The organism is Streptomyces sp. MZ04, from assembly GCF_004684775.1.
Classification (GTDB): domain Bacteria; phylum Actinomycetota; class Actinomycetes; order Streptomycetales; family Streptomycetaceae; genus Streptomyces.
This window is the reverse complement of the sequence record NZ_SRIC01000012.1, coordinates 1-56,251: the sequence shown is the minus strand read 5'-3', so window position 1 is coordinate 56,251 and position 56,251 is coordinate 1. Positions and strand designations below refer to the sequence as shown.

At 71.6% G+C, this 56,251-nt stretch carries 53 protein-coding genes and 1 pseudogene (1 of these 54 cut by a window edge); 27 read left to right on the top strand and 27 right to left on the bottom strand.

Translation table 11 applies throughout. The features are described 5' to 3' along the window. The 8 genes from E2651_RS05050 to E2651_RS05015 all read right to left on the bottom strand — a co-directional run. Window positions 1-109, bottom strand: the start of a protein-coding gene (locus tag E2651_RS05050; protein ID WP_135329761.1) for an ATP-binding cassette domain-containing protein. It extends 779 nt beyond the left edge of the window; only the first 109 of its 888 coding nucleotides appear in the window; it begins with the start codon at window positions 107-109; the stop codon falls past the left edge of the window. Between the two features lie 4 nt (window positions 110-113). Further along, window positions 114-1,208: an ABC transporter permease gene (locus tag E2651_RS05045; RefSeq protein WP_135329760.1), complete on the bottom strand. Its 1,095-nt coding sequence runs from the start codon at window positions 1,206-1,208 to the stop codon at window positions 114-116. Further along, the gene (locus tag E2651_RS05040) at window positions 1,208-2,218 is read right to left on the bottom strand and encodes a substrate-binding domain-containing protein (protein WP_135329759.1); all 1,011 of its coding nucleotides are present in this window, start codon (window positions 2,216-2,218) and stop codon (window positions 1,208-1,210) included. The genes E2651_RS05045 and E2651_RS05040 overlap by 1 nt, the downstream gene beginning before the upstream one ends. Window positions 2,219-2,515: 297 nt before the next feature. After that, complete coding sequence (locus tag E2651_RS05035; protein ID WP_135329758.1) at window positions 2,516-3,568, bottom strand: LacI family DNA-binding transcriptional regulator; 1,053 nt, start codon at window positions 3,566-3,568, stop codon at window positions 2,516-2,518. Between the two features lie 121 nt (window positions 3,569-3,689). Beyond that, window positions 3,690-4,931: an FAD-dependent oxidoreductase gene (locus E2651_RS05030; protein WP_209446069.1), complete on the bottom strand. Its 1,242-nt coding sequence runs from the start codon at window positions 4,929-4,931 to the stop codon at window positions 3,690-3,692. Further along, window positions 4,928-5,242, bottom strand: coding sequence for a Rieske 2Fe-2S domain-containing protein (locus E2651_RS05025; protein WP_135329757.1), 315 nt, complete (start codon window positions 5,240-5,242; stop codon window positions 4,928-4,930). The genes E2651_RS05030 and E2651_RS05025 overlap by 4 nt, the downstream gene beginning before the upstream one ends. Before the next feature lies 1 nt (window position 5,243). Beyond that, window positions 5,244-6,341 (bottom strand): fatty acid desaturase family protein, encoded by a 1,098-nt coding sequence (locus tag E2651_RS05020; protein WP_135329756.1) that lies wholly within the window; start codon window positions 6,339-6,341, stop codon window positions 5,244-5,246. Between the two features lie 473 nt (window positions 6,342-6,814). Further along, the gene (locus E2651_RS05015) at window positions 6,815-7,864 is read right to left on the bottom strand and encodes a LacI family DNA-binding transcriptional regulator (RefSeq protein ID WP_245238581.1); all 1,050 of its coding nucleotides are present in this window, start codon (window positions 7,862-7,864) and stop codon (window positions 6,815-6,817) included. 274 nt (window positions 7,865-8,138) lie between these two features. On the opposite strand from E2651_RS05015, the gene E2651_RS05010 reads away from it, so the two are divergent. Further along, entirely contained in the window at window positions 8,139-9,131 is a 993-nt protein-coding gene (locus E2651_RS05010; RefSeq protein ID WP_135329754.1) for a substrate-binding domain-containing protein, read from the top strand. 79 nt (window positions 9,132-9,210) lie between these two features. On the opposite strand, the gene E2651_RS05005 is transcribed toward E2651_RS05010, so the two are convergent. Together E2651_RS05005 and E2651_RS05000 are read right to left on the bottom strand one after the other, a co-directional pair. Then, window positions 9,211-9,666 carry a hypothetical protein gene (locus tag E2651_RS05005; RefSeq protein ID WP_135329753.1) on the bottom strand — a complete coding sequence of 152 codons (456 nt, stop codon included), beginning with the start codon at window positions 9,664-9,666 and terminating at the stop codon, window positions 9,211-9,213. 187 nt (window positions 9,667-9,853) lie between these two features. After that, on the bottom strand, window positions 9,854-10,876 hold the full coding sequence (locus E2651_RS05000) for a LacI family DNA-binding transcriptional regulator (protein WP_135329752.1): 1,023 nt from the start codon (window positions 10,874-10,876) through the stop codon (window positions 9,854-9,856). 172 nt (window positions 10,877-11,048) lie between these two features. Here E2651_RS05000 and E2651_RS04995 point away from each other — a divergent pair, with 172 nt between their 5' ends. Further along, window positions 11,049-11,828, top strand: a complete 780-nt coding sequence (locus E2651_RS04995) for a TIM barrel protein (RefSeq protein ID WP_135329751.1) — start codon at window positions 11,049-11,051, stop codon at window positions 11,826-11,828. Window positions 11,829-11,864: 36 nt separating this feature from the next. After that, window positions 11,865-12,899 (top strand): Gfo/Idh/MocA family oxidoreductase, encoded by a 1,035-nt coding sequence (locus E2651_RS04990; RefSeq protein ID WP_135329750.1) that lies wholly within the window; start codon window positions 11,865-11,867, stop codon window positions 12,897-12,899. Window positions 12,900-12,989: 90 nt separating this feature from the next. Here the strand turns inward: E2651_RS04990 and E2651_RS04985 are convergent, their stop codons facing one another. Then, a complete protein-coding gene (locus E2651_RS04985; RefSeq protein ID WP_135329749.1) occupies window positions 12,990-15,218 on the bottom strand; it encodes an MMPL family transporter in 2,229 nt (742 codons plus the stop codon). Window positions 15,219-15,587: 369 nt separating this feature from the next. On the opposite strand from E2651_RS04985, the gene E2651_RS04980 reads away from it, so the two are divergent. Continuing rightward, on the top strand, window positions 15,588-16,751 hold the full coding sequence (locus E2651_RS04980) for a hypothetical protein (protein ID WP_245238580.1): 1,164 nt from the start codon (window positions 15,588-15,590) through the stop codon (window positions 16,749-16,751). A 179-nt stretch (window positions 16,752-16,930) separates the two neighbouring features. After that, window positions 16,931-17,992, top strand: a complete 1,062-nt coding sequence (locus E2651_RS04975) for a tetratricopeptide repeat protein (protein ID WP_135329748.1) — start codon at window positions 16,931-16,933, stop codon at window positions 17,990-17,992. Here the strand turns inward: E2651_RS04975 and E2651_RS04970 are convergent. The 3 genes from E2651_RS04970 to E2651_RS04960 are packed head-to-tail and all read right to left on the bottom strand — an operon-like array spanning window position 17,970 to window position 19,497. Beyond that, a complete protein-coding gene (locus tag E2651_RS04970) occupies window positions 17,970-18,404 on the bottom strand; it encodes a PPOX class F420-dependent oxidoreductase (RefSeq protein ID WP_135329747.1) in 435 nt (144 codons plus the stop codon). The two genes, E2651_RS04975 and E2651_RS04970, sit on opposite strands and share 23 nt — an antisense overlap. Window positions 18,405-18,461: 57 nt before the next feature. Beyond that, complete coding sequence (locus E2651_RS04965; protein ID WP_135329746.1) at window positions 18,462-18,845, bottom strand: hypothetical protein; 384 nt, start codon at window positions 18,843-18,845, stop codon at window positions 18,462-18,464. Window positions 18,846-18,888: 43 nt separating this feature from the next. Then, entirely contained in the window at window positions 18,889-19,497 is a 609-nt protein-coding gene (locus E2651_RS04960) for a TetR/AcrR family transcriptional regulator (RefSeq protein WP_135329745.1), read from the bottom strand. An 86-nt stretch (window positions 19,498-19,583) separates the two neighbouring features. On the opposite strand from E2651_RS04960, the gene E2651_RS04955 reads away from it, so the two are divergent. Beyond that, entirely contained in the window at window positions 19,584-20,009 is a 426-nt protein-coding gene (locus E2651_RS04955) for a DUF4345 domain-containing protein (protein WP_135329744.1), read from the top strand. On the opposite strand, the gene E2651_RS04950 is transcribed toward E2651_RS04955, so the two are convergent. Beyond that, window positions 19,981-20,337, bottom strand: a complete 357-nt coding sequence (locus E2651_RS04950; protein ID WP_135329743.1) for a DUF1801 domain-containing protein — start codon at window positions 20,335-20,337, stop codon at window positions 19,981-19,983. The two genes, E2651_RS04955 and E2651_RS04950, sit on opposite strands and share 29 nt — an antisense overlap. Before the next feature lie 126 nt (window positions 20,338-20,463). Between E2651_RS04950 and E2651_RS04945 the strand changes: the two genes are divergently transcribed. From E2651_RS04945 to E2651_RS04935, 3 genes and pseudogenes are all read left to right on the top strand, one after another. Then, on the top strand, window positions 20,464-21,732 hold the full coding sequence (locus tag E2651_RS04945; protein ID WP_135329742.1) for an aminotransferase class I/II-fold pyridoxal phosphate-dependent enzyme: 1,269 nt from the start codon (window positions 20,464-20,466) through the stop codon (window positions 21,730-21,732). 115 nt (window positions 21,733-21,847) lie between these two features. Next, window positions 21,848-22,249, top strand: a pseudogene (locus E2651_RS04940) (transcriptional repressor); the annotation flags it as partial. A gap of 90 nt (window positions 22,250-22,339) precedes the next feature. Beyond that, a complete protein-coding gene (locus E2651_RS04935) occupies window positions 22,340-22,843 on the top strand; it encodes a GNAT family N-acetyltransferase (RefSeq protein WP_135329772.1) in 504 nt (167 codons plus the stop codon). Here the strand turns inward: E2651_RS04935 and E2651_RS04930 are convergent. Further along, a complete protein-coding gene (locus E2651_RS04930) occupies window positions 22,764-23,969 on the bottom strand; it encodes an aminotransferase class I/II-fold pyridoxal phosphate-dependent enzyme (protein WP_135329741.1) in 1,206 nt (401 codons plus the stop codon). The two genes, E2651_RS04935 and E2651_RS04930, sit on opposite strands and share 80 nt — an antisense overlap. Before the next feature lie 143 nt (window positions 23,970-24,112). On the opposite strand from E2651_RS04930, the gene E2651_RS04925 reads away from it, so the two are divergent. After that, window positions 24,113-24,874: a helix-turn-helix transcriptional regulator gene (locus tag E2651_RS04925; RefSeq protein WP_135329740.1), complete on the top strand. Its 762-nt coding sequence runs from the start codon at window positions 24,113-24,115 to the stop codon at window positions 24,872-24,874. Between the two features lie 14 nt (window positions 24,875-24,888). On the opposite strand, the gene E2651_RS04920 is transcribed toward E2651_RS04925, so the two are convergent. Further along, the gene (locus tag E2651_RS04920) at window positions 24,889-25,761 is read right to left on the bottom strand and encodes an NAD(P)H-binding protein (protein WP_135329739.1); all 873 of its coding nucleotides are present in this window, start codon (window positions 25,759-25,761) and stop codon (window positions 24,889-24,891) included. A 90-nt stretch (window positions 25,762-25,851) separates the two neighbouring features. On the opposite strand from E2651_RS04920, the gene E2651_RS04915 reads away from it, so the two are divergent. Continuing rightward, entirely contained in the window at window positions 25,852-26,832 is a 981-nt protein-coding gene (locus tag E2651_RS04915; RefSeq protein ID WP_348541606.1) for an AraC family transcriptional regulator, read from the top strand. Here E2651_RS04915 and E2651_RS04910 read toward each other — a convergent pair. Further along, window positions 26,822-27,808, bottom strand: coding sequence for a DJ-1/PfpI family protein (locus E2651_RS04910; protein WP_245238579.1), 987 nt, complete (start codon window positions 27,806-27,808; stop codon window positions 26,822-26,824). The two genes, E2651_RS04915 and E2651_RS04910, sit on opposite strands and share 11 nt — an antisense overlap. 151 nt (window positions 27,809-27,959) lie before the next feature. On the opposite strand from E2651_RS04910, the gene E2651_RS04905 reads away from it, so the two are divergent. After that, entirely contained in the window at window positions 27,960-28,610 is a 651-nt protein-coding gene (locus E2651_RS04905) for an HD domain-containing protein (RefSeq protein WP_135329737.1), read from the top strand. Window positions 28,611-28,683: 73 nt separating this feature from the next. Beyond that, on the top strand, window positions 28,684-29,415 hold the full coding sequence (locus tag E2651_RS04900; RefSeq protein WP_135329736.1) for a Clp protease N-terminal domain-containing protein: 732 nt from the start codon (window positions 28,684-28,686) through the stop codon (window positions 29,413-29,415). Between the two features lie 13 nt (window positions 29,416-29,428). Here the strand turns inward: E2651_RS04900 and E2651_RS04895 are convergent, their stop codons facing one another. Next, entirely contained in the window at window positions 29,429-30,511 is a 1,083-nt protein-coding gene (locus E2651_RS04895) for a 2-oxoglutarate and iron-dependent oxygenase domain-containing protein (protein WP_135329735.1), read from the bottom strand. A 131-nt stretch (window positions 30,512-30,642) separates the two neighbouring features. Then, window positions 30,643-31,560, bottom strand: coding sequence for a (2Fe-2S)-binding protein (locus E2651_RS04890; RefSeq protein ID WP_245238578.1), 918 nt, complete (start codon window positions 31,558-31,560; stop codon window positions 30,643-30,645). A 192-nt stretch (window positions 31,561-31,752) separates the two neighbouring features. On the opposite strand from E2651_RS04890, the gene E2651_RS04885 reads away from it, so the two are divergent. From E2651_RS04885 to E2651_RS04845, 9 genes are all read left to right on the top strand, one after another. Beyond that, window positions 31,753-32,772 (top strand): iron chelate uptake ABC transporter family permease subunit, encoded by a 1,020-nt coding sequence (locus E2651_RS04885; RefSeq protein WP_245238577.1) that lies wholly within the window; start codon window positions 31,753-31,755, stop codon window positions 32,770-32,772. Continuing rightward, window positions 32,769-33,824, top strand: a complete 1,056-nt coding sequence (locus tag E2651_RS04880; RefSeq protein WP_135329734.1) for an iron ABC transporter permease — start codon at window positions 32,769-32,771, stop codon at window positions 33,822-33,824. The genes E2651_RS04885 and E2651_RS04880 overlap by 4 nt, the downstream gene beginning before the upstream one ends. Continuing rightward, window positions 33,821-34,678, top strand: a complete 858-nt coding sequence (locus E2651_RS04875; protein WP_135329733.1) for an ABC transporter ATP-binding protein — start codon at window positions 33,821-33,823, stop codon at window positions 34,676-34,678. The genes E2651_RS04880 and E2651_RS04875 overlap by 4 nt, the downstream gene beginning before the upstream one ends. Before the next feature lie 157 nt (window positions 34,679-34,835). Next, window positions 34,836-35,843, top strand: coding sequence for an iron-siderophore ABC transporter substrate-binding protein (locus E2651_RS04870; RefSeq protein WP_135329732.1), 1,008 nt, complete (start codon window positions 34,836-34,838; stop codon window positions 35,841-35,843). A 92-nt stretch (window positions 35,844-35,935) separates the two neighbouring features. After that, window positions 35,936-37,186, top strand: a complete 1,251-nt coding sequence (locus E2651_RS04865) for an ATP-grasp domain-containing protein (RefSeq protein WP_135329731.1) — start codon at window positions 35,936-35,938, stop codon at window positions 37,184-37,186. Then, window positions 37,183-39,000 (top strand): IucA/IucC family siderophore biosynthesis protein, encoded by a 1,818-nt coding sequence (locus E2651_RS04860; protein ID WP_135329730.1) that lies wholly within the window; start codon window positions 37,183-37,185, stop codon window positions 38,998-39,000. The genes E2651_RS04865 and E2651_RS04860 overlap by 4 nt, the downstream gene beginning before the upstream one ends. After that, window positions 39,000-40,202 (top strand): MFS transporter, encoded by a 1,203-nt coding sequence (locus tag E2651_RS04855; RefSeq protein WP_135329729.1) that lies wholly within the window; start codon window positions 39,000-39,002, stop codon window positions 40,200-40,202. Before E2651_RS04860 ends, E2651_RS04855 begins: the two co-directional genes overlap by 1 nt. 22 nt (window positions 40,203-40,224) lie before the next feature. Then, window positions 40,225-42,048, top strand: coding sequence for an IucA/IucC family protein (locus E2651_RS04850; protein ID WP_135329728.1), 1,824 nt, complete (start codon window positions 40,225-40,227; stop codon window positions 42,046-42,048). Continuing rightward, window positions 42,045-43,247 (top strand): type III PLP-dependent enzyme, encoded by a 1,203-nt coding sequence (locus tag E2651_RS04845; RefSeq protein ID WP_135329727.1) that lies wholly within the window; start codon window positions 42,045-42,047, stop codon window positions 43,245-43,247. Before E2651_RS04850 ends, E2651_RS04845 begins: the two co-directional genes overlap by 4 nt. A 78-nt stretch (window positions 43,248-43,325) precedes the next feature. Here E2651_RS04845 and E2651_RS04835 read toward each other — a convergent pair whose 3' ends face one another. From E2651_RS04835 to E2651_RS04815, 5 genes are all read right to left on the bottom strand, one after another. Next, on the bottom strand, window positions 43,326-44,348 hold the full coding sequence (locus E2651_RS04835; RefSeq protein WP_135329726.1) for a D-2-hydroxyacid dehydrogenase: 1,023 nt from the start codon (window positions 44,346-44,348) through the stop codon (window positions 43,326-43,328). 106 nt (window positions 44,349-44,454) lie between these two features. Then, complete coding sequence (locus tag E2651_RS04830) at window positions 44,455-45,393, bottom strand: AraC family transcriptional regulator (protein WP_135329725.1); 939 nt, start codon at window positions 45,391-45,393, stop codon at window positions 44,455-44,457. Between the two features lie 4 nt (window positions 45,394-45,397). Continuing rightward, on the bottom strand, window positions 45,398-46,321 hold the full coding sequence (locus E2651_RS04825; RefSeq protein ID WP_135329724.1) for an NADP-dependent oxidoreductase: 924 nt from the start codon (window positions 46,319-46,321) through the stop codon (window positions 45,398-45,400). Between the two features lie 141 nt (window positions 46,322-46,462). Next, complete coding sequence (locus tag E2651_RS04820; RefSeq protein WP_135329723.1) at window positions 46,463-47,530, bottom strand: PP2C family protein-serine/threonine phosphatase; 1,068 nt, start codon at window positions 47,528-47,530, stop codon at window positions 46,463-46,465. A gap of 154 nt (window positions 47,531-47,684) precedes the next feature. Continuing rightward, window positions 47,685-48,413: a class I SAM-dependent methyltransferase gene (locus tag E2651_RS04815; RefSeq protein ID WP_135329722.1), complete on the bottom strand. Its 729-nt coding sequence runs from the start codon at window positions 48,411-48,413 to the stop codon at window positions 47,685-47,687. 101 nt (window positions 48,414-48,514) lie between these two features. Between E2651_RS04815 and E2651_RS04810 the strand changes: the two genes are divergently transcribed. Both E2651_RS04810 and E2651_RS04805 read left to right on the top strand, forming a co-directional pair. Further along, the gene (locus tag E2651_RS04810; protein WP_135329721.1) at window positions 48,515-49,366 is read left to right on the top strand and encodes a slipin family protein; all 852 of its coding nucleotides are present in this window, start codon (window positions 48,515-48,517) and stop codon (window positions 49,364-49,366) included. 227 nt (window positions 49,367-49,593) lie between these two features. Beyond that, window positions 49,594-50,421 (top strand): hypothetical protein, encoded by an 828-nt coding sequence (locus E2651_RS04805; protein WP_135329720.1) that lies wholly within the window; start codon window positions 49,594-49,596, stop codon window positions 50,419-50,421. Between the two features lie 84 nt (window positions 50,422-50,505). Here E2651_RS04805 and E2651_RS04800 read toward each other — a convergent pair whose 3' ends face one another. Then, on the bottom strand, window positions 50,506-51,189 hold the full coding sequence (locus E2651_RS04800) for an alpha/beta hydrolase (RefSeq protein WP_135329719.1): 684 nt from the start codon (window positions 51,187-51,189) through the stop codon (window positions 50,506-50,508). 125 nt (window positions 51,190-51,314) lie between these two features. Here E2651_RS04800 and E2651_RS04795 point away from each other — a divergent pair, with 125 nt between their 5' ends. Next, entirely contained in the window at window positions 51,315-53,759 is a 2,445-nt protein-coding gene (locus E2651_RS04795; protein WP_135329718.1) for a polysaccharide lyase 8 family protein, read from the top strand. On the opposite strand, the gene E2651_RS04790 is transcribed toward E2651_RS04795, so the two are convergent. Then, window positions 53,746-54,111: a DUF6223 family protein gene (locus tag E2651_RS04790; RefSeq protein ID WP_135329717.1), complete on the bottom strand. Its 366-nt coding sequence runs from the start codon at window positions 54,109-54,111 to the stop codon at window positions 53,746-53,748. The two genes, E2651_RS04795 and E2651_RS04790, sit on opposite strands and share 14 nt — an antisense overlap. 188 nt (window positions 54,112-54,299) lie before the next feature. Between E2651_RS04790 and E2651_RS04785 the strand changes: the two genes are divergently transcribed. Both E2651_RS04785 and E2651_RS04780 read left to right on the top strand, forming a co-directional pair. Next, on the top strand, window positions 54,300-55,424 hold the full coding sequence (locus E2651_RS04785) for a histidine kinase (RefSeq protein ID WP_135329716.1): 1,125 nt from the start codon (window positions 54,300-54,302) through the stop codon (window positions 55,422-55,424). Next, entirely contained in the window at window positions 55,421-56,086 is a 666-nt protein-coding gene (locus tag E2651_RS04780) for a response regulator transcription factor (RefSeq protein ID WP_135329715.1), read from the top strand. Before E2651_RS04785 ends, E2651_RS04780 begins: the two co-directional genes overlap by 4 nt. The last annotated feature ends 165 nt before the right edge of the window (window positions 56,087-56,251 follow it).

Genomic DNA, 56,251 nt, shown 5'->3' with positions numbered 1-56,251 from the left:
CGTGCAGCGCACGGACGTTGCCGTAGGACTTGCCGATGCTCTTGAGCTCGACGATGGGTCCGGCTTCCTCGGGCGTGGACTCGTGGGGTGCGGACTTCTCCGTTGTCATGCGATCACCTCCTGGTCGCCTGGCGGCGGACCCACAGATTGACGAGTGCGGCGAGCAGGAGCATCACGCCCAGGAAGGCCTTGAACCAGTCGGGGTTCCAGTTGGCGTAGACGATGCCCTGGGACACCATGCCGAAGATGACGGCGCCCAGGACCGCCCCGACCGCCGAGCCGTAGCCGCCCGTGAGCAGGCAACCGCCGATGACCGCCGCGATGATGTAGAGGAACTCGTTGCCGACACCCTCGCCGGACTGCACGGTGTTGAAGGCGAACAGCAGGTGCATGCCGACGAACCAGGCGCCTGCGCCCACCCCCATGAACAGTGCGATCTTGGTGAGGTTCACCGGGACCCCGACGGCGCGGGCGCTGTCCTTGTTGCCGCCGACGGCGAAGATCCAGTTGCCGAACTTGGTGCGCAGCAGCAGCCAGGTGGCGGCCGCGGCGAAGACCAGCCACCAGAGCACGGTGATCTTGACGTCGATCCCGGCGATGCCGACCTCCGAGGCGAAGAGGGACTTGGCCTGGCCGAAGCCGTCCATGTCGCTGATCGAATCGGTGGCGACGTTGCCGGTGAACATCTTGGTGATGGCCAGGTTGGCGCCCTGCAGTATCAGGAACGTACCGAGCGTGATCAGAAAGCTGGGCAGTCCCGTCTTCATCAGCAGAAAGCCGTTGAACGCGCCGATGGCGAGCGACACGAGGAGCGCGACGAAAACCCCGGTCCACACATTCGCCGACAGCTGGAAACTGAGCATGCTGGCGGTGAGCGCCGACGTGGTGACGGCGACGCCCGCGGACAGGTCGAACTCGCCGCCGATCATCAGGAGCGCCACGGGCAGCGCCATGATGCCCATGACCGATGCCTGGTAGAGCACGGTGGCGACGGAGCCCGCCTCGCGGAACGACGGGGCGACCGCGAAGAAGAAGACGTAGACACCGACGGCGGCGATGAGCGCGCCGATCTCCGGACGGGCCATCAGCCTGCGCGTCAGTGAACGCTCGGCAGTTCGGCCGTCCCTCTGCACAGTGGGAGGCGCGGGAGGCAAGGGAGGCACGGGAGGCACGGGTACAGCCGACGTGGCTGTCTGGGGTTGGGTCATCACCGGGTGCCCTTCGAGGCGAACTTCGCGATGGCGTCGACGTTGTCCTTGTCGACGAAGGCGGGACCGGTCAGCACGGGGGCCGCGCCGCCGCCGCTGAAGTTGCCGTTGGACTTGTTGAGCCAGAGGCCGTCGACGGCCAGGTACCCCTGGAGGTATGGCTGCTGGTCGACGGCGAACTCGACGGCGCCGTCCTGCACGGCGCGGACCAGGTCCTTGTTGAGGTCGAACGTGGCGACCTTCGCCTTGCCGCCGGCGTCGGCGACCGACTGCACCGCGGTGAGGGCGATCGGCGCACCGAGCGTGACCACGTAGTCGATCTTGGAGTTCTGCTTGAGCTTCGCGGCGATGGTCGCCTTCACCGACGGCATGTCGGTGCCGTTCACGTACAGGTTCTCCGTGGTGCCCTTGAACGTCTTCTTGACACCGGCACAGCGGGCTTCGAGGGCGACGTGGCCCTGGTCCTGGATGACGCAGATGTTGTGCTTGGCCCCGAGCTTGTTCAGCCGCTCGCCGAACGCCTGGCCGGCCACCTTCTCGTCCTGTCCGAAGTAGGAGAGCAGGTCCTGCTGCTTCCAGGCGTCAAGACCGGCGTTGAAGCCGACGACCGGGATGCCCGCCTTACGTGCCTTGGCAATCGCGTCCTTCATCGCGTCCGGCTTGGCCAGGGTGATGGCGATGCCGTCGACCTTCTGGTCCACGGCGTTCTGGATCAGATTGGCCTGGGTGGCGGCGTTGGGGTCGCTGGAGTAGACGAGTTCGACGTTGTCCTTCGCCGCTGCCGCCTTGGCGCCCTTGCGGATGAGGTCCCAGAACGTGTCGCCCGGAGGGGCGTGGGTGATCATCGCGATCTTCATCCGGGGCGTGTTGGCCTTGCCCGCCGAGACCGGGTTCCCTTCTTCCTCGGCCTTCTTGCCACCGGCGCTGCTGCTGCAACCGGCTGCGAGGAGAACACCTGCCGTGCAGGCGGCGGCTATGACAGTCGTCTTACGAGATCTCATACGGTTCATCTGTCCTGCACCTCATGGGTGAGCGGGGTGGGGAGAAGCCCTCAGATGCCGAGTCACGGCTCGGCCGGTGCGGCCGCCTCCACAGAGGGGAGCGAGCGGCGCGCCGTGGAGAGTGAGCCAACTCCAGGCAGAGATGCCATGTCAAGAGTTTGTCAGGACAATAATTCATCCTGACGTGACACGGTGGGTCGGCGAGGCATGGCGACCGTCGGCAGCGCGCGCCGGACATGTCCGGCCGCCCCCTGCCGGGGCGTTGGCGTCGCGCGCGGCCCAGGCTTCCCGGCCGGCCTCCCGCCGCTATGCGCGCCGCGCCCCCGGCCCTTGTCCTCCGGGGGCGGCCGTGCTGCCGCGGACGATCAGGCGCGGGACCAGGACGATCTCGCGGCGGGTCGAGCGGTCGCCGTCGAGCCGCTCGACGGCCGCCGCCACCGCGCGGTGCGCCTGTTCCTCCGGGTTCTGGCTGACGGTGGTGAGGCCGAAGACGGCGAGCCGGGACAGCACGCTGTCGTCGTAGCCGATCACGGAGACGGCGCCAGGCACGTCGATGCCCGCACGGGTCAGGGCACTGAAGAGCCCCACGGCACAGCGGTCGTTGGATGCCACGACCGCGCTCGGCAGCTCGCCCTCGTCGAGCAGCCGTTCCGCCGACCGCGCCCCGGCTTCCTCCGTGTGGGAGCCGGGGAGGATCCTGATCCGATCGGCGAGCCGGTGCCGCCCCATCGCCGTGCGGTAGCCCCGGCGCCGGTCCACCGCGACGACCCCTCCGCCACCGTCGATGAAGGCGATGTCACGGTGCCCCAGGCGCACCAGATGCTCCACCGCCCGGTCCAAGCCCTCCTCGTCCGAGGTCCGCACGACGTCCAGTTCGGCGTTGGCGATCCCCCGCCCGACGACGACTACCGGCAGGTGCCGGTCGAGTGAGGCCAGGCGTGCGGCGGAGGCCTCGGCCCCGAGGAGGATCAGCGCCTCGGCCCGCGAGTCGAGGAGCGTCTCGATGGCCTCGGGCTCGCCACGGGCGCGGGTCAGGGTACTGAGGGAGAGGTCATAGCCGAACTCCTCTGCCGCGGCGTAGAGATGCTCGACCAGTTCGGTGTGGAAGGTGTTGCGGATGTCGACCATGACGCCGAGCAGCCGGGAGCGCCGACGCGCGAGCAGACTCGCCGTCCGGTCGGGGCGGTAGCCGAGTCGCAGCGCGGCCCCCAAGACCCGCTCACGGGTCTGCGCGCTGGGACCGGGCGCGCTCCTGAGGACGAGGGAGACCGTCGCCGACGACAGCCCCACCAGGGCGGCGACGTCCTCCAGTCGCGGACGGGGGCCGTTGCCGCCGAGGCCGCGCCCCGGCTCATCCATGTTCCCTCCCCCGCCCATTCGCCGCCGCTCAGACAAGAACCCCCGCTCGACGCCCGTAGAGATCGCACGCAGATTAACAGGAATTCAAGCGCTTTAGGTCCCCGCGCCACCGGTCACCCCGTCACCCCCTCAACAGCGCCTTGAGGCTGACCACGGGGTCGGCCAGGGCCTCCGGGGCCGGGGTCGCCCGTCGCGAGATGAGCGTCTCGGCCAGGCGGATGTCCTTGGACACCGCGTTGCCGGGACCCACCGCACTGGCGGCGAGCAGCCGGCCGTCCGCTCCGATGCCGTACCGGACCTCGACGCCGTCCGGCCGCCGGCGCACGGTCTCGGTCACGGCCGCGTCGGGCAGACCGGCGATCTGCAGGGTCAGGTCGTACTGGTCCGACCAGAACCACGGCACGGCTGTGAACGGCTCGTCCGCACCCAGCATGGCGCGCGCCACCGCCACGCCCTGGTCCTGGGCGTTGCGCCAACTCTCCAGGCGGACACGCCGGTTGTCGTAGAGCGGGTGCGGGAAGGAGCAGCAGTCGCCTGCGGCGAAGATGTCGGGATCCGATGTCGTCAGGCGTGCGTCGACGCGCACTCCGTTCTCGACGGCGAGCCCGGCCTTCTCGGCGAGCGCGGTGTCCGGGACGGCGCCGACGCCGGCCATCACCGTGTCGCACACGAGCGGGTCGCCCGTGGTGAGCCGGATCTCCACGTCGTCGCCCCGAGCCCGCAGGGCGACGACGGCGACGCCGCACCGGATGTCGACACCGGCATGTGCGTGTCGAGCGGCGACGGTGGCGGCGAGCGGAGCGGGCACGGCGCGGCTCATCGGCTGCGGCGCGGCCTCGACGACCGTGACCGCGCAACCGCGGCTCGCCGCACTGGCCGCCACCTCCAGACCGAGGAAGCCCGCGCCGATGACACCGATGCGCGCGCCGGGCCGCAGCCGCTTTCGCAGCGCCAGCGCGTCGACGTGGCTGCGCAGGTAATGGACATCGGCCACGGCCGCACCGCCGAGAGGCAGCCGGCGCGCTCTCGCCCCAGTGGCCAGCAGCAGCCGCTCGTACCTGATGCGCTGTCCGTCGGCCAGTTCGACCTTGTGGACATCGCGGTCGATGTCCACCGCCGGGGCGCCCCCGACGAAGGTGATGTCCGCGTCTTTCAGTGCATCGGAGTCCCGGATGGTCACGGGTGCGGGCAGGTGGGCCGCGGTCAGGGCGGACTTCGAAAGCGGCGGCCGCTCGTACGGCAGCATGTCCTCCGCGCCGACCAGGGTGACCGGCCCCTTCCACCCCGCCTCGCGCAGCGCGAACGCCGCGCGGGCCCCGCACTCGCCGCCGCCGACGACGACGAGGCCCGGCACGGTACTCATCCGATCTCTATGTGGACGGTACCGGCCTCGATCTTGACCTGGTAGGTCGGCAGATCGGTCATCGCAGGGGCACCCTGGGCACGGCCGGTGGTGTAGTCGAACCGGCCGTTGTGCTTGGGGCATTCGATGACGCCGTCCATGACAAGCCCGTCGCACAGGAGTTGCCGTTCATGGGTGCAGTGCCCCGCGGTGGCGAAGAAGGTGTTGTCGGGCGAGCGGTATACGGCGTAGTCGTTCCCTTCGTGACGGAACGGCACGACGTCTTCCAGGTCGATGTCATCGACACCGCACACAGCGATCCACTCGGGCATGTCAGGCAGTTCCTCTCATGGGGAGCGGGAGCGCGCGTCCGTCGTCCTGCGCGGGGAACGGCGCGGCCCCGGCGGGCAGCTCCCGACGGACGTAGTACGTCTGGTCCTTGAGCTGACGCAGGATGGCGGGGACGATCTCCTTGTATGCCGCCCAGATCGACGGGTACGGAGCTGCGAGGTCGTGCTTGATCTCCTCGTGCAGCTCGGGCAGCCGGTGGTACGGGATCATCGGGAACATGTGGTGTTCGACGTGGTAGTTCATGTTCCAGTACAGGAACCGGTTGATCCGGTTCATCCGGACGGTACGGGTGTTGAGCCGGTGGTCGAGCACGTTCTCCCCCAGCCCCGCGTGCTGCGTGAGGCTGTATACGTAGAGCATGCAGGCGCCGTAGAGCCGGGGGCCGCCGATGAGCATCACCGGCAACAGGGAGCCGGTCGCGAAGCACATCACGACCGTGGCCGTGTACAGCACCAATGAGAGCCGCGCGGTGTGGAAGACCTTCGCCTGCTCGTCGGACGGAACGAACGTCTTCTCCTGCGCGGTGAGTCGTCCGCACGCGTGCAGGGCCATGTCGCGGAAGGCCAGGGGCACATCGACGAGCCCGAAGAGGTTCGCCAGAATCCGGGCGAGGCGGGCGGGCCGCATCGCCACGATCTCGGGGTCCCGGCCGACCACCAGGGTGTCGGTGTGGTGGCGGGTGTGGCTCCAGCGCCAAATGGTCGGATCCTTCATGCACATGAACGAGGCGAGCCGGTACACGGTGTCGTCCATCCATCGGGTCCTGAACGCCGTGCCGTGACCGCACTCGTGCCAGCGGGCGTCCGACGCCGAGCCATAGAGCACTCCGTAGACCAGGAAGAACGGGACGGCGAGCCAGCCGCCCCAGAGCGCGGACCCGAGCAGGCCGGACACGACGAGGGCACCGAGCCAGACGGCCGTGTCACGGATCGCCGGGTAGTCGGAGCGGCGCATCAACTCCTTCAGACGTGCGCGCGGCACATCACTGCGGAACCAGTCGCCGTCGGCGAGCCCGGCGGCGACCGCGCGATCGCCTTCCGGACCGTCGAGGATGTATCGCTGGAGACGTTCCTTACCCATGATCGTGAACCTCTCTTCTCCCAGCCGCGTTCTCCGCGTAGCGCCAAGGAGGGCGGCGTCGGCGGCGTCCTCCTCACCCGCCGTGAGCCGCATGGGCGACCGTGGCTGGTGCCGAAGTCCGAGGGCGGTGCTCACGCTGCCCGACGCGCCGTCCGACGACGGCGTCCGGCCGCCGGTCAGCGGCCATCGCCTCTTTTAAAGCGCTCTAAATTGGAGTGGATTATGGAGCGCTCCAAAAGGCGATGTCAAGGCCCCCGCCGCAGCGCGACGGGCGACGCGACGGCGGAGGGCGACGGCGGAGGGGTGACGGCAGGGGGCAGGCTCTCGCCGCAGCGCGACGGGCGACGCGACGGCGGAGGGCGACGGCGGAGAGGTGACGGCAGGGGGCAGGCTCTCGCGCCGCCGGGCGAGAGCGGCCCTGAGCGTCGGCGGCCGGGCCGACAGGCGTCTCGGACGACGGGTCCCCCGCCTGGTTACCGGCCTCGCTCCGGTGCGCTCGGCTGCCACTTCTGCCCGGCCACTGCGGCCGTCGTCCCTCGCACGACCAGGTGCGGAGCCAGCACGATCTCCCGCTCGGAGACCTCCCTGCCTTCGAGCCTCGCCAGGGCGCGCGCCAGGGCGAGGCCCGCCATACGGTGCGCGTCCTGGCCCACCGTCGTCAGGTCGACGTGCGGGAGGCGCGCGAGCCGGCTGTCGTCCCACCCGACGATGGACACGTCGTCAGGAACGGCGACGCCGGCGCGGATGAACGACTCGAGCAGGCCGGTCGCGACATCGTCGTTGTACGCGATGACAGCGGTGGGCAGCTGGCCGGTCTCCAGGAAGGTCCGGGCGGCCGCGGCTCCCGCGTCCTGGGCCTGCCCGCCGGGAACGACCCGCAGATGCCCGCCCAGGCCGTGTCGGCGCATGGCGGCGCGGTATCCGCGGCGGCGGAGCACCGACACGGGGCCACGGCCGCCGTCGATGTGGGCGATCTGCCGGTGCCCGAGGGCCACCAGGTGATCCACCGCCTGCCGCATCCCCTCGTCGTCCGAGGTCCGGACGACGTCGACCGACGGCTCCTTGACCCGCCAGCCGACGACGACCACGGGCAGTTCGCCGGGCACTTCGGGGGCGGGCGTTTCCGGGCCGAGCAGGATCAACGCCTCGCACCGGAAGTCCAGGAGCGTCTCGACGGCACGCCGCTCGTCACGGCCGGGGGTCAGTGCGCTGAGGATGAGTTCGTACCCGGCACCCTCCGCTGCCGCGTAGAGGCCGTCCAGGAGCTCGAAGTGGAAGGTGCCGGCCATGCCGAACACCACGCCGACCAGCTCGGAGCGGTTGCTCGCGAGCAGCCGCGCCCTGGCGTCCCGCCGGTAGCCCAGCTCGGCCGCGGCCTTCAGCACCCGGTCCCGCGTCTTCGCGCTGGCGCCCGGCGCTCCTCGCACGACGAGGGACACCAGCGCCCGTGACACCCCCGCATGCGCCGCGACGTCCTCCAGCGTGGGGCGCCTGCCCGTACGTGCCTCGGCGTCCTGCGTCACGGGAGCTGTCTCCTCGGCTCGATTGCGGCGGGTATTGACATCGCGTATTGGAGCGCTCAATAGTAACGCGACTAGAGCGCTCCAATACGAAGTGCTCGTGAGGCCCGGCCGCGATGCGCGGCATGACGTGGGCCGGTAGGCGTGGACCCCTCCCAGCAGTCTGTCCGGGGCCGTTCCGGTGTGCCCGGCGAATCCCCCCTCGCAGCTGTCCGGTTGTTGCCGCCACCACGGCAGGCCCCTCAACAGAGCCCGGTGGAAACGAGAGTGAGAGCACATGAGGCATTCCCGCAAGCGTCCGCTGACGGTGTCGGCAGCCGCGCTCCTGCTGGCGGCGGCGACCGGATGCAGCAGCTCGGGCGGCAAGCAGGAGCAGGAGCGGACCTCGGTGGCCGGCCGTGCCGACACGCCACGCATGAAGATCGCGATGATCACCCACGCCCCGGCCGGCGACACGTTCTTCGACGTCATACGCAAGGGTGCGACGGCGGCCGCCGCCAAGGACAACGTCCGGCTCGTCTACTCGAACGCCGTCGAGGTGCCCAAGCAGGCCGCACTGATACAGAACGCCATCGACAGCAAGGTGGACGGCATCGCGGTGACGCTGCCGAACCCCACCGCGCTGGCGGGAGCTCTCAAGAAGGCCGAGGCCGCCGGAATCCCGGTGGTCGCCTTCAACGCCGGGGACGACGCCTGGCAGAAGACCAGCGCCATGATGTATTTCGGGGAACCCGAGGAGACGGCCGGCGAGAAGGCGGGCAGGGAGCTGAACAAGGCCGGTGCGAAGCACGCCCTGTGCGTGCTCCAGGCTCAGGGGCAGGTCCAACTGGAGGCGCGCTGCGCCGGCTTGGAGAAGACGTTCGAGGGGCGGACCGAGAAGCTCTACGCGAACGGCGAGGACATGGCCCAGTTCGTGTCGATCGTCACCGCCAAGCTCAGAACGGACCGCGCCATAGATGCCGTGGTCACCCTCAACTCGCCGCACGGCATCGCCGTGGCGAAGTCAGTGCGGGCTGCCGACGGTCCCGCCAAGGTGGCCACGTTCGGCCTCGGCAAGGATCTGATCCCCTCGCTGAAGGACGGCAGCGTCCTGTTCACCGTCGACCAGCAGCCGTACCTGCAGGGCTACGAGGCGATCGACACGCTGTGGCTGTACCGGACCAATGGGAACGTCCTCGGCGCGGACGAGACCGTGCCGACCGGACCGTACATCGTCACCAAGAAGAACGTGGCGCAGATCGCGGACTACGCCCGCAACGGAACCCGCTGAAGGGCCGTCGGCCCGCCCCGGACCTGGCCCAGCCGAGGACCGCGTCCCCCGCCTCGGTGCGGGCGGGCAGGGAGGGCCGCTAGCCCTCGTCGGGCGTGTTCAGCCAGGCGATGAGGGTGCGGCGGTCCAGGTAGGCGTAGTACGTGAATGTGCCGCTACCGCACCGGGCGGCCGCCTTCTTTGCCGCGTCCTTGGGAAACCAGCCGGCCTTGACCTCCGGAACCTCCGGGGTCCTGTCCGGCCGTCCGGCCGTGCACCCCTGAGGCAGCGCGCCGGAGGGCAGAGTCGCCTTGAGCTTCCGCTCCCGACCGGTCGTCGCCCAGTTCCATGAGATGTCCTTGGCTCCGTCGGGCAGCCAGCGAGGCATCGATTCGCGCGCGCTCTTCGCCTCCGCACCAGTATCGAACCTGTCCGCCCGCATGTGGTAGCCGCCGGTGAGCAAATGGGCCCCGACCACCATCACCGAAACGGCCACGACCAGCACACACACGGTGCCCATCAGAATGACAACTACCTTGCGGGTGCGCATAGCCATGGGTACGGAACCTTCTGTCTCGCCGTGCATCCGGCGGGAAGGGGAATCAACCACTCCAGTCTCTGCGCCACTACCCGCCCGAGCGTCCGTCCCGGGCAGGAATCGCACTGCGACTCCCGGATGATCAAAGCTCCGACGATCGTTACCGGTCCGCTCTCCCAGCCCGCACAAGGCCGCTGACGGGGACTCAGCCGGGACGGGCCGCTGTGGTGCGGCGGATGACGAACCGTGGGGGGACGACGATCTCCCGGTCCGGCACGTGCTCGCCGTCCAGCCGCGCGACCGCGCGCGCCACCGCCAGTTCGGCGATGCGCGCGGCGTCCTGGCCGACGGTGGTGAGGCTGACGTGGGACAGGCGCGCCAGCCGGCTGTCGTCGAAGCCGACGACGGAGATGTCGGCGGGTACCCGGACGCGGGAGCGGAGAAAGACGTCGAGTACGCCGGTGGCACAGTGGTCGTTGAAGGCGATGACGGCGGTGGGCCGAGGGCGGGTCGTGAGGACGTCGCGGGCGGCGGCGGCGCCTTCCTCCTCGGTCAGGCCGCCGGGCAGGACGTTGATGTGCTCGGCCAGTCCGTGGCGACGCATGGCGGTGCGGTAGCCACGGCGGCGGTCGGAGGCACCGGGGGCCTTGCCGCCGTCGATGTGCACGATGTCCTGGTGGCCGAGCTCCACGAGATGGTCCACGGCCAGACGGACGCCCTCGGCATCGGCGGTCCGTACGACATCCGCGGACGGCTCACGCAGCCGCCTCGCGACCGCGACGACGGGCAGTCGGCCGACGAGTTCGGCCAGTTGGGCGGCCGGAGCCTGCGGGCCGAGCAGGATCACGGCCTCGCAGCGGTCGGCCAGCAGCATCTCCACGGCCCGCTGCTCGCTGCGGCTCGGGGCCACCGCGCTCAGGGCGACGTCGTAACCGGCCTTCTCGGCAGCCGCGTAGATACCCTCCACGAGGTCGGAGTGGAACGGATTGTGCAGGCCGAACTGCACGCCGAGGAGCCGTGAGCGGCTGCGGCGCAGCATGCGGGCACGGGTGTCGGGCCGGTAGCCGATGTCCTTCGCCGCCTGCAGGACGCGCTCCCGGGTCTGGGCGCTGGCTCCCTTCGCGTCGCGCATGACGATGGAGACCAGCGCTGTGGAGACGCCTGCGTACGCGGCCACGTCGGCAAGCGTCGGCCGCTTCCCTTCCCGGGCTCCGGGGTGCTGCGCCACGTGGTCTCCCTGATCGAGCCGGTCCTGGTCGGCAAGGATAGAGCACACGCGCACCACCGAGACTAGAACGTTCTAGATTCGACGGTCCGAAATTGTTGACTTCGGGCGCCCGGTGATGCCGTACTGAGTGGGCGCATCTAGAACGTTCTAGTCCGAGGGGTCCGGTGAGGCAATGTTCCAACTGGCTGTGTGCGCCGAGATGGTGTTCACCGAGCTGCCGGCCGAGGAGCGGGTCCGCCGTATCCACGACCTCGGCTTCCAGGTCGAGATATGGGACTGGACGCGGCACGACATCGCGGTACTCGCCCGCACCGGGGCCGTGTTCTCGTCGATGACGGGGTACGTCCGCGGCACCCTCACCGACGAGGACGGTGCGGCCGAGCTGCTGCGCACCGCCGAAGAGTCGGTCGAGGTGGCTCAGCGGCTCGGCTGTCCCCGGCTGAACCTGCACGGCACCGGCCTTGACGGCAGAGGCCTGCCGGTGCGGCCGGTCCACAGGACCACCGGCCCCATGTGGGTTGCCGCGCACCGCACGCTGACACAGTTGGCCGACCTCGGCGAGCGTCACGGGGTCACCTTCGTGCTGGAGAACCTCAACACGGCCGTCGACCACCCCGGCGTGCCCTTCGCCAGAGCCGAGGACACGCTGGCCCTGGTCGAGGCCGTCGACCGGCCCGGTCTGCGGATGAACCTGGACCTCTACCACGCGCAGATCGGCGAGGGAAACCTCATCGAGCTGCTGCACCGCGCGGTCGGCTCCGGCCTCGTCGGCGAGATCCAGGTCGCGGACGTCCCCAGCCGCTGCGAGCCCGGAACCGGGGAGATCAACTACCCGCTGATCGCACGGGCGCTCGCGGACCTGGGCTACGAGGGCACCGTCGCGATGGAGGCATGGGCCTCCGGCGACGACACCGTCGCCCTGGAACGATTCCGCTCCGCCTTCCTGCGCTGACCACCCCGAGCGACCGTCAACACCACGGAGACCGTCATGACCAGCAGCACTTCCGGGCAGCCCGTCGCCATCGGACTCATCGGCGCCGGGCGGATGGGCGCCTTCCACGCGGAAAGTCTCGCCAGGCGCATCCCTGGAGCACGACTCGCCGCCGTCGCCGACCCCGTACCCGGTGTCGCACAGCGCCTCGCGGATCGGCTCGGCTGCCCGAATCCGGTGGCGGACATCGAACAGCTGCTGACCGTCCCGGAGATCGAGGCCGTGGTGGTCGCCACCCCCGCCCGAACCCACAGCGATCTCGTCGCGGCGGCGGCTTCCGCCGGCAAGGCCGTCTACTGCGAGAAGCCCATGGCGGTCACCCTGGACGGCGCCGACCGTGCCATCCGCGCGGCGCACGGGGCCGGCGTCCCGCTGCAGGTCGGCTTCAACCGTCGATACGACCGCGGGTTCCGCGCGGGACGCGATCTGATCACGTCCGGCGGCATCGGAACGCCCCAGCTGATGCGCTCACTCACCCGCGACCCGAAGCTGGCCGACCCGGCCACGATCCCGCCGTGGACGATCTTCCTGGAGACACTCATCCATGACTTCGACGCCCTGCGCTGGCTCAACCCGGGCGCCGAGGCCGTCGAGGTGTCCGCGATGGCCGACGCCCTGGTGCGCCCCGACTTCAAGGGCGGCGGCCTGCTCGACACCGCCGTGGTGACCATCCGTTTCGACAACGGCGCGATAGCCACCGCCGAGGCCAACTTCCAGGCGGTGTACGGCTACGACGTGCGGGGCGAGGTCTTCGGCTCGGCCGGTATGACGACCGTGGGCGACATACACCGCACCCACATGACCGCGTACGGCCCCGCAGGCGCGGCCGCCGAATGTGTGACGTACGACCAGGAACTCTTCCACGACGCCTACGTCGCCGAGCTGGCCGACTTCGCCGACTGCGTCCGCACGGGCCGCACCCCCCACGCCACCGGAGAGGACGCCAGGGCAGCACTCGTCATCGCCCTCGCGGCCATCCGGTCCGTCACCACAGGTGGCCCTGTCCGGACCCATGAGTTCGGCAACCGGTGAGCTCACCCCCGGACAGGCGTCAGCCCGGTGACCAGGATCGGGCACCGGGCTGACGTGGGGTTGCGTTGCTCCTCAGGGAGCGTCAGGGGCTCAGCCGCGTACGGACTCCAGCTCCCTGTCGTGGTCGGCGTGCGGGGCCGACGGGACGTCGCCCAGCTGCTTGTGCAGCTTCTCGCCCTCCACGTCGACGTTGGGGAGCAGGCGGTCGAGCCACTTCGGCAGCCACCACGCCGACTTGCCCAGGAGGGCGAGGACGGCGGGGACGATCGCCATGCGGACGACGAAGGCGTCGAAGAGGACGGCGATGGCCAGGCCGAAGCCCATCATCTTGATCATGTCGTCGTTCTCCAGGATGAAGCCGGAGAAGACGCTGATCATGATGACCGCCGCGGCGGCGACGACGCGTCCGCCGTGGGTGAAGCCGGTGACGACGGCCTCGCCGGGCCGCTCCCCGTGGACGTACGCCTCACGCATCCGCGTCACGAGGAAGACCTCGTAGTCCATCGCGAGACCGAAGACCACGCCGATCATGAAGATCGGCATCATGCTCATGATCGGGCCCGGCTGGTCCACGCCGACGATGTCGGCGAGCCAGCCCCACTGGAAGACCGCGACGACGGCGCCGAGCGCTGCGGCCACCGAGAGGAGGAAGCCGAGTGCCGCCTTGAGCGGTACGAGGACCGAGCGGAAGACCAGCATCAGGAGCAGGAAGGCCAGGCCGACGACGAGGCCCAGGTAGGGCAGGAGCGCGTCGTCCAGGGTCTGCGAGAAGTCGATGGTCATGGCGGTCGCGCCGGTGACCAGGACCTCGGATCCGGTCTTGTCCCCGAGTCCGTCGACGGTCGAGCGGATCGTCTTGACCGCTTCCTCGGTCTTGTGGTCGCTCGGACCGGTCTTCGGTACGACGTTGAAGATCGCGGTGTCGTCGTTCTTGTTGGCCTGCGCCGGCGTCACGGCCGCGACGCCGTCGATCTTGGCGATCTCCTTGCCGACCGTGTCGGCAGCGGCGGCGGCGCCCGCACCCTTGTCCTTGTCGACGGTGACCATCAGCGGGCCGTTGAAGCCCGCGCCGAAGGACTCGGACAGCATGTCGTACGCCTTGCGCTGCGTGGTGTCCGGCGCCGACGTGCCCTCGTCCGGAAGGCCGAGCTCCAGGCTCCCCATCGGTACGGCGGCGGTTCCGAGGCCGACCACGGCGAGCAGCAGCACCGGCAGCGGCCGGCGCAGCACGAAGCGCGCCCAGCGGGTGCCCAGCTTCGGCTTGGCGTTCGGGTCCCGCAGTTCGGACGCGGGCTTCTTGCGGTCCTTGCGGCGCAGCACCTTCTTGCCCGCGAAGCCGAGCAGCGCGGGGATCATGGTGAGGGCGATGAGGACGGCGATCGCGACGGTGCCCGCCGCGGCCAGGCCCATCTTGGTGAGGATCGGGATGTTGACGATCGCCAGGCCGGACAGCGCGACGATGACGGTGAGTCCGGCGAACACCACGGCGGAACCGGCGGTGCCGGTGGCGCGGCCCGCCGCGTCCTCCGGCTCGCGGCCGTCGGCTATCTCCGCTCGGTAACGGGAGACGATGAAGAGGGCGTAGTCGATGCCGACGGCGAGGCCGATCATCATCGCGAGCGTCGACGTCGTGGCCGAGAGGTCGAGGAGGCTGCCGAGCGCGGCGATGCCGGAGACCCCGATGCCCACGCCGATGATGGCGGTGAGGAGCGGCATGCCCGCGGCGATCATCGAGCCGAAGGTGATGATCAGGACGACCGCGGAGACCGCGATGCCGATGAGTTCGGCGGAGCCGCCCATCTCCTGCTCGGCCATGACCGCGTCGCCACCGGTCTCGACGGTGTAGCCCGTCTTACGGGTGTCGTCGGTGGCCTTGGTCAGCGCGTCGCGCGCCTTGTCCGTGAGCTCCTGGGCGTTGACCTTGTACGTGACGGACGCGTACGCGGTGGTGCCGTCCTTGCTGACGGCGTTCGCCTTGTACGGGTCGGCGACCTCGGAGACCTGCGGACCGGCGCCCAGTGTCTTGACCAGCTTCTCGACGTCGGCCTTGGGGCCGGACTCGGTCAGCTTCTCGCCCTCGGGGGCGCGGATGACGACGCGGGCCGTGGCGCCCTCGGCGCTGGCCGCGGGGAACTTCTCGTCGAGGAGGTCGAAGGCCTTCTGGGACTCCGTCCCCGGCATGGAGAAGGAGTCTTCGGGTGGTGCGGGTGCGGCGGACGCGGAGAATCCGACGCCGACCAGCAGCACCACCCACATCAATGCCACATAGCGGCGTCGCCGGAAGGCGAGGCGGCCCAGCTTGTAGAGGAATGTAGCCACGGCGAAAGAGACCCCCGTCGGGATTGGCAGGCAGGGTGACTGTGCCCGGCGTCACATCGGTGCACGTCAGGGCGGTCAGCAGGTTCCCCTCTAATATCCGGGCCGGATCGGCCGGGGAAGTCCGACTCTGAGTCGGACTATCGGCCCACGGGCGCTGTAGTGCCGTATGCACAGGGTCATCCTCGGGGAGGAGATGTGATCACCTCGTGTAGGCCCCCCGGAGAAGCCGGCCGTGCCGGAAGCCTTGACTCCGCACCATGGGCCAGTGGTTCCGGCATAAACAACTCGCCCTTATACCAGCCCAATAGAGGCGATAAGGTGGCGAGTCAGCTCTCAGATAGTTGTCATCACCATCCAGGAGAACTTTTCGTGACTCTCGCCATCGCGCCGTCTGAAGCCGCCGTCCCGCCCGCCGAGGTTCCCGACCCGGTGGCCCGGGACGCCCGCGAGTTCGGGGCCTACGCCCGGACCGGCGGCTGGGCCTTCGCCCTGAAGGTCGCGCGCAGTGTGCGGCCCGGCGGGCAGAGCCCTCAGGAGCAGGGCGCCGACGAGACGCCGAAGGTGTCGGCGAAGGAGTTCAGCGAGCTGGCGGGCTGCTCCGCCGAGCGCGTCATGCGCTACTACAAGGCTTGGGACAAGGCCGCCGACGACGGTCTCGTACCCCACTTCGAGACCCTCACGCCCGGCGTCGACATCGAACTCCCGGACGCCGACGCCTGGTTGACGTACTACTCGGCCCGGTCCAGTGCCCTCACCCCGCGCGGCAACGCGATCACGGAGGCCGCCGAGGCCGAGGGCATCCGCCCGACCAAGGCTCTGGAGGTCGCCGAGAACCCGACGGCGCTCAGGGCCGCGATCCTCGCCGACCCCGGCACCGCGGAAGCGGCGCGGAAGGCGCTGATGGACCGGCTCGACGATGACCCGGCGCTGCGCACGGAGCTCGTCCGTGACATCGTCCGCGCCGACGACCTCAAGAAGGCGGTCGCGGCCGAGGCCAAGGCGGGCGACCGGGTCGACTACGTACGCCAGATCGTCGACAAGGGGCAGGTCAAGACCCCGGCGGGCCAACTCATCGACGCGCCCGCCGAGCTGAAGGAGGAGGCCGAGCGGCATCTGTCCCTCATCGACGAGCTCGACGACGGCGAGGACTCCGGCGAGTGGGCCCGCGAGGCGTACGACACCGTGAAGGACCTGGTCGCCCAGACCGTCCAGAGCGATCCGCAGCTGCGGGTCCAGGAGCGCCGCGCGAAGTTCTACAACAGCCTGCAGAAGGCCACGAAGGTCTTCGAGGAGCTGACCTTCGACGACGCCGAGGTCGACGACATCTACGAGGACGACATGCTGCTGCGCCTCGAGGAGCTGCAGCAGTCGATCGCCGCGTGCATCTCGGCTCTGCAGGCCGCGACGGGGGGCTCGGCCGCCGCCGGTGCCGCGACCTCCGCTGCCGCTGCCGCCGCTTCCGATGCCGTCGCCGTCTTCGACGACATGCCCGCCTTCGACTCCACGCCCGCGCCCGCGCAGGACACCGACTGACGGCCGCGGACCCCCACTCCCCCGTACGTCCCGATGATGACCATGGGCCCCGCCCGTAGCCCTGGAGTCGTACGGCATGACCCATACGCGGAGGGATTCGCCGCACCGCGCACCGCTCGTAGCTTCTTGATCAACGTACGGAGACCGGCGTACGGAGTTGATCGAGAGGTCTTGGATCTATGCACGGCAAGGCATTCGCGCCCGAGTACCAGGGGGAACTGGGCTCGGCGCTCGGCGTGAACTCCTCCTACGAGGAGGTGCACGCGGCCGCGGGCCGCGCCCTCTCCCAGGCGGACACCGCCCTGGCGAGGGCGCGTGCCGCACTCGCCCTCGCCGAGGCGGGGCGGCGGCTCGGCCGGGTGGACGAGGCGCGCGCCGCCTGGCGGGAGAGTTACCGCAGCGCGCGGGGGGCGGGGGACGCGGGCGCCATGGCCTGGGCGCTGTGGAGCGGCGGCACGCTCGCCCGCCAGTGCGGGCAACTGCGGCTCGCCCGGCGGCTGCTTGCCTGGGGGGTCACGCTCGCGGCCGACAGCGGGGAACGGCTCGCCCATGGCTACGCGCTGGCCGGGCTCGCCGAGACGGGACGTATCCAGGGGGATTACGCGGCCGTCGCGGCGCTGCACGAGCAGTTGCTCGAACAGGGGCGGGCGCACGGCGAGGCGCGGCACATGGTGTGGGCGATGTCCGGCATAGCGCAGATGCGGCGCAACGCCGGCGACCACGCCGAGGCCCTCGAGCTGTTCACCGAGTGCGTCCGGATCGCGACCGACGCGCAGGACGCTCGGGGGCGCGCCTGGTCGCTGCGCGGGGTCGCCGACGTCCTGTCGCTGCGGGGCGAGGCGGAGCGGGCACTGGCCCTTCTGTCCGAGGCGGAGGTGATCTGCCGCGCCATGGATCTGGCGAGCGCACTCGCCTACAACCACAAGATGCGCGGCAACGTGCTCTACCGGGACGGGAGTTACGGCGCGGCGCGCGAGATGTACGCCATCGCGCTCGAGGAGTTCCGCACCATGCGGGAGCCGCGCGGCATGGCTCTCTCCCGACTCGGCCTGGTGAAGTCGCGCGCCCGGCTGGGCCGCGACCGGACCGAGACGCTGGCCGAACTCGACGGCCTCGAGCGGGACTTCACCCGGATCGGCCTGCGGCACGCCCGCGAGACGACCATCGCCTTCCGGGCGGAGATCGACGCGAAGGCAGGCGCTGCGGCGGGTGCGGAGTTCAGCTCGGCGACGCGTCGGTGACCTGGGCGGGATCCGTGCCCTCGGTGCCCTCCGTCAGCGTGACGCGGATCCCCACCGTCCCGCCGAGACCGCGCCGGAGCCTGCTGCCGAGCAGGGTCAGCCTGCCCATCAGGCCGTACTTGCGGGTGATGAGGGTGCGGTAGCGGGCCGTCCGTTCGGCGTCGCAGATCTCGGCGGTGGCGGGGATCTGCTCGCCGGTGGGGTTGCCCCGCGCATCGCAGGGGCCGACCAGGACGTCGGCGCGGTTGCGGATCCGCTTGGCCTTCCAGGAGTCCGCGACCGTCCAGACACCCAGCGCCGTGCCGTCCTGGACCACCCAGACCGGGGTCGGCGCCAGGGTGCCGTTCTTGCGGTAGCTGCTGACCAGCAGATACTTCCCCGCGCCGAGCCGCTTCGCCGTCGCGTCGTCCATGTCACGCTCCAGAACTCTGCGCCGGCCCCCATGCGCGCCGACGTCGGGTGCGCGATCTTACGCGCGACGGCGGGTGGCCACGGCCTCGAACAGGGTCCAGCCGTCCAGCTCCCGGACGGCGGGATCGTCGGGTGCCCAGCCCTGGGCCAGCGCCGCGTCGAGCAGGGCCCTGGCGGTGCCGGGCTCGTGCAGGTTGAGGAATCCGCCGCCTTCGGTGCCGACCGCCCCGGAGTGCAGATGCCCGTCGGGGACGAACCGGCCGGGGCCCTCCCGGAAGAGCACACGCAGCCGCCCACTGGCCCGAAACCGCCTGACGGCGAGCACTTCGCAGCAGTCCTCGTACCGTCCGTCGCCCAGCGCGTGGTGCGTGTGCCCCAGCGTCCACAGGTAGACGTTCCCGTCGACGACCAGGCGCCGGGCCTTCTTCTCGCTGCGCGACATGCGCGGATCGTAGCCGCCCGGTGCGTAGCCGCCCCGTCCGCCGTCAGCGCGGCCACTCCGGGGCCGGGTCCTCGTCGAGCAGCGGCCGCAGGGCGCCCAGAACGGCGCCGACGCACACGTCGCGCAGTTCGGTACGCGTACAGGTCTCCTCGGTGAGCCAGTCCACGCACAGCACCTGGACGAAGACCAGCCAGCTCTTCAGGACGCCCGACACGGCCCGCCTGGTGGCATCGTCGGCGAGCGGGAGCACGCCGAGCAACCGCTCGCGCAGGGCGTCGAGTTCGTCGGCCATGATCGTCTGGACCAGGCGGTCGCCCGCCAGGACCCGGTTCGCCGCGAGGACGGTGTTGCGGTTCTCCGCGAAGTACTCGATATGCGCGTCCAGGCCCTCGACGAGCTGCTCGACGAGGGTGTCCGCGGGGTCGAACCGGGACTTGGCCAGCAGTTGCTCGGACACCTCCTTGTAGAGCGCGGCGAAGAGGTCACGCTTGTTGGGGAAGTGCTGGTAGAGCAGCGCGCGGGAGACTCCGGCGTGCTCGGCGACGCTCTCCATCAGCACGTCGTCGTACGGGTGCGCCGCGAAGAGCCGCGCGGCGACGGCGAGGAGCTGGGCGCGGCGATCGGCGGGACTGAGTCGCTGACGGGGAGGCACGACCGCAGCATACTTGACACATGTCTAGTAGTGTCCCCTAGCCTGCCTGATAGATATGTGTCTACTAGTGGCAGGGGCGGTAAGTCATGACCAGAGCCAAGGCGCTCCGCGGGCTCGTACTCGTGATGGGGTACGCGTGCGTGGCGATCGGCCTCTTCCACGTACTGCTCGGAAACGCCTCGATCCCGGGCGAGAGCTCGGCCGGGCCGACGATCGACAGTCTCGGGCGGTTCTTCGGCGCGATCTTCGCCGGGTACGGCCTCGCCTGGCTCTGGGCGGCCCGGCAGTCGCCGATCCCCGCGGCGGCGGTGCGGGTACTGACCGGGGTGTTCCTGCTGGGCGCGATCGGGCGGCTGCTTTCGCTGGCCGTGGAGGGGTGGCCGCACGCGTTCCAGGTGATGCTGACCGTCGTCGAACTGGTCGTCTCGCCGCTGCTCTTCTGGCTCGCGGACGCCGAGGAGAAGGCGCTTCAGGGCGCCCGGGTCACCCCGGCAGCGCCGCCGTCGCCCTGAGCAGGTCCCGCACCAGCTCGAAGTCGATGCTCTCCGGCTTGCGGAACCGCAGGCAGCCCTTGCCCATGTCGTGTCCGGCGAGACGCTCCTCGAAGGCCTCGCGCACCTCGCCGCGCAGAAGGTAGAAGGAGACGTACTGCTTCTGGCTCGCGAAGGCGATCTCGGCGGTGCCGCCACGCTCGTACGCGGGCATCCCGTACGCCATGACCTCGTCGAAGCCCGGCAGCTCCGCCAGGCAGAGCTGCCGCAGCCTCGTCAGGGCGGCCCTGTGCCCGTCGGGCACCTCGGCCAGATAGCCGGTGACGTCTTGAGCCGCGCTCTGCACCATTCCCCGAGGGTAGGCCGAGACGCCCCGGCGGGCGTGCCCGGCCATGCCGGTTTGTATCCTCGGCAGGCAGTACGGAAGCCCCGGTGCCAGTACGGGCCGCGCCACCAGCAGTGAGAGGACACACCCATGACCACCGAGCTGAGCGCCGACGCCCTGAGCGGGCTCCGCGAGCGGGCCCTGCGGGACTACGAGGCCCTTGTCGCCCGCGGGCTCAAGCTCGACCTCACGCGCGGCAAGCCGGCGCCCGAGCAGCTCGACCTCTCCGACGACCTGCTGAGCCTGCCGGGCGGGCGGCACACCGCCGCCGACGGCACGGACGTACGCAATTACGGCGGTCTGCAGGGCCTGCCCGAGCTGCGGGAGATCTTCGCCGGTGTGCTGCAGGTGCCCGCCGGGCAGCTGCTCGCGCTCGGCAACTCCAGCCTGGAGCTGATGCACGACTGCCTGGTGCACGCCCTGCTCGGCGTGGTGCCGGGGGCGGAGTCCCGCTGGGTGGAGCAGGAGCGGATCGCGTTCCTGTGTCCGGTGCCCGGCTACGACCGCCACTTCGCGCTCTGCCAGCGCTTCGGGATCGACATGATCCCGGTGCCGATGACGGCCGATGGCCCGGACATGGATGTCGTGGAGCGCCTCGTCGCCGAGAACCCGGCGGTCAAGGGCATCTGGTGCGTCCCGAAGTACAGCAACCCCGACGGTGTCACGTACAGCGACGAGACCGTGGCGCGCCTGGCCCGCATGGAGACCGCCGCACCGGACTTCCGGATCTTCTGGGACAACGCGTACGCCGCCCACCACCTCACCGACGAGCCCGCCGAGATCGCCGATCTGCTCGCCGCCTGCGCGGACGCGGGCCACGCCGACCGCGCGTTCGTGTTCGGCTCCACCTCGAAGGTCACCGCCGCGGGCGCGGGTGTCGCCTTCTTCGGCTCGTCCCCGGCGAACGTGCAGTGGCTGCTCGCCAACAACGCCAAGCGGTCGATCGGCCCGGACAAGATCAACCAGCTGCGGCACGTCCTGTTCCTGCGGAACGCCGACGGTGTGCGCGCCCACATGGAGCGGCAGCGCGCCCTGCTCCAGCCGAAGTTCGAGACGGTTGCCCGGATCCTGGACGCCGAGCTCGGCTCCACCGGCCTGGCCCGGTGGACCGACCCCAAGGGCGGCTACTTCGTCACCCTCGAGGTGCCGGACGGCTGCGCGAAGGAGGTCGTGCGCCGTGCCGCCGACGCCGGCATCGTGCTGACCCCGGCCGGCGCCACCCACCCGTACGGGGAGGACCCGCGCGACGCCACCATCCGCATCGCGCCCAGCTACCCGGGCCTCGCGGAGCTGGAGCAGGCCATCGAGGGCCTGACCGTGTGCGTGCGGCTCGTGGGGTACGAGAAGCAGGCGAGCTAGGTCGTCCGCCGGACGGCGACATCCCTGGTCGGCGGTCGTCGACCGGCATCGACTTGAAAACCGTGTTCATTTAGCATGGGGGCTCCACCCGGCACCGTTCCGCCAAGGAGCCCCCATGAGCCATGCCCGGACGGCGGCACCGCCGGCCGCGCGGGACACCCGTGCCGCCGAGCGGGGCCTGCGCAGGACGCGGCAGCGCACCGCCGTCCTCGAGACGCTGGGCCGCTGCCAGGACTTCGTCTCCGCGCAGGAGCTGCACGCCCTGATGACCGCCTCCGGCAGCGCGGTCGGGCTGACCACGGTCTACCGCACCCTGCGCGAGCTGGGCCGCGCGGGACTCGTCGACGTCGTACGCGACGAAGGCGGCGAGCGGCTGTATCTGCAGCGGCCCACGGACGAGCACGGCCACTACCTGATCTGCCGCTGCTGCGGCCGCAGTCAGCCGGTCGACGCCGAGGTCGTGGAGCGGTGGGCCGAGCGCCTCGGCGAGAGCACCGGCTTCGCCGGGCTCGAGCACACCCTCGAACTGAGCGGCGTCTGCGCCCGCTGCCAGGCGGCCGATGAGACCACTCCGTGCCGTCAGTCGCCGACCAGGGATACTGCGGCCATGAACGCGCGTACAGACGAGCCGCCGGTGTCGCTGCCCGCCCCGGCCTGGGCCCTGCGGGCCGCCGAGCCCACGGACGTCGAGGTGATCGCCGAGCTGCGGGCGACGGTGATGCGCCCGGATCTGGAGCGGCTCGGCCGGTTCGACGCCTGCCGGGTGCGCCAGCGGCTGCGGGACTCCTTCTCGCCCCGGCACACCTCGGTCATCGTCGCCGACGGCGCCTTCGCGGGCTGCGTCACGCTGCGTCCCGACGATGACGGGCAGTGGCTCGAGCACTTCTATCTCGACCCCGCCCTCCAGGGCCGGGGCCTCGGCTCCGCCGTCCTGCGGTCGCTGCTCGAGCGGACCGACGCCGCCGGCGACCTCGTCCGCCTGAACGTCCTGCAAGGCAGCGCCGCAAGGCGGCTGTACGAACGCCACGGGTTCAGCGTCGAGGAGCAGGATCCGATCGACGTCTACATGGTGCGCCGGCCGGGTGCTCAGCGGCCTCTGCAATCCGGGTGACGGCCTCGGTGAGGGTCTCCGGGGAGCAGGCGAAGTTGAGCCGGGCGTGGCCGATGCCCGAAGTGCCGTAGCGGTGGCCCGCGTTGAGGGCGACGCGGGCGGTGTCGAGGATGTGGGCGGCGGGGTCGTCGCCCCAGCCGAGGGCGCGGAAGTCCAGCCAGGCCAGGAAACCGGCCTCGGGCCGCCGGTGGCGGACGGCGGGGAGCAGCTCCGCGAGGAGGTCGTCCAGGAGCCCGCGGTTGTGGTCGAGGATGTCCAGGGCGTCGGCGAGCCAGGGGCCGCCCTCGTCGAACGCGGCCACCGTGGCCAGGACGCCCAGGTGGCCGGTGCGGTAGAGCGAATGCGGCGAGAGCCGGTCGACGTAGCGCTGCGGTGCGGGGTCGGCGGTGATGACGGTGGCCGCCTTCAGCCCGGCCAGGTTCCAGCCCTTGCTGGCCGACAGGAAGGCGAACCCCCGGCGTCGCGCCGCGTCCGACACGGACAGGAAGGGGACGAACCGGGCTCCGGGGAGCACGAGCGGCGCGTGGATCTCGTCGGACAGGACGTACACGCCGTACCGGTCGGCCAGTTCGGCGAGCGCCGCCAGGTCGTCGCGCCGGTGCACCAGGCCCATGGGATTGTGCGGGTTGCACAGGAGGTACGCCGTGGCTCCCGCCGAGAAGGCGCGCTCCAGGGCGTCCAGGTCGAGGCACCATCCGTGCGGCCCGTCCACCGGCGGCGCCTCGACGACGTGGGCGCCGACCTCCCGTATCCACCAGGAGAACGGTTCGTACACGGGCGGGCTGATCACCACGCCGTCCCCCGGTCCTGTGACGCGGCGCAGAACCTCGACGATGCCCATCCCTACGTCGGCGACGGTGCGCACGCCGTCGGGGTCGATGTCCCATTGCCAGGCGCGCCGGGCGTAGCGCGCGACCGCCTCCGCGAGGTCGCGGGTCGGCGCCGCGTATCCGGTGTCCGAGCGGTCGATCGCCGCACGGAGGACCTCGGCCACGGGTTCGGCCAGCGGGAAGTCCATCTCCGCGACGGGGAGGGGCAGTACGTCGTCCGGGAAGGTCCGCCACTTCGCGCTGCGGCGCTCGCGCAGCCGCGCGACGGGGTCGATGGGGAGGTGTTCCGTGCGCATGGTGGTGAACTCCTGGTGTGGTGAAGCGCGTTCGAGTGGGGACGGAAGGAGGAGGGGGGGAGGGCGCCGTAGCCACGTGGCGGCGTCACATCTCGATCATCGGCTCGGCCGCGATCTTCCCGCTTCCGATAAATTGACGGCTTGTGTCGAACATCCGCCACTCCCCTCGCGCGAGAACCCGCCTGCTCCCGCTGGCCGCGGGCGCGGAGGTCGACGCGCACCGGCACGACGAGCACCAGATCGTGTACGCGGGCCGCGGCGTCCTGTCCGTCACCACCGACACGGGCAGCTGGATCGCCCCCGCCACCCGCGCCATCTGGATCCCGGCCGGCACGGTCCACGAACATCGCGCCTACGGCGCCACCGACCTCCACCTGGTCGGCCTTCCGGTCCCGGACAATCCGCTGCGGCTTGACCGCCCCGCCGTCATCGAGGTCGCCCCGCTGCTCCGCGAGCTGATCATCGAGTACACCCGGCGGCCCGAAACCGAGGCCACCGCGGCGCCGACCGCCGAACGGCTCCGGCTGCGGGCCGTCCTGCTCGACCAGCTCCGCCACTCCCCCCAGCGGCCCGTCCACGTACCCGCCGCCAAGGATCCCCGCCTGGCCGACGTGTGCGCCCTCCTGCGCGACGACCCTGCCGACCGCCGGACCCTGGCCCAGCTCGGCTCCGTGGCCGGGGTCGGCGAGCGCACCCTGACCCGGCTCTTCCGGTCCGAACTCGGCATGAGCTTCCCGCAGTGGCGCACCCAGTTGCGCCTGCACCACGCGCTGCGGCTGCTGGCCGAGGGCGCGCCGGTCACCGTCGTCGCGCAGCGCTGCGGATGGGCGTCCAGCAGCGCCTTCATCGACGTGTTCCGCCGGGCCTTCGGGCACACACCGGGTACGCACCGCGCGCAGCGTTGAGACCTTCGAGCCGCTCAGGACCACGCGCCGGCCGCCGCGGCGGCCTTGGCGAACCGGGCGAAGGGGCTCGGCTCCCGCCCGAGCACGCGCCGCACCCCGTCATGGAGATGCGCGTACTCCCCGCGCCTGAGCGCCTCGAAGGTCTCCAGCGACCAGCCGAGCTGGTCATCGCCGACGCCCGCCGCGTGCATCTGCGCCGTCCATTCCCCGGCGGGGATGTCGCGGTAGCCGACGCTCCGTCCCGTCTCGGCGCCGATCGTCGCAAGGACGTCGGGGAAGGTGAGGGCCTGCGGCCCGGACAGGTCGTACGTCTGTCCCGCGTGGCCGTCGCCGGTCAGGACTGTCGCGGCCACCTCCGCGATGTCGGCGACATCGATGTACGCGCAGCGGGGGCCCGGCCGCGGACCCAGCGGCAGCCGCAGCTCGCCCGTGCGCACGGCCTGCGGGTAGGGCGCGGCGGCAAGGTTCTGCTGGAAGGCCCCCGGTCGCAGGATCGTCCAGTCGACGGCGGCGGCCCTGACCGGTTCCTCGCGCGAGAGCATCGGCGCGCTGCCGTACCCGGCGCTGAGCCCGGACAGCAGCACCAGCCGGCGCACTCCGGCCGCTTCGGCGCGGGCGACGAAGGAGGCAATGTTCTCCGCGCGGAATGCAGGGTCCATCGGCGTCACGACGTACACGCCGTCGACGCCGTCGAGCACCGGCCCCCAGCCGCGCGGTGCGTCCCAGTCGAAACGCACATCACCCGACCGGGAGGCGCCTCGCACCCGGTGGCCGCGGCCGCGCAGTCCCCCGGCGACCAGGCTGCCGGTCTTGCCGGTCGCGCCGAGGACGAGGAAGGTCCGCGCTGTGTCGGTTGCCGTGTCAGGAGAAGAAGAGATGTGGTCCATGGCGTCCAGCCAAGTCCACGGAAGCCGCCCGGACCATGGGCGCCCCTCTCGCTTCCCTTCGTGATCGTCTACGCTCCGCGCGTGGATCCGATGACCGACCTGCTGCGCGGCGTCCGGGCGAACGGCGCCGTCCTGCGCCAGTCGATGACCGCTCCCCCGTGGTGCTGGGCCAACGCCGACGCCGCCCCGTTGTCGCTGTACGTGCTGCTGCGCGGTGACGCGTGGGTCGTCCCGGACCGCGCCGAACCCCGGCAACTGTCGGCCGGGGACATCGCGATCGTCCGCGGCCCCCACCCGCACCGGGTCGCCGACGCACCCGACACCCCGCCCCAGGTGACGATCCACGCGGCGCGGCACTGCACCGGCGTGACCGACGGCCGTCCCGTCCCGGAGGCCGAAAGCCCCCGGCTGGGGCCGCGTCTTTTCGGCGAGGCACACGATGCGCCGGTCTCGTTGGTGACCGGCGCCTATGACGGGGGCGGCGACGTCGGGCGGCTTCTGCTCGACGCCCTGCCCGACGTGTGCGTGGTGCCCGCCCGGCCGGACGGCCCTTCCACCGCCCTGACCCTGCTCACCGAGGAGCTGGCCGTCAGCCGCCCGGGGCAGCAGCTCGTCCTTGACCGGCTCCTGGACCTGCTGCTCGTGAGCGCGATGCGGGAGTGGTTCGAACGGCCGGAGGCGCGGGCCCCCGCCTGGTACCGGGCCCTGGGCGACCCGGTCGCCGGGCCCGCGCTCCGCGCCATGCACCGCGATCCCGTACGGGCATGGGCCGTTGCCGACCTGGCCGCCGAGGCGGGGGTGTCCCGCGCGGCGTTCGCACGCCGCTTCACCGAGGCCGTGGGCACACCGCCCCTGGCCTACCTGACGCGCCGGCGGATGGATCTCGCCGCGGACCTGCTGCGACGGCCCGGGACGACCGTGTCCGCGGCCGCCCGCCGGGTCGGCTACACCAACGCCTTCGCCTTCAGCACGGCGTTCAAACGGACCCACGGGGTCAGCCCGGGCAGCCTGGTCGCCGACACCCCCGAGGAAGCCGGCACCCCCGAGGAACCTGGCCTCGTCACGCCCTGACCGCTGTCGTACGGAAGCGCGCCGCGTACGCCGACGGTGTCGTCCCCAAGTGCCGTGCGAAGGCCCTGCGCAGTGTCTCGTCGCTGCCGAGGCCGCTGCGCTCGGCCGCGTCCGTGACACTGGAGCCCCGTTCGAGCAGCATGCGGGCGGCCTCGAAGCGGAGGGACTCCACGTACGCGGCCGGGGTGGTGCCGAGCTGCCGGTTGAAGAGGCGGGTCAGGTGGCGGGGGCTGACCGCGGCCTTCGCGGCCAGGGCGGCGAGGCGGTGGTCGGCCGCCGGGTCGGCGGCGATCGCGTCCAGGAGCGGGCGGAGCACCGGGTGGCTGGTCGCCGGGGTGCGCGAGGCGGCGGAGAACTGGGACTGCCCGCCCGGCCGTTGCAGGAAGACGACGAGGTCACGGGCGACCCGGCGGGCGAGGTCGGGGCCGTGGTCCTGCTCGGCCAGGGCCAGACACACGTCGATGCCCGCGGTGACCCCGGCCGACGTGAAGACCGGGCCGTCCTGGACGTAGATGGCATCCGCCGTCACGTCGGTGTCCGGGTACAGCCGGGCGAGCCGCGCCGCGTGCTCCCAATGCGTCGTCGCCCGGCGCCCGCGCAGCAGCCCCGCGGCGGCGAGCACGAACGCCCCCGTGCACACGGAGGCCAACCGCCCTGCCCTGTCGGCCAGTTGGCCGACCAGCTCGATGAGTTCGGCCCGTCCCGCGAACGTGACGTGTTCGGCGTGGCCCGGCACGATCAGGGTGTCCGCGCGGCGCACATCGGCCGCGGCCAGGTCGGCCGCGATGCGCAGTCCGGTCGAGGTCGTGACGTCCTGGCCGTCGGGGGTGCAGACCCGCACCACGTAACCGCCGCCGGTGTAGCGGGCGGCGGTGGCGAAGACCTCCAGCGGTGCGGCGACGTCGAGCAGGCGTACGCCGTCGAAGGCGAGGACGTACACGTGGTGAGGGCGGGGTCGGCCCGGCTGCTGCGGCACGGGTTCACCGTAGCCGGAGAGCGTGTCCAGATGTGTGGGGTACCTGTCCGCAGGGACATGGCCGTGGGGTGTGCGTCGCGAGCAGGCTGGATCCCACCGGACGCCGAGGTGTTCCGGTGTCCCGCCCACCGCCGAAGACAGGAGCACCACCATGACCGCCACCGATACCTTCACCGTCGCCGGGGTCCGCGTCCCCGACACCGCGCTCGCCGCCGCGGCCACCGAACTGGTGCGGGACACGACGAGCGAACTGCTCTACCACCACTCCCGCCGCGTCTTCTGGTTCGGCAGCCTGCAGGGCGGGCGACGCGAGCTGAGCTTCGATCCCGAACTGCTCTACATCGGGGCGATGTTCCACGACCTGGGCCTGGGCGAGCGGTTCCACGGCAGCGGCCGCCGCTTCGAGGTGGACGGCGCGGACGAGGCGCGGCGCTTCCTGCGCGGGCACGGTGTCCCCGAGGACAGCGTGCGCCGGGTGTGGACGGCCATCGCCCTCCACACGACGCCGGGCATCCCCGAGTTCATGGAGCCGGAGGTCGCGCTGGTCACCGCCGGAGTCGAGTACGACGTCCTGGGCATCGGCTACGACGACCTGACCGCCGACGACCGTGCCGCGATCACCGCGCTGCACCCCCGCCCCGACTTCAAGCGGCGCATCCTGGAGGCGTTCACCGAGGGTGTCGCGCCCAAGCCGGAGACCACCTTCGGCAATGTGAAGGCCGATGTCCTCGCGCACTTCGTCCCCGGCCACGCCCGCGGCGACTTCGTCGACGTGATCCGGAACTCCCCTTGGTCGGAGTGACCGGTTGATCGGAGTGACCCGAAGTGTCAACCCAGGGTTGACGGTCGAAGGGCTGTCAACCTACGGTTGACACATGACGCAGCCCTCGCACCCCATCCGTCTCGACGACCTGATCGACGCCATCAAGAAGGTCCACACCGACGCCCTCGACCAGCTCACCGACGCCGTCATCGCCGCGGATCACCTCGGCGACGTCGCCGACCATCTCATCGGCCACTTCGTGGACCAGGCCCGGCGCTCGGGCGCCTCCTGGACGGACATCGGCAAGAGCATGGGAGTCACCCGGCAGGCCGCCCAGAAGAGGTTCGTGCCCAAGGATCCCGGCGAGGCGTCGGATCTCGATCCCGGGCAGGGATTCAGCCGCTTCACCGAGCGGGCCAGGAAGGTGGTCATGGCCTCGCAGGAGGAGGCGCGGGCCGGAGGCAACGCCGAGATCGGCACCGCGCATCTCGCGCTCGGCCTGCTGACCGAACCGGACGCGCTCGCCGCGCAGGCGATCGTCGCCCAGGGCGTGGCGCTCGACGCCGTACGCGAAAGTCTCACCGAGGCCCTGCCGCCGGCGGTCGGCGAGGTGCCCGACCTCATCCCGTACGACGCGCCCGCACGGAAGGTCCTCGAACTCACCTTCCGTGAGGCGCTGCGCCTCGGCCACAACTACATCGGTACGGAGCACCTGTTGCTCGCGCTGCTCGAGGCGGAGGACGGAGCGGGCGCGCTCACGGGCCTTGGCATCGACAAGGCGGCCGCCGAGGCGAACATCGTCCAGGCCGTGGAGGCGATCCGCGCGGCCCGCGAACAGGCCTGACGCGACCGGCCGTTCAGGCCCGCTCCTCCCGTTCGGCTGCGGCGAGCACCCGCGCCGCCTCCCGCACGGCCGCCGCGTTCGCCTTGCCCTGCCGGGAGCCCGCGAGCTTCGCCTTGATGTGGTCGCGCACGAGGATCGGTTCGTAGGCCAGTGAGTCGGCGGCGTCCAGATGGCTGGGCAGGGTGGAGATGACCGCGTCGACATTGCCGTCGTGGAAGTACGCGACGGAGCGCCGCCGGACGATGCCGCCGTCGACGATCGGCGGCTTGACGCGGTGCAGCGTGGACATCCAGCGGTCGTTGGTGAGCCGGGCGGTCAGATCGCCGAGGTTGACCAGGAGCGCGCCGTCGACGGGGGTGACGTCGTGCCAGACCTGGTCGGTCCCGAGCACCTGCAGCCCGGCGATCTGGTCCGCCCACAACACGGTGACCAGGCCGAAGTCGGTGTGCTCACTCATGCCGATCAGGTCACCGTCGAGGGCGACGGTGCCTTCCGGCAGCGCGTAGTTGTTCATGCGCAGTACGTCGATGGAGTGGTCGGTGAGCGCCTCGAAGAAGTCGGGCCGCTCCCCCAGGGCGTCGGCGAAGATCCGGGTGAGGGTGCGGGCCACCCGGCCCGCCTGCTCGAAGTAGCCCCGCACCGCCGGTTCGAAGCCGGGGACCTCGGCGGGCCAGATGTTGAGCCCGTAGTCGTCCTCGGACAGGTCGAGTTCGGGGAACGAGCGGGCTTCCGTGCCGATGTTGAAGGCCTCGAAGAAGTCGTTCATGCGCGCGGCGGACTCGACGCCGAGGCTCAGGCTGAGCGATTCACTCTTCGGTGGGCTGTAGCCGCGGTTCGCCCCGGCGACCCGGTAGGCCTTCTTCTCCGATAGGGGCAGCCCGAAGAAGCCGTCCACGGCGCCGGTCAGGCCGTCCAGGGTCGCGTCGGGGATGCCGTGGCCGAGGATCTGGACGAAGCCGACGCGGGCGCAGGCGTCGTCGATCTCCCGTGCCACACGGGCCCGTTCGGCCTCCTGGCCGCCGTCCACCACGTACGGAGCGATGTCGATGACGGGCACCGCGAACGGCCTGGAGGGCTCAGTCGTGGACCGGGACATGGGCGGCTCCTGTCGTGGGCGTCGACGTGATGCTAGGGGGGCGGGGACGTCGGCGCGGCGACATCGGCGCGGGGGCATCGGCGCGGGGGCATCGGCGCGGAGACGTCGGCTCGGACACGATCTACCGCGCGTCACGCCCCGGCCCGTTCGGCCTCCACCCTGCGCAGCCGCTCGGAGTCGCAGACGCGGGGGCAGGTTCCGCACGCTTCGGCCGCCGGGATCGTGTAGTAGAGGCAGCAGCCCAGACGTGTCCGGGTGGGGTGGCGCATCCCGTCACGGGTCGTCAGATGCCGGAAGGCGGCGCCGCCAGGGAAGGGCGCGACGGGCCCGGGGAGCAGCGCGTCTACGGCCCGCAGCGACTCCTCCTCCTGGCCGAGCATCCGCCCCACGTACCAGATCCCGGAGATCAGGTCGTCACCGGCCATGCCCCACAACGCCCGTGGTCCGCGCCGCAGTTGAGGGCCGATCGCGTCGAGCAGCGGCCGCATGTGGGCGACCACCGCCGCGCGCAGTTCGGTGCGCAGCGACTCCTCGTCCGGCAGCACCCGGACGCCGGGGAGTCCGGCGGCCGGGTCGTCGGGGAAGCAGGCGAAGGAGCCGGGGACGACCTCGAAGGCCCCGGTCGCCAGGTCGACCCGCACGTCCTCGGGCCGGACGCGCGGCACGCGCCGCTCCAGGTACCAGGCGCCGCTCATCAGCAGCGAGACGGACCAGAGGTAGTCGTGCAGCGCGCGGGACGCCGCGACGTCCGGCCGTGGCGTGTGGGCGTGGCCCGCGCGGATCCGGTCGGCCTCGGCCGCCACAAAGGCCGCGAGCGCCTCCGGATGTTCCGCCAACTCCGCGCCGGTGAGCCACCCTTGACGTGCCGTGGAGTCACGTTTCGCGACCGTGACCGCGAGCGTCTCGCACCGCGCGGCGAGCCGCCGGTAGGTCGCGGCGATCAGGGTGGCGGGGCTCAGGACGGCGGGGCTCAGGACGGCGGGGCTCAGGACGGCGGGGCTCGGCGCGGTGGCGGTCGGCGCCATCACCGGGGCCACGGTCAGCGGCACTCGTACTCCTCGGAGGGCAGGAACATCGGTCGCACGCCGGAACTGATCCGCGAGCAACAAGGCAAGGCTTACCTTATTTTTCCGCGCTGCGCCTCCTTTTGCGCGGTGCGCCCCCCATGTCACCGCCACAGGTAACAAGTCATTCACAGTGAGTTGACAACCTTAGGTATACCTAACCTAAACTCCACCCCCGTGTCCAAGATCGATCGGGGTGCCCCACCAGGCAACCTCTCCGCACGGCGGATCCCTCTGCTCCTCGCCGGATTCGGCGCGTTGGTGCTGTGTGCCGCGCTGAGCCTGGCCCTCGGGTCACGCCCGGTGCCGCTGTCCACAGTGGCCGACGCCCTCTTCGGCGACGCCCACGGAAGGGACGCGATCGTGGTCACGGGGCTGCGGCTGCCGCGCACCGTCGTCGCGCTCGCGGTGGGCGCCGCCCTCGGCGTGGCCGGAGCGGTCGCCCAGGGCATCACCCGCAACCCGCTCGCCTCACCGACCACGCTCGGCATCAACGCGGGCGCGGGCTTCGCGGTCGTCGTCGCGATCTACGCCCTTCATCTCACCCAGCCCATCGAGTACTTGTGGTTCGCCTTCGCCGGAGCCGCCGGGGCCGGAATGCTGGCGCAGCTCCTTGCCCGCCGGGCCGGCGATCTCGACCCGGTGCGGCTCGCCCTCGGCGGTGTGGTCCTGCAGATGGTGCTCCTCTCCTGGACCCAGGCCGTGATGCTGGCCAGCGAACGCACCCTGGACGAGGCGCGCTTCTGGCTCGCGGGATCGCTGTCCGGGCGCACCCTCGACGTGCTCTGGCCGGTGCTTCCCACCCTCGTCATCGGTCTGGTCATCGCCCTCGCGATCTCGCCCGCCCTCAACGCCCTCGCCCTGGGCGACGATTCGGCACAGGCGCTCGGCGTGCCCGTCGCCAGGATCCGGGTGGTCGGCGGCATCGCGGTCGTGCTGCTCGCCGGTTCGGCGGTCGCGGTCGCCGGCCCCGTCGCCTTCATCGGGCTCGCCGCCCCGCACCTGGTGCGGCTCGCGGTCGGCTCCGACCACCGGCTGCTCGTGCCGGGCTGCCTCATCGCCGGGCCGCTGCTCCTGCTCGCCGCCGATGTGCTCGGCCGGGTCGTCGTACGCCCCTCCGAACTCGAGGTCGGCATCGTCAGCGCCTTCCTCGGCGCACCGCTGCTCGCGGTCCTCGCCCGGAAGGTGGCCCGATGACCGTCCTCGCCGTACGTGACGTCAAGGCCGCGCCGACCGGGGCGCGGGCCAGGCAGCGGCGCCGCATCACGCTGCTCGCCGTCCCCGGCATCGCCGTCCTCTTCGTCCTCGTCACACTCGCCCTCACCACCGGGCAGATGCCGCTGTCCGCCTCCGTCGCGCTGCGCGGCCTCGTCGGTCTCGGCGACCCCGGTGACGTCCTCGTCGTACAGGAATTCCGGGCGCCCCGGATGACCGCCGCGGTCATCGCCGGCGTCGGGCTCGGGATCGCCGGGTCGCTGCTGCAGCGGGTGTTCCGCAATCCCCTCGCCTCACCGGACGTGATGGGCGTGACCGGCGGCGCCTCCTTCGGCGCCGTCGTGCTCCTCGCCACCGGGGCCTCGCAGACGCTCATCCCGGTGGCCGCGCTCGGCGGCGGGATGCTCGCCGCGCTGCTGCTCGGGGTGTTCGGCTGGCGCTCGGGGCTCACCGTCACCCGGCTCGTGCTCGTCGGCCTCGCCGTCCAGGCGGGCCTGGCCGCCGCCGTGAACCTCATGGTCGTGCGCTTCCCCGCCGAACTCGCGAGCTCCGCCCTGCAGTGGACCACCGGATCGCTCTACGGGCGGAACTGGACCGAGGTGTGGGCCGCCGGGGGCACGATGGCGCTCGCGCTCATGGCCGCCTTCGGCCTGCAGCGACGGCTCGCCGTCCTGGACCTGGGCGACGAGTCGGCGGGCGGCCTCGGCCTGAACACGTCCGCCTCGCGGCTCCAACTCCTGGTCACCGCCATCGTCCTGGCCTCGCTGGCCGCCGCGCTCACCGGCCCCGTGGCGTTCGTCGCGCTCGCGGTCCCGCACCTGGTGCGGTTCGTCGCGGGCCCGCCGACGCCCGGGACGCTCGCACTCACCGGTCTGACGGGAGCGATCCTGCTGCTCGCGTCGGACCTGATCGTCCAACATCTGCTGCCGGTCTCCGGGCTTCCGGTCGGCGTGGTCACCGCGACGCTCGGCGCCCCCTGGCTCCTTGTGCTGATGATCCGACAGAGCAGGCCCGTCAACCGGAGTGCCGCATGAGCCCCACCCAGACGTCCACGCGGACGTCCCCCGCCAACCAGCTCTCCACGCACGGCCTCGACCTGCGCTACGGCGAGAAGGTCGTCGTCGGCGGCCTCGACGTCACCCTGCCCGGCGGCGCCGTCACCGCGATCGTCGGCCCCAACGCCTGCGGCAAGTCCACCCTGCTCAGAGGCCTGACGCGGCTGCTCGCCCCGGCCGGCGGCAGTGTCGCCCTGGACGGCGCCGACATCCACCGCATGTCGGCGCGGGCGCTGGCCCGCCGGATGGGTCTGCTGCCGCAGCAGCCGGTCACGCCCGACGCCATCACCGTCGAAGCGCTCGTACGCCTGGGCCGCTACCCCCACCAGACCTTCCTCAGCCCCTGGTCCAAGGCCGACCAGGCCGCGGTGGACGAGGCGTTGGAGCGCACCGGCACCTCCGAGCTGCGCGACCAGTCCGTGGACCGGCTCTCCGGCGGTCAGCGCCAGCGCGCCTGGATCGCCCTCGCACTGGCCCAGGACACCGAGTTGCTGCTCCTGGACGAGCCGACCACCTTCCTCGATCTGCGGCACCAGCTCGACGTACTCGACCTGGTGGCCGATCTGCACGCCGAGGCGGGCCGCACCGTGGTGATGGTGCTGCACGACCTCGGGCAGGCCGCCCGGTACGCGGACCATCTGGTCGTCCTCAAGGACGGCCGCCTTGCCGCCGCCGGGGCGCCCGCCGACGTACTCGACGCCGACCTCGTCAAGGACGTGTTCGACGTCGACTGCCGGGTCATCCCCGACCCGGAGACCGGCACCCCGCTGGTCGTGCCGAAGGGCAGAGCCGCCCGGCACACCTCGGACGACGATCCGGCCGTCCCCGCCTGATCGTCCCGTTCGTCCCGTTCATCCCGTCAGTCCCGTCAGTCCCGTCTCTGTCCTGTCAGTCCCGCCTGTCCCGTCTCTGTCCTGTCAGTCCCGCCTGTCCCGCCTGTCCCGCCTGTCCCGCCCCAACCTCCGCTCACAGCAAGGGAACCCAACCCTCATGACCAACCGAAGTCTCACCCGCAGGCTCAGTGCCGTCCTGCTCACCGTGGCGCTCGGCACCGGCACGCTCGCCGCGTGCGGCGGCGACTCCGACAAGGACGGCAAGAGCACGTCGGACTCCGCCGCCGACGCCGGTTTCCCGCGCACCATCAAGCACGCGATGGGCAGCACCGAGATCCCCGCGAGCCCGGAGAAGGTCGTCGTGCTCGACACCGGCGAGCTCGACGACGTCACGCTGCTCGGCATCAAGCCGGTCGGCGCGGTCTCCCCGCACTTCAAGACCGCGGGCGGCTTCCCCTCGTACCTCAAGGACAAGATCGGCGGGGTGAAGGACGTCGGCCCGATGGAGGAGCCGAACCTGGAGCTGATCGCCTCCCTCAAGCCCGACCTGATCCTGTCCTCCAAGGTCCGCCACGAGAAGGTCTACGACAAGCTCAAGGCGATCGCCCCGACCGTCTTCACCGAGACGACGGGTGCCCCCTGGAAGGAGAACCTGAAGGTCCACGCCAAGGCGCTCGGCAAGGAGAAGCAGGCCGACGCCGCGATGAAGAGCTACGAGGCGCGCGCCAAGGCCCTGGGCGAGTCCATCAAGAAGAAGTACGACGGGAAGATGCCGTCGGCCTCGGTCGTCCGCTTCATCGCGGGCCCGACCCGGCTCTACCAGAAGTCCTCCTACAGCGGCATCGTCCTGAACGACATCGGCCTGACCCGCCCCGCATCGCAGAACTCGGCCGACCCCGAGAAGCCGATGCTGGACGTCAGCCCCGAGCAGATCGACAAGGCCGAGGCCGACCTGATCTTCGTGACCGTCGCCGACGCGCCGGACAAGACCCAGAAGAAGGACGTCACGTCCAACCCCGTCTGGAAGGACCTGAAGGCCGTCAAGCAGGACAAGGTCTTCACCGTGCCGGACGAGACGTGGATGTCGGGCATCGGCGTCCAGGCCGCTGAGCACGTCCTCGAGGACGTGGCGAAGGCCACCGGCGTCGAACTCCCCAAGAAGTAGCACTTGTCACGGGGACGGCCCCTCACAAGGCCGTCCCCGTTCCCTCCCACGCACCCACGCACTCGCGTTCACACCCGGAAGTGGACTCGCCCATGCGGCTGTACGTCCTTGCCCGCAACCCCACCGACTCGGTCACCGAAGGCTTTCTGCCCGCCGCCCGCCGACTCGGCCTCGACGTCACCCTCCTCACCGATCAGCCCGAGTCCCATCGGACCGAGGCACATCGGACCGAGGCACATCGGACCGAGGCACATCAGTCCGAGTCTCCTCTGCCCGGACACCCGGACCTGGAGATCCTGGAGTGCGACGTACGCGATTTCCGCGCCGTCATCAGCCGGATCTCGACGCACCACACCCCCGACGCCATCTTCACCAACAGCGACCACCTGCAGACCCAGACCGCCCTGGCCGCCGAGTACTTCGGGCTGCCCGGCAAGGACTGGCGGGCGGCGCTGCGCACCAAGGACAAGGCGCAGATGCGCCGCCATCTCGCCGCCGCGGGCGCCGACGCGGTGTGGTCGGCGGAGCTCGCCGCGGGGCAGGATCCGGCGGAGCTCACCGCCCTCGACGTGCCGTACCCGTGCGTGCTCAAACCCCGTGAGGGCGTGGCGAGCGAGGACGTGGTCCTGGTCGACGGGCCCGACCAGCTCGTGAAGCGGTGCGCGGAGATACAGGCGAGGCGCCCCGGCGCCGCGCTGGTCGTCGAGGAGTATCTCACCGGGGAGCTGTGCACCCTGGAGACCCTCGGCGACGGCCGGCTGCGGCACGTCCTGGGCGGCTTCCGCACGGACGTGTCCCCGCCGCCGTACTTCATCGAGGAGCGGCTCGCCTTCGAACCCGCGCATCCGGAGCCGGTGGTCGCGCAGGTTCTCGCCCAACTCGACGCGCTGGGCGTCGGGTTCGGCGCCTGCCACACGGAGTTCGTGGTGGCGGACGGCCGGGCGCGGCTCATAGAGGTCAACTACCGCGCCATCGGCGACCAGTGCGATCTGCTCCTCGCGCAGCTCCTCGGCATCCCGCTCTTCGAGCACATCCTCCGTACGCATCTGGGCGAGCCGCTGCCCGCCGATCTGGGCGCGCGCGCCGACGGCAGAGCCCGGCTCGACTATCCGTGCGCCCAGCGCGCGGGAACCCTGACGGCGGCCCCGTCCGCGAGTGAAGTGACACTCGACGGGGTTCAGTTGACGTACCGTCCGCTGCGCCGGGTCGGCGAGCGGCACGAGCTGTACGGCACCAACCGTGACTTCCTCGGTGTCGTGCGCGCCACCGGCACCGACCAGTCGGCGGTGGACCGCGCCGTGGCGGACTTCCTCGCCGCTCAGCACTGGGAGATCACCCCGTGACGCGCCCCACGGACCTGGCGCCCACGGACCTGGCTCCTGCCGCCGGGACCGGGACGGACCTCCTGCTCCGCGTCCTGAGCACCCTCCTGCGGGAGGACGTCGTGGGGTGGCGCACCCGCAGCGAGCCCGTTCGGCGGCCGGACGGCCTGTGGCTGCGGCTGCGGCTGCGGCTCGCCCTTCCGGCGCGGGGCGCGGCGACCGGTGACGCCTTACTGATGGCGGTGCACGAGGACGGTTTCCAAGGCGTGTACGCCGCCCGGCTCCCCCTGCTCCTGCGGGAGTCCGACGGCTCCGAACTCGGCGACGCGCACACCGTCATGGCCGCACTCCGCGATCTCGCGGATCCGGCGGACCGCGCCGGGTTCGACGCCTTCGCCGAGGAGTGCGGGCTGGCGCTCGACGCCGTGCGGCTGCACGCCGAGACACGCGAGGAGGTCGACGGCCTCCTCACCGACCGGTTCGGCAAGGACCCGGCCACCTGGACCGGTCTCGCCGCCGGGCTCGGATACGACACCCTCGCCGCGCGGGCCGATCACCCGGTCTATCCGACCTCGCGCGGCCGATCCGGACTGTCCGTCGCCCAACTCCGGTCGTACGCACCCGAGTTCCATCCACGCTTCGCGCTGCGCCGTCTCGCCGTGCCGCGGGAGGACGTCACCGTGGGCGGCGGCACCGACACCTGGCTGTCGCCCCTGGCCGCGGGCCTGCCGCAGTACGAGGGGAGCCACTACCTCTTCCCCGTGCACCCGTTGACCGTCGGCGGCCCCCTGCGGGACGCGCTGCGCGCGGCGGGGCTCGACGGGCGGGCCGAGCTCCTTGACGGGCCAGGCCCCGACGTCGTACCGACCCTGTCGATGCGGACCGTCGCCCGCACCGCGGACGCCTCGCACCACCTCAAACTGCCGCTCGCCACCGCCACCTTGGGGCTGCGCAACCGGCGCACCATCAAACCCGGCACGCTCGTCGACGGCGCCGCGGGCCAGCGGCTCATCGAGAGCGTCATCGCCCGTGAACCGCGCTTCCAGGGCGTCGTCCTGCACGCCGACGAGACGCGTTACGCGCACGCCGGGCACGAACTGCTCGCCGTGCTCCTGCGCCGGTATCCGGCCGGCCTCGACGAAGCCGTCGTCGTGCCGATGGCCGCCCTGCTGTGCCCGGTGCCCGGCGGTGCGGGACCGCTGCTGATCGACCGGCTCGCCGAGCGGTTCCACGGCGGCGATCCACTCGCCCTCCTCGACGCCGCACTCACCCTGCTCTTCGACTGGCAGACCACCCTCTTCGCCTACGGCATCGCCCTGGAGTCGCACCAGCAGAACATCTCGCTGGTCCTGGACGAGGAGGCACCGGGGCGGACTCGCCTGCGGCTGCTGCTCAAGGACAACGACGGGCCGCGCATCCACCACGCCCGGCTCCGTGACGTCATGGGCGAACAGGCCCCCGATCCAAGGGAGTTCGACGACGCGAGGATCTTCGTCGACGGCGACGGGCCCGTGCTCGACCTGTTCACCACCATCACCGTCCATCTCTGCGCGGGCGCCTACGCCTTCGGGCTCGCCCGGCACGGCCACGCCCCGCTGGACCGGTTGCTGCGGCTCGTGCGCGACCGGCTCGCGGAGGCGGTCGCGCGGCTCGGCACGGGCCCCGGAGAGCCGGGAGCGCCGCTGCGCACGCACGTCCTGGACGCGGCGGAGCTGCCCGTCAAGGCGATGGTCACCGCGGGCACCCTGCTCTCCAAGGAGCGCTCCGGTGCCGCCGACATCAACAAGCACTACACGACAGGCCCCAACTACCTTCTACGAAGGGGAACTTCGTGATGGCCACCGCTTCGTCACCGCGCGCACTCACGGACGGCCCGGCAGTGGGGGCCGAGTTCGGGCGGCGGCAGGTGCACGCCGTCGCCGCCTGCTACTTCGTGGCGTCGTTCGCCGCGCTCGGACTGCCGCCGTTCCTCACCGAGATCCTGCCGGGGCTCGGTGACGCGACCGCCCGCTGGGCCGGGCTCCTGTACGTCGTACCGACCGTGTTCGGCGCGCTCGGCGCCCCGCTGTGGGGCCGTGCCGCCGACCGCTACGGCCGAAAACGGCTGCTGCTGCGGGCCCAACTGGGCCTCGCCGTCTCGTTCCTGCTCGCGGGCTGGGCCGACTCGCTCGGCGCGTTCACCGCGGCGCTGGTCCTCCAGGGCATCCTCGGGGGCACGTTCGCCGCGTCCAACGGCTTTCTGGCCGCCGCGCTCACGGGCCCGAGCCTGTCCAGGGCGCTGACGCTGATGCAGGGTGCGGCGCGCGCCGCCCTCGTGCTCGCGCCGATCGCCGTCGGCTCGCTGGCACCGTGGATCTCGCCGCACCGCCAGTACGCGCTCCTTGCCGTCCTGCCGCTGGCCGCCGCCGCGATGCTCGCCCTGCTCCCGGAACCGGGTGCGGAGCCCGCCGAAGCGGCCGTGACCGGGAGGCAGGACGCCGAAGGACCGCTCACCCCCCTCACCGCGCTCTACGCCTTCGAGTTCGCCTTCGTCTTCTCCACCGTCATCTCCTTCCCCTATCTGATCGCGCTGATCGAGGACCGAATACCCGGCGTCTCCCCGGTCGCGTCCGGCGCGCTCTTCGCCCTGCCGCACCTGTGCTACCTGCTCTTCGCGATGCGGGTGCACCGGCTCTTCGAGCGCCGCCCCGGACCGGGGATCGCCGCCGGGTTCGCCCTGGTCGCGCTCGGCCTCGCCGGGCACGGCGCCGCCGATTCACTGCCCGCCTTCGTCGGCGTGCGGCTGCTGCTCGGCGCCGGGCTCACGCTGGGCCTCGTCAGCCTGTCCGTGCTGGCCGCCGACTGCGCCAAAGGCCGCCCGCCGGGCGGGATGTTCGGCTCGCTCGAGCTCGTCTCCAAAGGAGGCGCGGTCGCCGCCGGCCTCGCCGCGGCCGCCGGCAGCAGCCTGTTCGGCCCGTCCGCGCCCGTCCTGACCGGCACCGTGATCGCCCTGGTGGCCCTGATCGCCGCCGCCCTTCCCGCCACGTTCCGCCGCTAGTCCGCATCCGCTGGAGCCGTTGATGTCCTTGCCGACCGGCACGTTCCCCGCCCAGTCCTGGGGGCCGCCCGCCCCGCCTTCCCCGTCCGGCGCCGCGCTCGCCGGGGCCGCCGCGCCCACCGGTCTGCCCAGCGCCGACCAGGCCGTGACGCACACCCTGCTCAACTGTCTGCTGCGCGAGGTCTCGGGCCCCGAGCACCAGACCGCCGTGGTCGACGGCAACCTCCTGCTGCGGCTGCCGCGCCGCGGGGTCCTGCTGCGCGTGGCGCTGCGCCGCGCCTCCCTGCTCGGCGCCCACCGCTTCACAGGACCGGTGACCGAGCAGCGCGACGGCCGCTGGGTGGGGGTGGACTGGCCGCGCCTGGCCGAGTACACGCACGCCGAGCTGTTCCTGCGTACGGGCGTCAGCAACGAAGAGTTCCTTGAGCAGATCGCCTCCAGCCACGAAGGGGTCAGCGCCGCGATCGCCGCCGAACGCCCGGCGCCCGCCCCCGTCGGCGACCAGTCCCCGAAGTGGCTTGCGGGCTACCTCGCCTCCGAGCGTTCCCTGCTGTTCGGCCACCGCTTCCACCCCACGCCCAAGGCCCGCGGCGGCGACCTGTCCGACTGGTCCGCGTACGCTCCCGAGACCGCGGCCGCCTTCCCGCTGCGCCACCTCGCCGTACGGGAGCACCTCGTCGCCGAGGAGACCGCGCGGCCGGACGCCGCCGCTCCCCTCGACCGCCTGGGCGACGTGCCGGACGGCTACCGGCTCCTTCCCGTGCACCCCTGGCAGTACGATCTGCTGCGCGACCACCCCGGTCTGCGCGCCGCCCTCGACCGCGCGGACGTCGTCGACCTGGGGACCGGACGCTCCCCCTTCGCGGCCACCGCTTCGGTGCGCACGCTGTACGACGGCGGCACCTTCCTCAAGTTCAGCCTCAACATCCGCATCACCAACTGCCTGCGCAAGAACGCCAGTTACGAACTGTCGGGCGCCGTCGCGCTCACCCGCGTACTCGAAGGCGCCCTGGACGACCTGGCCGTCCGCTTCCCCGGCAGCGCCGTGCTCCGCGAACCGGCCTACCGCAGCCTCGCGCTGCCGGGCCCGGACGGCCGGCCCGACCTCGCCCTCCTGGAAGGCTTCGGGGTGATCGTCCGTGAAGGGCTCGCCGGGCGGCTCCGGCCGGGGACGACGCCGCTGCTCGCCGGGGCCGTGGCGGACGAGTACCCGACGGGGCCCGGCCACATCTCCCGCCTCCTGGACGGCGCGGGGCCCGAGCGCGCCCTCCAGTGGTGGGGTGCCTACCTGCGGCTCCTGCTGCCGCCCGTGCTCGCCGCATACTTCGACCACGGCCTGGTGCTCGAGCCGCATCTGCAGAACGTCCTCGTCTGCGTCGACGAGGACGGCATGCCCGCCCAGGTGCTCTTCCGCGACCTGGAGGGCACCAAGCTCCTGCCCGAGCGCCACGCGGACACCCTGGCCGCGCTGCCGCCCGAGGTCGCGGGCCCGATGACGTACGACGCACAGCGCGGCTGGGACCGCGTCATCTACTGCCTCCTGGTCAACCATGTCGCCGAGCTGCTCGCCGCGCTCGCCGACCTCCACCCGCACACCGAACCCGCACTCTGGTCCCAAGTGCGGTCCACCCTGCGGGAGTTCGCCACCGCGCACGGCTGCCCGCCGCGCCTGAGCGCGCTGCTCGCCGGGGTGCCACTGCCCGCCAAGGCCAATCTGCTCACCCGCTGGGAGCGCAAGGCCGACCGGGACGCGGGCTATGTCCGCCTCACCTCTCCGTTTCCGCTCACCGAGCATGTGCGGGACCTCGGTGCCCGCCCCGACGTCCCCTGGAGCGCCGCCGGATGACCACTCCCCCCTCGGTCGTACGTGACCGTGCCCTCTCCCTCGCCGGCGGGGAACTGCCCGCCTATCTGTACGACCTGTCGGCGCTGAGCACCCATGCCGCCGCCGTACGCGAGACGCTGCCCCCGCAGGTGGAGCTCTACTACGCCGCCAAGGCCAACCCGGAGCCGGAGATCCTGGCCGCGCTCTCGCCGTACGTCGACGGCTACGAGGTCTCGTCGGGCGGCGAACTCGCCCATGTCGCCAAGGCGGTGGCCGGGCGCCCGCTGGCCTTCGGCGGCCCCGGGAAGACCCCGGACGAGATCGCGGCGGCACTGGATCTCGGCGTGCGGCGCTTCCATGTGGAGAGCGCGTACGAACTGCGGATGCTCGCCGCGCTGGCCGCCCGCGTGGCCCCGGAGACCCGCGTCGACGTCCTGCTGCGGTTCAACCTCCCCCTGGACGCCGAGGCGCTCGCGGGCAGTTCACTGGCGATGGGCGGACGCCCCACGCCCTTCGGTCTGGACCCGGCGGAGGCGGACGACGCGGTCGCCGCCTTCGCGTCCGGCGATCTCGAGTGCCTCGAACTCGTCGGCGTCCACGCCCACTTGGCCAGCGGGCTCGACGCGCCGCAGCAGCTCGCGGTGGCCGCGTCCGTCGTCGCCTGGTCGCAGGCGCTCGCACGGCGGCACGGCATCCGGCTCACCGAGGTCAACGTCGGCGGCGGGATGGGCGTGGACTACGCCGACCCCGAGGCCCGCTTCGACTGGGCTCGGTACGGTCAGGGCCTCGCCGAACTCTGCGCCGCGCACCCCGAGTTGACGCTGCGCATCGAGCCGGGGCGCGCGCTCACCGCGTACTGCGGCTGGTACGCCACCGAGGTCCTGGACGTGAAGCGGAGCCACGGCGAGGAATTCGCGGTGGTGCGCGGCGGCACCCATCACCTGCGCACCCCCGCGGCCAAGGGACACGACCAGCCCTGCGCGGTGCTGCCGACGCGCGCGCCGTGGCCGCACCCCTGGCCCCGGTCCGAGGCGCGGCAGGACCGGGTGACGTTCGCGGGCCAGCTGTGCACGCCCAAGGACGTGCTCGCACGGCGGGTCGCGGCGCCCGGACTGCGGGCGGGCGACCGGGTGGTGTTCGGGCTCGCGGGTGCGTACGCGTGGAACATCTCGCACCACGACTTCCTCATGCACCCGCGGCCGGGCTTCCACTTCCTCTGAACGCTCTGAACGCTCTGAACGCTCTGAGCGCCGGTCCCACCCCCGGCCCCAGAACCCGCGGCCCCAGAACCCGCGGCCTCAGAACCCCCGGTCCCACCGCACGGTGTTGAGCAGCGGTGCTCCGGTGGTCAGCCGCCGCCAGTTGTCCAGGAACAGGTCGAGCACCTGCTGGGTCTCGCCGCGCGAGCCGCCCCCGGTGTGCTGGGTGAGGATCACGTTGGGGCAGCTCCACAAGGCGTGCCCGGCGGGTAGCGGCTCCTCGCGGGTGACGTCGAGGACGGCGCCGCCGAGGCGGCCGGAGGCGAGGGCGGTGACCAGGGCGTCCTCGTCGGCGAGCGTGCCGCGGCCGGCGTTCACGAAGACCGCGCCGGGGCGCAGCAGGCCGATGCGGCGCTCGTCGAAGAGGTCGGCGGTCTCCTCCGTACCGGGAAGGAGGCCCACGACGATGTCGAACTGGGGCAGCCGGGCGTCGAGTTCCTCGCGGGTGCGCAGGTCGCCGTCGCCGCGGGCGAAGTGCGACACCGTGCAGCCGAAGGGGGCGAGGAGTCCGGCGAGGCGCCGGGCGATGGCGCCCCGGCCCAGGATGAGGACGTCGGCGTCGCCGAGCAGGCGCAGTCCGGGGCGTACGTCGTGGCGTGCCCAGGTCTCGTCGGCCCGCAGCCCGGCAAGGACGTCGATGCCGCGGTACAGCGCGAGTATCCCGGCGAGGCAGGTCTCGGCGACGGGCTCGGCGAAGAGACCGCCGAGGTTGGTGACGGTCAGGCGCTGTTCGAGGACCGGCCAGTCGAGGCCGAGGTAGCTGTCGATGCCGACCGATGCGAGTTGCAGCCAGCGCAGCTCGGGAGCCCCGGCCACGCACTCCGGGCGGGGATTGCCGAGGGCGATGTGGGAGGCGGCGAGGGCTCGCGCGTCGTCGAGAGACGCCGAGTCGGGCTCGGCGAACCACACCGGTCCCGGCACGGCGGCGCGGATCCGTTCCCGCTCGGCGCAGTCGAGGGGCAACTCGACGTACAGGGCGGCGTCGTGCGGCAGAGCGGGAAGCGGGTCAGGCTTCTCCGCGTGCTGTGCGAGGTACGGCGAAACGTCTGGTGCACGACCCATTCCTGAGACCCCCGTGGTTAGGAAAACGCTGGTGAACACGCGTTCACCGAACCTAGGGCTTTGCCTCCGGGGTGGTCAACCGGGATCCGCGGCCCCGCACGTGCCGTCAGGCGCTTCGGGCCTGCCGGCGGTAGCCGCCGGGGGCCAGTCCGTACTCGCGCTTGAACGCCTTGGCGAACGCGAAATCGGAGCCGTAGCCGGCTTGCGTGGCGACGGCGATCAGTGGGATGTCGGACTCGCGCAGCAGCCGGGCCGCGGTCGTCATGCGCCAACGGGTCAGATAGGCCATGGGCGGCTCGCCGACCAGCGCCGCGAACCGCCGCGCGAAGGCCGCACGCGAGAGCCCGGCCCGATCGGCGAGCGACTCCACGGTCCACTGGGCGGCGGGATCCTCGTGGATGGCCGCGAGCGCCGGGGCGACCGCCGAGTCGCCGAGCGCCGCGGCCCAGCCCCGCGCGGCCGCCGGGGGCTGGTCCTCCAGCCAGGCGCGCAGGATGTAGAGCAGCAGCGAGTCGATCAGCGCGGGGACGATGCCGGACGAGCCGATCCGCGGGTTCTCCAGCTCCATCCCGAGCAGTTGGACGGCGGCGCTCAGCTCGGGGTGGCGGCCGTGCCCCGTCCGGAGATGGATCACCTCGGGCAGCTGGCGCACCAGGGGGTGCGGCCGCCCCTGGTCCAGGTGGTAGTTGCCGCACAGGAGGCTGGTCAGCGCGCCGTCGCCGCCCAGTTTCAGCGTGCCGACCGGCGATCCGGCGCAGAACTGCTCGGGTCGCTCCTCCTCGGCCGGTGTGGACGGGTGGTCGGAGAGGATGTGGCCGCGCCCGTCGCGCAGGAAGACCACATCACCCGGGCTCAGGGCGATCGGCTCCTCACGGGGCGGGCCGTCGCCCAGCGGGACCAGCCAGCACGTCCCGTACAGCACCACATGGAAGCCCGCCCCGGCGACGGACGGCAGCCGAAGCCCCCAGGGGGCGCGGCCGTCGGTGCGGACGGACGACGGCAGCCCGGTCCGCATCGAACTCAACGCCTCGGTCAGGATGTCCACGCCTTCACCCTACGGTGAGCACGACCTTGCCCTGCACCCGGCCGGAGCCGACCACTTCATGCGCCTTGCCCGCCTCTTCGAGCGGGAACGTCTCCTGCACATGGGGCCGGATCCGTCCCTCGTCGATCAGGGCGGAGATCGCCTCGAGGGACGCGTAGTCGGGCTCGACCATGACACCCGCGAAGTGCCGCCCCGCCGCCTCGACCTCGGCCGCGAGCTCCTTGTTTCCGTGCTCCATGATGCTGACCAGCGTGCCGCCGGGACGCAGCACGCTCAGCGAACGCGCGCCGTCCGCGTTGGAGTCGAAGACGATGTCGAGATCACGTACCGCGTCCGTGAAGTCGGTGACCCGGTAGTCGATCACCTCGTCGGCGCCGAGGTCCCGGAGGAACGCGTGCCGCGGCTCGCTCGCCAGCGCGATGACGTGCGCGCCCCGCGCCTTCGCGATCTGCACCGCGAAGTGCCCGACTCCCCCGGCGGCGCGGTGGACAAGGACCCGGTCGCCGGCCTTCACGCGGGCGGCGTCCACCAGGCCCTGCCATGCCGTCAGCGCGGCCAGCGGGACGGCCGCCGCCTGCGCGTGGTCGAGCGACGCGGGCTTGCGGGCGACCTGCCGCGAGGGGGCGGCGACGTACTCGGCATAGCCGGTCGCGGCGCGCGGGAAGAACGGCATCCCGAACACCTCGTCGCCCACCTTGAACCGGGCGCCCGGACCGGCCTCCTCCACCACTCCCGAGATGTCCCAGCCCACGCCGAACGTCCCGCCGAGGAGCGGATAGACCCCCGACCTGACGGCGATGTCCACGGGGTTCACGCCGCTGGCCCGTACGCGGATGAGCACCTCCCCGCCGAGGGGCTCGGGCCGGTCGATGTCGACGGTCTCCAGGACCTCGGGGCCGCCATAGGAATGCTGGACAACTGCACGCACGGGAACTCTCCCTTGTCGTTCGGGGTTGATGTCCTCAACATTAGGGAGATCGAATGAGCCGCGTAATGGTTCAATGTCTCGGAAACATGTCCCATCGTCTTGATCAGGGATTCTCTCGGCTCACCCGGCGCCTGCCGTTCCTCAGGCCCGCGCCGGGTGCGGGCGCTCGATGGCGACCATGGCGGCGTCGTCGCCCAGGCGTCCGCCGACGTGGTGCAGCAGGTCACGCCGGAGGCGGCGCAGGAACGCCTCGGGGTCGGTCTCGGTCCAGCCCGCGATGCGCTCGGTGAGCGGATAGAAGGTGCCGGAGGCGTCGCGGGCCTCGCTGACGCCGTCCGTGTACAGCAGCAGGAGGTCTCCCTCCTCGAACGTGAACGTGTCGACGTGATAGCCCCCGCGCACCAGCTCGCCCAGGCCCAGCGGAGGCGCCGGCCGCTCGGCGTCCATCGTCATGGCGCGGCCGTCACGCAGCACGACCGGCGGTGGATGCCCGCAGTCGATCATGCCGACCCCACTGCCGTGGTCGGGGATCTCCAGGACGGTCGCGGTGATGAAGGTTTCGTCGGACTCGTCCGTCTCACCGGGTTCGGGCACGTCCCCGGCACACACGCTTCCGTCGAGAAAGGTCACCAGTTCCCGCAGACTCGCCTGACGGTGGGCGGCGGCCCGGAACGCGCCGAGCAGCAGCGCGGCCTCATCGACGGCGGTCATGCCTTTGCCCCGTACGTCGCCGACGATCAGCCGGGTGCCGGAGCCGGTGCGGACGGCCGCGTACAGATCGCCGCCGATCTGCGCCTCGGCTTCGGCGGCGAGATAGAGGGAGGCGACGCGCAGCGGTCCGATCTCCCTGGGCAGCGGCCGCAGGACGACACGCTGGGCCGTCTCGGCCACGTACCGCACCTGTGTCATCTCGCGGGCGCGGCGCTCGCGCAGCACGCAGAAGACCACGAGGCTCGAGCCGACCAGGATGAGGGCCATGATCTGCGCCTGATGGTTCGCCGAGAACAGCTCGTCCCGGTCCCGGATGACCCCGATGACCGCCTGGGCCACCACCGCGAGCGCGGCGACCAGACCCGTCATCCAGGGGCCGCCGAAGGAGGCGGTGATCGCCGGGGCCGCGACCAGCAGAGGACCCAGGTGAATGTCGGGCGGTGCGAGGACGTCGACCACGGAGACCGCCACGATCAGCGCGATCGGGATGGCCACCATCGCACGACTCGCTCGCGCCGACCCACGGACCGGCAGGAGGCGCTGCGACACACCTCATCTCTACACCTCTCCTGCCCCGCACGCACAACCAGCCGAAGACGGCCCCGAGGCACCAGGGATTGAGCCGCTCGGATGGCGCGCGCTGTCCCTGTGCTCACCCCTTGCGGGCCACGACAAGCCGCCAGTTGGGGCTGCCGTCGGCCCGGCGGCCGAACTCCTCCAGCGGATACAGCCGCACCGTGAACCCGGCGCGGACCAGGTCCTCGCGGACCTCGCGCAGCGGGAAGGTCCGGTAGTACATGACGAACGGCGGCCGCCACAGCGCGTTGCGCACCCGCATCACCGCGTCGAAGCCGAGCATCGCCCAGTAGAGCGGCGCGGTACGGGGCGGCGGCGCGCCGATCGGGAAGGCGAACATCCCGCCGGGCCGCAGCGCCCCGAAGACCTCGGCGAAAAGGCGTGGCCGCTCGGCGGGCAGGAAGTGGCCGAACGCGCCGAAGCTGACCGCCAGGTCGAAGGCATCGGCGAAGGGCAGGGCACGGGCGTCGGCGCGCACCCACTCCACGCGTGGCCCGCCGCCCCGCCCAGGCACGGTGGCCCTGGCCGCCGCCAGCATCCCGGCGCTGAAGTCGACGCCGGTGACCCGCTCCCTGCACAGCGGCCGCAGCGTCTCGACACCCGCGCCGGTCCCGCAGCAGACGTCCAGGCCCGCGTCGAACGGGCCGAGGTCACGCAGCGTGTCCGCGACCGCGTGCAGCATCCGGTCGGGCGTACGGAAGGGGGTGTGGTCGAACTTCGGAGCCAGCAGGTCGTAGCCGCGCTCGATGGAGGAAAGGGCTTGCACGGCCAGTTCGCGGAGTGTGGGTCCCTGAGAGGTGAACACCGGCTCCACCCTAGCCAGCGGGCGCGGCAGCGGGCTCGACCATGGACAAACCAGGGCATATCTTGGTAATGACGACGACTCGGAAGACAAAGGGGGTCGTCATGGTCGAAGAGCTGCTCGCAGCAGGGGCCGCGACCGCGTGCGCGGGATTGGTGTACGTGGGGGCGGCGGCCAGGGTGGTCAAGCAGTACGAGCGGGGTGTGGTGCTCCGGCTCGGGCGGCTGCAGCGTGCGGTGCGCGCCCCCGGGTTCACGATGATCGTGCCGATGGTGGACCGGCTGCACAAGGTGAACATGCAGATCGTGACGATGCCGGTCCCGGCGCAGGACGGCATCACGCGGGACAACGTCACGGTCCGGGTGGACGCCGTCATCTACTTCAAGGTCGTCGACGCTGCCGAGGCCGTCGTCCAGGTCGAGGACTACCGCTTCGCGGTCTCGCAGATGGCCCAGACGTCCCTGCGCTCGATCATCGGCAAGAGCGACCTGGACGATCTCCTCTCCAACCGCGAAAAGCTCAACCAGGGCCTGGCGCTGATGATCGACTCACCCGCCATCGGGTGGGGCGTGCAGATCGACCGGGTCGAGATCAAGGACGTATCGCTGCCCGAGACGATGAAGCGGTCGATGGCCCGGCAGGCCGAGGCGGACCGTGAGCGCCGGGCGCGAGTGATCAACGCGGATGCCGAACTGCAGGCCTCCAAGAAGCTCGCCGAGGCCGCGCACCAGATGGCGGAGGAGCCCGCGGCTCTCCAGCTCCGCCTCCTGCAGACCGTCGTCGCCGTCGCCGCCGAGAAGAACTCCACCCTCGTCCTGCCCTTCCCCGTCGAACTCCTACGCTTCCTCGAACGGGCCCAGCAGGCACAGCCACCGGTACAGCAGACACAGACGCTGCCGCCCGCACCACCGGCCCCCGCGGCGGGGCCGATGCCCAAACGGCCCACCGCCGCATAGGCAAGGTCCCAGCCGTTCGGGCCTGAACCAGCTTGGGAGGCTTCCTTGGACCGCATCGCGTGATCCGCCCTTGACCAGTGCCCCCAGGGCACGGGCCGGTTCGGCGGCAGGGAAGCACGGCCGCCGATGTGGCCGGTAACCGCCAGGAGGTCTATCGGGTCGAGCCAGGGGTCGGGTAGACGTATCGCGGCCGTAGATCCTCCGCCCAGCACCAGGAAGGATGCCTCATGACCCGTGCCCGGACCACCACCGCGGCAGGCAAGACCCGGTTCGACGACATCTACAACGAGCCTGACCCCCGCGCCTACTTCCGTACGCTCTCCCCCCTTGAGTACGAGATACCGCACCAGGCCCAGGACGTCTTCCGGCGCACGCTCGCCCAGCGGTCCGCGGTACGCGGCACCCAGCTCCCCGTCACGGTCCTCGACCTCTGCTGCTCGTACGGGATCAACGCGGCGCTCCTCAACCACGACCTCTCGCTCGCCGACCTGTACGCGCACTACACCGGCCCCACGACCAACGGCCTCAGCCGGGGTGAACTCATCGAGTGCGACAAGGAGTTCTACGCCTCGAGCAGGCGGGCGGACGCGGTCCCCGTGATCGGCCTCGACACGGCCGACAACGCCACGCGCTACGCCCTCGAGGTGGGATTGCTCGACGAGGCGTATGCCGAGAACCTCGAACGGCACCCGCCCAGCGCCGAGCTGCGCCGCGCCGTCGCCCGGGTCGGTCTGATCACCGTCACCGGAGGCATCGGCTACATCACCCACCGCACCTTCGGCGCCCTCCTGGACGCGACGGCCCTGCCGGTCTGGGTGAGCGCGTTCGTGCTGCGCACGGTGCCCTTCCAGGAGATCCTGGCCAGTCTCGACGCCCATGGCCTCGCCACCGAGACCGATCCCGAACGGACCTATCCGCAGCGGCTGTTCAGCGATCCGGAGGAACAGCGCAGCGCCGTCGAGCTGGTGCGCAAGGCCGGTGACGACCCGGCGGGCCTGGAGGCCGACGGGCGCTACTACACCCGCCTCTACCAGTCCCGGCCCCGGCCCGCGTAACCCCCGAATTCGGCGGGTGCGGGCGCGGCCGGACCGCGCGCCGCACCCGCCCGGCCGATGGCCCCGCGCCGTCAGCTGCCGAAGTCAGCTGCTGAAGAACTCGCTGACCTGCTGCGCGAACTGACGCGGCTGCGCCTCGTGCACCGCGTGCCCGACCGGGATCGTGATCAGCTGGGAGTCCGGGATCGCCGCGGCCATGTCGGGGATCCGCGCCTGCGACATGCTGCTGTCCGGTCCGCCCGCCACGATCAGCGTCGGCGCGACGATCTCGCCGAGCCGCTCGGCCCACTCCGGGTCGGGGGTGTCGACCTGGCCGCGGATGGCGGGGACCACGGGCCAGTCGTAGTCGATGGGCCCGTCGGGGCGCTCGGCCTCGACCGGTTCGCGCGGGTAGGGCGGCGGCGTCTCCTCCAGGACGAGGCGCTCGACGCGGTCGGGATGCTCCTCGGCCAGGAGGTAGGCGACGACGCCGCCCATGGAGTGGCCGACGACGCCGACGCGGTCGAGGTCGAGCTCGTCGAGGAAGCCGAGCACGTCTTCACACATCAGCTCGAACGAGTACTCGTCGGGCCAGTCGCTCTCGCCGTGCCCGCGCAGGTCAAGGGCGTACACACGCCATTCCTCGCCGAGCATCTGCCCGGCCTCGTCCCAGTCCGCCGATGAGCCGCCGAGCGCGTGCAGCAGCACGACGGGAGCGCCGTACGGGTCGCCCCAGCTCCGATAGGCCAGGCGTACGTCGCCGACATCCACCACCGCGTGATCTTCCATGGGCCCGACGCTACAGCGCGAAGACGTCTAGACCTATTGAGCGGTGGCCCGCACCCATGCTAGAAAGCGCTTGCTCCTCGCGTGGCCCCTTCTGGCTCCCCCCTCCCACCACCATCGGAGACCCCATGCACTCTCCTTGGTCCCGCCGCTCCTTCCTGCTCACCACCAGCGCCTCCGCGCTCGCCCTGACCTCCTCGGGTCTGCTGCCCTCCGCGGAGGCGGCGGCCGCCGACGAGGCGGCCGCCGACGCGTACGAGGCGCTGCGCGCCAAGTGGCGCACCCTCATCCTCGGCGAGGGCTTCTCCCCCACAGCCGAGCCCTTCAAGAGCCGCCTCGCCGAACTCGGCGCCACGGCACGGCAGTTGCGCAACACCATGGCGCCCGCGACGGGATCCCTGTGGCCCGACGCCTCGTACGCCGACCCCGAGCCGGACACCGACCAGGAGTCGTACGGCTACTCGGCGAACGTGGTGACCGGCTACAGCAGGCTCAACACCATGGCGCAGGCCTACCGCCAGGAGGGCACGGGCCTGACCGGCGACGCGGGCCTCAAGGCCGACATCCTCACCGGCCTCGACCACCTCTACACACAGGTCTACAACGAGAACCAGGCGCGGTTCGGCAACTGGTACAGCTGGCAGATAGGCGCCCCGCAGCATCTCCTCGACGTCTGCGTCCTGATGTACGACCACCTCTCGGCGACCCAAGTGGCCAACTACTGCAAGGCCGTCGACCACTTCGTGCCCGACTCCGCGGTGGGCAGTTACACCGGTACGAGCACCGGCGCCAACCGCGTGGACCTGTGCCGGGTGCTCGCCCTGCGCGGGGTCGTCGGCGGCAGCTCGGCGAAGATCGCCCTGGCCCGTGACGCGCTGTCCCCCGTCTTCCCGTACGTGACGACCGGCGACGGGCTCTACACCGACGGCTCGTTCATCCAGCACACCACCGTGCCCTACACCGGCTCGTACGGATCGGTGATGCTCGGCGGCCTCGGCATGCTCTTCTCGCTGCTGCGCGGCTCCAGTTGGGAGGTCACCGACGCCAAGCGGCAGATCGTCTTCGACGCCGTCGAGAAGGCCTGGGCGCCCTTCCTCTACAACGGCCTCGTCATGGACGGCGTCGCGGGCCGCGCCATCAGCCGCGGCCTCGCCGCATCCGACGCCAAGAAGATCCAGGCCGACGACCATCTGCGCGGCCACCCCATCATGTCCGCGATCGTGCTGCTCGGTCAGGGCGCGAGCGCGGCGGAGAACGCCCGCTGGCGCGGCCTGGTCAAGGGCTGGATGCGCCGCGACTACTACAGCCCGCCCCTGAGCGACCCCTCGCTCGGCCTGACAAGTCTCGCCCGCCTGAAGGGAGTTGACGACGACGCCTCCGTGACCCCGGCCGCCGAGCCCACCGGGCACCGCCTCTTCACCAACATGGCGCGCGCCACGCACCGGCGCCCCGGCTGGGCGGCGTCGATCAGCATGGCGGACCCCCGCATCACGTACTACGAGACGGGCAACGGCGAGAATCTGCGCGGCTGGCACACCGGATCCGGAATGCTCTACTGGTGGGGCGACACCTACGCCAACGGCCAGTACAGCGACGCCTTCTGGCCCACCGTCGACCCCTACCGGCTGCCCGGCATCACGGCCTCCCGCAAGCCGCTCGCGGACGCGGCGGGCGGCGACTGGGGCGCGTCGCTGCCGGACGTGAAGTGGGTGGGCGGTGCGAGCGACGGTCAACGGGCCGCCATCGGCCAGTACTTGAAGGGCCTGCAGAGCACGCTGCGGGCGAAGAAGTCCTGGTTCTGCCTGGACGACACGATCGTCTGCCTGGGCGCCGGCATCGTCTGCACGGACGGCGCGGCGATCGAGTCGACGATCGAGAACCGCAACCTCGGCCCGACGGGTACGACTCCCTTCCAGGTAGACGGAGTCACCAAGCCGACCAGCACCCCCTGGTCCGCGACCCTGCCCGGCGCCAAGTGGGCCCACATCGGGGGCCACGGCGGCTATGTCTTCCCCGGCGGCGCGACGGTGAAGGCGCTGCGCGAGGAGCGCTCCGGCAAGTGGAGCGACATCAACAAGGGCGGCGCCACGACCGCGATCGCCCGCAAGTACCTCACGCTGTACGTCGATCACGGCACCGCCCCGACGAACGGCACGTACGCCTATCAGCTGATGCCGGGCGCGTCCGCCGCCCAGACGGCGGCCCGCGCCGCGGACACCGGCTGGCTGCGGATCCTCGCCAACTCCGATGACCGGCAAGGCGTTTCCGTGCCGTCGCAGGGCTTCACCGGCGTGAACTTCTGGTTCGGCGGCACGGCGGGCCCGCTCACCGCGAGCGCCCCCTGCTCTGTCCAGATCAGCGAGAACACCGACGGGACCGCGGTCGTCTGCGTCAGCGATCCGATGCGCGCGCAGACGTCCCTGACGCTCACCTGGAACCGCGCCGTGTCCGCGGTGACGTCCAAGCCCGCCACCGTCACCTCCGCGACGACGGGCGCCTCGCTGAAGCTGACGTTCGGCGATCTCAGCGACACCTTGGGCGCCACCCAGCGGGTGACCGTCACGCTGGGGTGAGCGGGCGCGTGCGGCGGGCGCGGGCCTGGGCCAGGCCGCCGAGTACCAGGGCGATCAGGCCCACCACCAGGGCGACGATGGCCCCGCCGAGGCCGTTGCCGGTACCGAGGCCGCCGTCGGCGGTGGCCGTGACAAGACCGCCCAGGGTCACGGCGATCAGCCCCGCCGCCAGAGCCGCGTTGGCTCCGAGCCGCCCGGTGCCTGTGCCCAGGCGACCGGCGGGGCGGGCCAGCGCAAGGCCGCCGGCGACCACGCCGATCAGCCCCAACACGGCTGCCGTGGTGGCCCCGAGGCGTCCGGCACTCATGGAGTACACGTCGGCGGCGGTCATCAGGGGTCCTGACGAGATCATGTCCTTCTCCTCATTCTTCGTTAGGGCTCCGATCCTGTCGCCGGGCGCGCCACCGGTCGTCCCGCAGGCGCAGACACTTCGTGCTGCCGCGGATGTGGCAGGGGGCGCGGAAGTACTGCGTACGCGGTAGGCGTCCACCCCTTCGTCAGCCGGACTCCCCCGCCACGGCGTCCGGCTAGGGTGCCCGCATGAGCACAGGACGGTTCGGCGTTCCCGCCGGTGTCAGGGACGGGGTGGTCGCGGTCTGCGTGGCAGGGGCGCTGCTGATCGCCGGGCGGTCCGAGCAGCACTCCGCCGCGGATCTCGACGTGCTCGGCTACACCTTGTTGGCAGCGAGCGGCCTCGCGCTCGGTGCGGGCCGCCGGGCTCCGGTCGCGGTCCTGGCCGCCACCGGGCTGTGCGCGATGGGGTATCAGGCGGCCGGTTTCGACGTGCCGGTCGTCGCCTTCTTGTTCGCGGTGTACGCGGCCATGCGGGCGGGACACCGCGTCGTCACGGTGGTGGCGAGCGTGCTGATGCTGGCAGCGCTCCCCCTCGCCGCCCTGGTCTCCCTGCACGACACGGGCGAGGCGTACGCACGGGCCCGCGGCGCCCTGGAGATTGCCTGGCTGATCGCGGCCGGCGCCGCCGGGGAAGCGCTGCGGCAGGCCGAGCGGCGGGCCGACGAAGCCGAACGCACCCGCGAGGAGACCGCGCGGCGCCGTGCCGACGAGGAACGGCTGCACATCGCGCGGGAGTTGCACGACTCGCTCACCCATCAGATCTCGGTCATCAAGGTGCAGTCGGAAGCCGCCGTCCATGTGGCCCGCAAGCGCGGCGAAGCGGTGCCGGAGGCCCTCCTGGCGATCCGGGACGCAGGCCGTGAGGCGACCCGGGAGCTGCGCGCGACCCTGGAGGCGCTGCGCGACGACGGCAAGGCCCCGCCGCACGGGCTCGCGCACATCCCGGAGCTGGTGGAACGGGCCCGTGGCAACGGCCTGGACGCGACGCTGACGATCGAAGGGCGACGCCACGATGTGCCGGCCACGGTGGACCGCACCGCCTACCGCATCGTCCAGGAATCGCTCACCAACATCGCCCGGCACGCCGCGGCCGACACGGCGTCGGTCCGGATCGATTACCGGCCGGACGCCCTGGCCATACGGGTCGACGACGACGGGAAGGCATCGCCGGACTCCGTCCCGGTGCCCGGCGTCGGGCTGCTCGGGATGCGCGAACGCGTGACCGCCCTGGGTGGCCGCCTGCACGCGGAACCCCGTGACGAAGGCGGCTTCAGCGTCCAGGCCGAGCTTCCCGTGGAGCGTATGTCGTGATCCGTGTCCTGCTGGTCGACGACCAGCCGCTCCTGCGCAGCGGCTTTCGCGCGCTCCTCGACATCGAGGACGACATCGAGGTGGTGGCCGAGGCCGCCGACGGGCAGGAGGGCGTGGCGCTGGCCAGACAGCACCTGCCCGACATCGCGCTCGTCGACATTCAGATGCCCGTCGTCGACGGCATCGAGGCGACCCGGCAGATCGCCGCCGACCCGGCCCTGGCCGGGGTGCACGTCGTGATCCTGACCAACTACGGCTTCGACGAGTATGTCTTCGACGCGCTGCGCGCCGGCGCCGCGGGATTCCTCGTCAAGGACATCGTGCCCGAGGACCTGCTGCACGCGGTGCGCGTCGCCGCGCGCGGCGACGCGCTGCTCGCACCGTCGATCACCCGCAAGCTGATCGACCGGTACGTCACGCAGCCGCCCCACGCCATCGTCGGCGAAACGGAGTTGAAGGGCCTGACCCATCGCGAGCGCGAGGCCGTCGCCCTGGTCGCGCAGGGCCTGTCCAACGACGAGATCGCCGGGTGCATGGTGATCAGCCCGTTGACCGCGAAGACCCATGTCAACCGAGCCATGACCAAGCTTCACGCCCGCGACCGCGCCCAACTGGTCGTTCTGGCCTACGAGTCCGGCCTGGTGGCCCCGCGCGACCGCTGATCGCCAGGCGCATATGTCCCGCGCCTATAGCACCGATGCTTTCCGGTCGACCCCAGATTCCGATAGAAAATCAAATCACCTTAACCCGCAGGTCAGGCGGTCGTTTCGGCTTGCATCACCGGCTCCGGTCCATATGCTGGACACCCTTCGCACGCCCCTCCCGCC

Coding starts and splice junctions, on each gene's coding strand:
- E2651_RS04790 (WP_135329717.1), bottom strand. CDS start 54,111: ATGATCTCGTCAGGACCCCTGATGACCGCCGCCGACGTGTACTCCATG.
- E2651_RS04905 (WP_135329737.1), top strand. CDS start 27,960: ATGACCGCCACCGATACCTTCACCGTCGCCGGGGTCCGCGTCCCCGAC.
- E2651_RS04930 (WP_135329741.1), bottom strand. CDS start 23,969: ATGCGCACGGAACACCTCCCCATCGACCCCGTCGCGCGGCTGCGCGAG.
- E2651_RS05045 (WP_135329760.1), bottom strand. CDS start 1,208: ATGACCCAACCCCAGACAGCCACGTCGGCTGTACCCGTGCCTCCCGTG.
- E2651_RS05020 (WP_135329756.1), bottom strand. CDS start 6,341: ATGGGTAAGGAACGTCTCCAGCGATACATCCTCGACGGTCCGGAAGGC.
- E2651_RS04965 (WP_135329746.1), bottom strand. CDS start 18,845: ATGTCGCGCAGCGAGAAGAAGGCCCGGCGCCTGGTCGTCGACGGGAAC.
- E2651_RS04835 (WP_135329726.1), bottom strand. CDS start 44,348: ATGGGTCGTGCACCAGACGTTTCGCCGTACCTCGCACAGCACGCGGAG.
- E2651_RS04785 (WP_135329716.1), top strand. CDS start 54,300: ATGAGCACAGGACGGTTCGGCGTTCCCGCCGGTGTCAGGGACGGGGTG.
- E2651_RS04850 (WP_135329728.1), top strand. CDS start 40,225: ATGTCCTTGCCGACCGGCACGTTCCCCGCCCAGTCCTGGGGGCCGCCC.
- E2651_RS04995 (WP_135329751.1), top strand. CDS start 11,049: ATGTTCCAACTGGCTGTGTGCGCCGAGATGGTGTTCACCGAGCTGCCG.
- E2651_RS04800 (WP_135329719.1), bottom strand. CDS start 51,189: ATGGAAGATCACGCGGTGGTGGATGTCGGCGACGTACGCCTGGCCTAT.
- E2651_RS05010 (WP_135329754.1), top strand. CDS start 8,139: ATGAGGCATTCCCGCAAGCGTCCGCTGACGGTGTCGGCAGCCGCGCTC.
- E2651_RS04870 (WP_135329732.1), top strand. CDS start 34,836: ATGACCAACCGAAGTCTCACCCGCAGGCTCAGTGCCGTCCTGCTCACC.
- E2651_RS04920 (WP_135329739.1), bottom strand. CDS start 25,761: ATGGACCACATCTCTTCTTCTCCTGACACGGCAACCGACACAGCGCGG.
- E2651_RS04875 (WP_135329733.1), top strand. CDS start 33,821: ATGAGCCCCACCCAGACGTCCACGCGGACGTCCCCCGCCAACCAGCTC.
- E2651_RS04915 (WP_348541606.1), top strand. CDS start 25,852: ATGACCGACCTGCTGCGCGGCGTCCGGGCGAACGGCGCCGTCCTGCGC.
- E2651_RS04935 (WP_135329772.1), top strand. CDS start 22,340: ATGAACGCGCGTACAGACGAGCCGCCGGTGTCGCTGCCCGCCCCGGCC.
- E2651_RS04845 (WP_135329727.1), top strand. CDS start 42,045: ATGACCACTCCCCCCTCGGTCGTACGTGACCGTGCCCTCTCCCTCGCC.
- E2651_RS04855 (WP_135329729.1), top strand. CDS start 39,000: ATGGCCACCGCTTCGTCACCGCGCGCACTCACGGACGGCCCGGCAGTG.
- E2651_RS04895 (WP_135329735.1), bottom strand. CDS start 30,511: ATGTCCCGGTCCACGACTGAGCCCTCCAGGCCGTTCGCGGTGCCCGTC.
- E2651_RS04795 (WP_135329718.1), top strand. CDS start 51,315: ATGCACTCTCCTTGGTCCCGCCGCTCCTTCCTGCTCACCACCAGCGCC.
- E2651_RS04805 (WP_135329720.1), top strand. CDS start 49,594: ATGACCCGTGCCCGGACCACCACCGCGGCAGGCAAGACCCGGTTCGAC.
- E2651_RS05040 (WP_135329759.1), bottom strand. CDS start 2,218: ATGAACCGTATGAGATCTCGTAAGACGACTGTCATAGCCGCCGCCTGC.
- E2651_RS04955 (WP_135329744.1), top strand. CDS start 19,584: ATGACCAGAGCCAAGGCGCTCCGCGGGCTCGTACTCGTGATGGGGTAC.
- E2651_RS04880 (WP_135329734.1), top strand. CDS start 32,769: ATGACCGTCCTCGCCGTACGTGACGTCAAGGCCGCGCCGACCGGGGCG.
- E2651_RS04865 (WP_135329731.1), top strand. CDS start 35,936: ATGCGGCTGTACGTCCTTGCCCGCAACCCCACCGACTCGGTCACCGAA.
- E2651_RS04990 (WP_135329750.1), top strand. CDS start 11,865: ATGACCAGCAGCACTTCCGGGCAGCCCGTCGCCATCGGACTCATCGGC.
- E2651_RS05035 (WP_135329758.1), bottom strand. CDS start 3,568: ATGGATGAGCCGGGGCGCGGCCTCGGCGGCAACGGCCCCCGTCCGCGA.
- E2651_RS05030 (WP_209446069.1), bottom strand. CDS start 4,931: ATGAGTACCGTGCCGGGCCTCGTCGTCGTCGGCGGCGGCGAGTGCGGG.
- E2651_RS04950 (WP_135329743.1), bottom strand. CDS start 20,337: ATGGTGCAGAGCGCGGCTCAAGACGTCACCGGCTATCTGGCCGAGGTG.
- E2651_RS05005 (WP_135329753.1), bottom strand. CDS start 9,666: ATGGCTATGCGCACCCGCAAGGTAGTTGTCATTCTGATGGGCACCGTG.
- E2651_RS04970 (WP_135329747.1), bottom strand. CDS start 18,404: ATGGACGACGCGACGGCGAAGCGGCTCGGCGCGGGGAAGTATCTGCTG.
- E2651_RS04975 (WP_135329748.1), top strand. CDS start 16,931: ATGCACGGCAAGGCATTCGCGCCCGAGTACCAGGGGGAACTGGGCTCG.
- E2651_RS04820 (WP_135329723.1), bottom strand. CDS start 47,530: ATGGTGGCCATCCCGATCGCGCTGATCGTGGCGGTCTCCGTGGTCGAC.
- E2651_RS04810 (WP_135329721.1), top strand. CDS start 48,515: ATGGTCGAAGAGCTGCTCGCAGCAGGGGCCGCGACCGCGTGCGCGGGA.
- E2651_RS04945 (WP_135329742.1), top strand. CDS start 20,464: ATGACCACCGAGCTGAGCGCCGACGCCCTGAGCGGGCTCCGCGAGCGG.
- E2651_RS04900 (WP_135329736.1), top strand. CDS start 28,684: ATGACGCAGCCCTCGCACCCCATCCGTCTCGACGACCTGATCGACGCC.
- E2651_RS05025 (WP_135329757.1), bottom strand. CDS start 5,242: ATGCCCGAGTGGATCGCTGTGTGCGGTGTCGATGACATCGACCTGGAA.